42 protein-coding genes and 1 pseudogene (1 of these 43 cut by a window edge) are annotated in these 57,671 nt (G+C 40.7%); 5 read left to right on the plus strand and 38 right to left on the minus strand.

What is annotated here, in order from left to right; translation table 11 throughout:
* Window positions 1-278 precede the first annotated feature (278 nt).
* The 21 genes and pseudogenes from DW025_RS04010 to malQ form a co-directional block, all read right to left on the minus strand.
* Window positions 279-725 (minus strand): hypothetical protein, encoded by a 447-nt coding sequence (locus DW025_RS04010; RefSeq protein ID WP_117875294.1) that lies wholly within the window; start codon window positions 723-725, stop codon window positions 279-281.
* Window positions 726-770: 45 nt separating this feature from the next.
* Window positions 771-1,397 carry an alpha/beta fold hydrolase gene (locus tag DW025_RS04015; protein WP_117875293.1) on the minus strand — a complete coding sequence of 209 codons (627 nt, stop codon included), beginning with the start codon at window positions 1,395-1,397 and terminating at the stop codon, window positions 771-773.
* Between the two features lie 26 nt (window positions 1,398-1,423).
* The gene (locus tag DW025_RS04020) at window positions 1,424-2,713 is read right to left on the minus strand and encodes an ATP-binding protein (protein ID WP_117875292.1); all 1,290 of its coding nucleotides are present in this window, start codon (window positions 2,711-2,713) and stop codon (window positions 1,424-1,426) included.
* Window positions 2,714-2,957: 244 nt separating this feature from the next.
* Window positions 2,958-3,911 carry a hypothetical protein gene (locus DW025_RS04030; protein WP_119998796.1) on the minus strand — a complete coding sequence of 318 codons (954 nt, stop codon included), beginning with the start codon at window positions 3,909-3,911 and terminating at the stop codon, window positions 2,958-2,960.
* A 55-nt stretch (window positions 3,912-3,966) separates the two neighbouring features.
* Window positions 3,967-4,401, minus strand: a complete 435-nt coding sequence (locus tag DW025_RS04035; RefSeq protein ID WP_117875289.1) for a hypothetical protein — start codon at window positions 4,399-4,401, stop codon at window positions 3,967-3,969.
* Between the two features lie 169 nt (window positions 4,402-4,570).
* Entirely contained in the window at window positions 4,571-5,032 is a 462-nt protein-coding gene (locus DW025_RS04040) for an NUDIX hydrolase (RefSeq protein ID WP_119998797.1), read from the minus strand.
* Between the two features lie 21 nt (window positions 5,033-5,053).
* The gene (locus DW025_RS04045) at window positions 5,054-5,977 is read right to left on the minus strand and encodes a DMT family transporter (RefSeq protein WP_119998799.1); all 924 of its coding nucleotides are present in this window, start codon (window positions 5,975-5,977) and stop codon (window positions 5,054-5,056) included.
* A 190-nt stretch (window positions 5,978-6,167) separates the two neighbouring features.
* A complete protein-coding gene (locus tag DW025_RS04050) occupies window positions 6,168-8,132 on the minus strand; it encodes an oleate hydratase (RefSeq protein WP_119998801.1) in 1,965 nt (654 codons plus the stop codon).
* 150 nt (window positions 8,133-8,282) lie between these two features.
* Window positions 8,283-10,133 (minus strand): GGDEF domain-containing protein, encoded by a 1,851-nt coding sequence (locus tag DW025_RS04055; RefSeq protein WP_119998803.1) that lies wholly within the window; start codon window positions 10,131-10,133, stop codon window positions 8,283-8,285.
* 61 nt (window positions 10,134-10,194) lie between these two features.
* The gene (locus DW025_RS04060; protein ID WP_117550511.1) at window positions 10,195-10,755 is read right to left on the minus strand and encodes a TetR/AcrR family transcriptional regulator; all 561 of its coding nucleotides are present in this window, start codon (window positions 10,753-10,755) and stop codon (window positions 10,195-10,197) included.
* A 121-nt stretch (window positions 10,756-10,876) separates the two neighbouring features.
* Entirely contained in the window at window positions 10,877-13,366 is a 2,490-nt protein-coding gene (locus DW025_RS04065) for a cation-translocating P-type ATPase (RefSeq protein ID WP_207666799.1), read from the minus strand.
* Window positions 13,367-13,696: 330 nt separating this feature from the next.
* Window positions 13,697-14,497: an SDR family NAD(P)-dependent oxidoreductase gene (locus DW025_RS04070; protein ID WP_004851555.1), complete on the minus strand. Its 801-nt coding sequence runs from the start codon at window positions 14,495-14,497 to the stop codon at window positions 13,697-13,699.
* 266 nt (window positions 14,498-14,763) lie between these two features.
* Complete coding sequence (locus DW025_RS04075; RefSeq protein ID WP_119998805.1) at window positions 14,764-15,462, minus strand: HAD family hydrolase; 699 nt, start codon at window positions 15,460-15,462, stop codon at window positions 14,764-14,766.
* 2 nt (window positions 15,463-15,464) lie between these two features.
* Window positions 15,465-17,162 (minus strand): extracellular solute-binding protein, encoded by a 1,698-nt coding sequence (locus DW025_RS04080; RefSeq protein ID WP_119998807.1) that lies wholly within the window; start codon window positions 17,160-17,162, stop codon window positions 15,465-15,467.
* Window positions 17,163-17,212: 50 nt separating this feature from the next.
* Window positions 17,213-18,091 carry a sugar ABC transporter permease gene (locus DW025_RS04085; RefSeq protein WP_117550505.1) on the minus strand — a complete coding sequence of 293 codons (879 nt, stop codon included), beginning with the start codon at window positions 18,089-18,091 and terminating at the stop codon, window positions 17,213-17,215.
* Window positions 18,091-19,485, minus strand: coding sequence for a carbohydrate ABC transporter permease (locus DW025_RS04090; protein ID WP_118650053.1), 1,395 nt, complete (start codon window positions 19,483-19,485; stop codon window positions 18,091-18,093). Before DW025_RS04090 ends, DW025_RS04085 begins: the two co-directional genes overlap by 1 nt.
* 107 nt (window positions 19,486-19,592) lie before the next feature.
* Complete coding sequence (locus DW025_RS04095) at window positions 19,593-20,894, minus strand: extracellular solute-binding protein (protein ID WP_118650052.1); 1,302 nt, start codon at window positions 20,892-20,894, stop codon at window positions 19,593-19,595.
* 285 nt (window positions 20,895-21,179) lie between these two features.
* On the minus strand, window positions 21,180-22,892 hold the full coding sequence (locus DW025_RS04100) for a sensor histidine kinase (RefSeq protein ID WP_119998809.1): 1,713 nt from the start codon (window positions 22,890-22,892) through the stop codon (window positions 21,180-21,182).
* 58 nt (window positions 22,893-22,950) lie between these two features.
* A complete protein-coding gene (locus DW025_RS04105) occupies window positions 22,951-24,468 on the minus strand; it encodes a response regulator transcription factor (RefSeq protein ID WP_119998933.1) in 1,518 nt (505 codons plus the stop codon).
* A 172-nt stretch (window positions 24,469-24,640) separates the two neighbouring features.
* Complete coding sequence (locus DW025_RS15445; RefSeq protein ID WP_243104892.1) at window positions 24,641-26,890, minus strand: glycogen/starch/alpha-glucan phosphorylase; 2,250 nt, start codon at window positions 26,888-26,890, stop codon at window positions 24,641-24,643.
* Window positions 26,891-27,031: 141 nt separating this feature from the next.
* A pseudogene (malQ, locus tag DW025_RS15450) lies at window positions 27,032-28,459 on the minus strand (4-alpha-glucanotransferase); the annotation flags it as partial.
* 175 nt (window positions 28,460-28,634) lie between these two features.
* On the opposite strand from malQ, the gene DW025_RS04115 reads away from it, so the two are divergent.
* Entirely contained in the window at window positions 28,635-29,519 is an 885-nt protein-coding gene (locus DW025_RS04115; protein ID WP_119998813.1) for an AraC family transcriptional regulator, read from the plus strand.
* Between the two features lie 61 nt (window positions 29,520-29,580).
* On the opposite strand, the gene DW025_RS04120 is transcribed toward DW025_RS04115, so the two are convergent.
* On the minus strand, window positions 29,581-31,086 hold the full coding sequence (locus tag DW025_RS04120) for a C69 family dipeptidase (protein WP_119998815.1): 1,506 nt from the start codon (window positions 31,084-31,086) through the stop codon (window positions 29,581-29,583).
* Window positions 31,087-31,089: 3 nt separating this feature from the next.
* Window positions 31,090-31,662: a VanZ family protein gene (locus DW025_RS04125; protein WP_119998817.1), complete on the minus strand. Its 573-nt coding sequence runs from the start codon at window positions 31,660-31,662 to the stop codon at window positions 31,090-31,092.
* A gap of 334 nt (window positions 31,663-31,996) precedes the next feature.
* On the opposite strand from DW025_RS04125, the gene DW025_RS04130 reads away from it, so the two are divergent.
* Entirely contained in the window at window positions 31,997-33,100 is a 1,104-nt protein-coding gene (locus DW025_RS04130) for an endonuclease/exonuclease/phosphatase family protein (protein WP_119998819.1), read from the plus strand.
* Window positions 33,101-33,309: 209 nt separating this feature from the next.
* A complete protein-coding gene (locus tag DW025_RS04135; RefSeq protein ID WP_119998821.1) occupies window positions 33,310-34,791 on the plus strand; it encodes a nucleotide sugar dehydrogenase in 1,482 nt (493 codons plus the stop codon).
* A gap of 98 nt (window positions 34,792-34,889) precedes the next feature.
* Here DW025_RS04135 and DW025_RS04140 read toward each other — a convergent pair whose 3' ends face one another.
* Both DW025_RS04140 and DW025_RS04145 read right to left on the minus strand, forming a co-directional pair.
* Window positions 34,890-35,810, minus strand: a complete 921-nt coding sequence (locus DW025_RS04140) for a hypothetical protein (RefSeq protein ID WP_055145597.1) — start codon at window positions 35,808-35,810, stop codon at window positions 34,890-34,892.
* 120 nt (window positions 35,811-35,930) lie between these two features.
* Window positions 35,931-37,610, minus strand: a complete 1,680-nt coding sequence (locus tag DW025_RS04145; RefSeq protein ID WP_117550487.1) for an ATP-dependent nuclease — start codon at window positions 37,608-37,610, stop codon at window positions 35,931-35,933.
* Between the two features lie 340 nt (window positions 37,611-37,950).
* On the opposite strand from DW025_RS04145, the gene DW025_RS04150 reads away from it, so the two are divergent.
* Window positions 37,951-39,288, plus strand: a complete 1,338-nt coding sequence (locus DW025_RS04150) for a nucleotide sugar dehydrogenase (RefSeq protein WP_119998823.1) — start codon at window positions 37,951-37,953, stop codon at window positions 39,286-39,288.
* 834 nt (window positions 39,289-40,122) lie between these two features.
* On the opposite strand, the gene DW025_RS04155 is transcribed toward DW025_RS04150, so the two are convergent.
* The 6 genes from DW025_RS04155 to DW025_RS04180 form a co-directional block, all read right to left on the minus strand.
* A complete protein-coding gene (locus tag DW025_RS04155) occupies window positions 40,123-42,528 on the minus strand; it encodes a dCMP deaminase (protein ID WP_165854740.1) in 2,406 nt (801 codons plus the stop codon).
* A gap of 325 nt (window positions 42,529-42,853) precedes the next feature.
* Complete coding sequence (locus DW025_RS15070; protein ID WP_117550481.1) at window positions 42,854-45,589, minus strand: ATP-dependent DNA helicase; 2,736 nt, start codon at window positions 45,587-45,589, stop codon at window positions 42,854-42,856.
* Between the two features lie 771 nt (window positions 45,590-46,360).
* Window positions 46,361-46,756 (minus strand): hypothetical protein, encoded by a 396-nt coding sequence (locus tag DW025_RS04165; protein WP_242992666.1) that lies wholly within the window; start codon window positions 46,754-46,756, stop codon window positions 46,361-46,363.
* 668 nt (window positions 46,757-47,424) lie between these two features.
* Window positions 47,425-48,435 (minus strand): DarT ssDNA thymidine ADP-ribosyltransferase family protein, encoded by a 1,011-nt coding sequence (locus tag DW025_RS04170; RefSeq protein WP_117550479.1) that lies wholly within the window; start codon window positions 48,433-48,435, stop codon window positions 47,425-47,427.
* Complete coding sequence (locus DW025_RS04175) at window positions 48,435-49,307, minus strand: macro domain-containing protein (protein ID WP_117550477.1); 873 nt, start codon at window positions 49,305-49,307, stop codon at window positions 48,435-48,437. Before DW025_RS04175 ends, DW025_RS04170 begins: the two co-directional genes overlap by 1 nt.
* Before the next feature lie 63 nt (window positions 49,308-49,370).
* Window positions 49,371-49,625, minus strand: coding sequence for a hypothetical protein (locus tag DW025_RS04180; protein WP_133302871.1), 255 nt, complete (start codon window positions 49,623-49,625; stop codon window positions 49,371-49,373).
* Between the two features lie 4 nt (window positions 49,626-49,629).
* Between DW025_RS04180 and DW025_RS15455 the strand changes: the two genes are divergently transcribed.
* Window positions 49,630-49,824 carry an IS110 family transposase gene (locus tag DW025_RS15455; RefSeq protein ID WP_243104886.1) on the plus strand — a complete coding sequence of 65 codons (195 nt, stop codon included), beginning with the start codon at window positions 49,630-49,632 and terminating at the stop codon, window positions 49,822-49,824.
* Here DW025_RS15455 and DW025_RS04190 read toward each other — a convergent pair whose 3' ends face one another.
* The 7 genes from DW025_RS04190 to rfbB form a co-directional block, all read right to left on the minus strand.
* Window positions 49,825-51,129: a hypothetical protein gene (locus tag DW025_RS04190; RefSeq protein WP_117550473.1), complete on the minus strand. Its 1,305-nt coding sequence runs from the start codon at window positions 51,127-51,129 to the stop codon at window positions 49,825-49,827.
* A 968-nt stretch (window positions 51,130-52,097) separates the two neighbouring features.
* Entirely contained in the window at window positions 52,098-53,345 is a 1,248-nt protein-coding gene (locus tag DW025_RS04195; protein ID WP_117550471.1) for an AbiH family protein, read from the minus strand.
* A gap of 352 nt (window positions 53,346-53,697) precedes the next feature.
* A complete protein-coding gene (locus DW025_RS04200; protein WP_117550469.1) occupies window positions 53,698-54,006 on the minus strand; it encodes a DUF1653 domain-containing protein in 309 nt (102 codons plus the stop codon).
* Window positions 53,999-54,748 carry a hypothetical protein gene (locus tag DW025_RS04205; RefSeq protein ID WP_119998827.1) on the minus strand — a complete coding sequence of 250 codons (750 nt, stop codon included), beginning with the start codon at window positions 54,746-54,748 and terminating at the stop codon, window positions 53,999-54,001. The genes DW025_RS04200 and DW025_RS04205 overlap by 8 nt, the downstream gene beginning before the upstream one ends.
* Before the next feature lie 68 nt (window positions 54,749-54,816).
* Entirely contained in the window at window positions 54,817-55,317 is a 501-nt protein-coding gene (locus DW025_RS04210) for a hypothetical protein (RefSeq protein ID WP_117550465.1), read from the minus strand.
* A gap of 509 nt (window positions 55,318-55,826) precedes the next feature.
* Window positions 55,827-56,870: a hypothetical protein gene (locus DW025_RS04215; RefSeq protein WP_119998829.1), complete on the minus strand. Its 1,044-nt coding sequence runs from the start codon at window positions 56,868-56,870 to the stop codon at window positions 55,827-55,829.
* Between the two features lie 376 nt (window positions 56,871-57,246).
* Window positions 57,247-57,671, minus strand: the 3' portion of a protein-coding gene (rfbB, locus tag DW025_RS04225; RefSeq protein WP_119998833.1) for a dTDP-glucose 4,6-dehydratase. Its footprint extends 553 nt past the window's final position; 425 of the gene's 978 nt are visible here — the last part of the coding sequence; its start codon lies off the right edge, out of view; its stop codon occupies window positions 57,247-57,249.

The following is a 57,671-nucleotide window of genomic DNA, read 5'->3' on the forward strand; positions in this document are numbered from 1 at the left end:
CTTTTAATTTCTTTTACCATGACATTTTCTCCCAAAAGATATTTCGGTTATTGTATCCCTAAATATCTTCTATTATCTCCAACAACATGATACTATGCAATCGTCTAAAAGATTTTTGGGTTAACATACGCCAAAATATCTTCTAGGGGAATCCACATTCATATATAATATAAACACCAAAAACGGCAGGCCGTCTGTTATATGACCACCTGCCTGTTACCTGCTCTAATAGTATTTTCCGTGTATCACCAGTCCATCAAACTTGAAGTTGACCAATATCATTTTGCGTTCTTATACGAAAGCAGAATATGGCTTGGCGCAAACAATATTGCTGCGATAAGCAACAGAATTGATCTGCTCATAATTCCACTAAACAAGAACAAAACTGAGGGAATAACAGATAGCGCCAGTGCTCTGAATATGCTGCTCTTCTTAAAGCAAATTATCCAAATTGCACAATACAACACTACTAATATCGCGTCCACAATAAGGTATATGGCAAATGCTTCGTCAGACCACCACCCGAACCATGTTCCAGGAATGTTAATTATCATAAAACCAAAGCAGCCAAACCTTCCTATCTGTTCTACAACCTCAACATATTTATTGCTCCATTTGTTTTGAAATCCCTCTTTGCATCTAACTGCAAAAATAATATTGGGTATCATAATAACTGCAATCATTATCAGTCCGAATATATTTAACCAGTCCATATCTTCCTCCATAAATTCACATCACCACATGCCCTTGTCTGGGCGCACCACTGAATTTTATCTGATATTATCATAAAATCTCTGCAACACGATCGCCAACTCTTCCGGAGCTTCTATGTTTGCTTCATGACCTGTTTTCGCAAGTTCATGGAAACAGGCGTTGTTCAAATATTGGCAAAGTTCTTTTGAAATTTTTTTGTTTGCAGTGTCCCTTTCCCCACAAATGAGCAATACCGGACAAGACACCTTATGCAGGGAGTCACTGAAATCCAATTCAGCCATCGTCCCGCACAGGCTGATAACATCCGCTTTTTTGAAACCCATTTTACTGAATGCCGAATTCGGCATAAGATGAAACAACATATTCTGAACTTTCAATAATTTTTGAGGCATTTTATACTGTGCTGCAATTAATACGAGCGACTTTACTTTATCTGGGTGGTCTATCGCATAATTAAGTGCCAAAACAGCGCCTAGAGAAAGCCCACATAAGACAATTTCATCGTTCACCTTGTCACATTCTGATGAGAATGCCGAATATAATTCCTTATATGTAGCAGATTTTCCTTCTAACATCTCTGCCAAACTAAATTTGACACTACTTTCCGATACCTTCGTTTCTTTTATTACTCTATTCCAACTGTCTGGTTTTTGCCCTAGTCCATGCAAATATAAATACTTCATATATTGTCACTCCTTCAAACCAAAATTTACAAATTACATACCGCATATAGTGGTATATTTACCATCCATTCCTGATCCATATACTTTAGAGTTGAAAAACGTACAGCTTTCTCAGGATGGAATTTATCGCAATATGCTTTTAGACTCTGCGACCTTATATTCGTTTCTGCCTTTACTTCAATAGGTATAATTGCAGCCTCTTTTTGGATCAAAAAATCCTGTTCAAACGTAGCTTTTTCTGTCCCATAGTAATATGGTGTGTACGGCGTATCTGAAATCAACTGCTGCAACACATATTGCTCTGTAAGCGCACCCTTAAATTCTATAAAAATATCATTTCCTTCCAATATGGATGTCGCTGGCAACTCACTTAATGCCCCCAACAATCCGACATCCAGCATAAACAATTTATACGCATTCATGCTTTGATATGCTTTTAGAGGCATATGAGGTTCATTTACACGATTAACTTTATAAATCAGTCCACAGTCAAGCAGCCATTGAATTGCTATTTCAAACTCGCTGCTACGAGCCCCCTTTTTTATCTGACCAAAAAAGAATTTTTTGTTTTCTTTTGCCAACTGCATTGGGATAGAATTCCACACCATTCTGATTCTTGGAAGCACCCTGCTTTCAATATGCTTTCCAAAATCCCCTTCATACTGTCTTAATATATCGCTTTGAATCTGCCTTACTTCTGTATAATCTTTGTCTAGTCGAAAAGCATCAACTACCGCAGGCATTCCTCCAGTGTAATAATAGTTTTTTAACCAGAAAAGGTATTTGTCAGAAAAATTATCAATAATGGAATAGTCTTTTATCTTTAATTCATCTGCCAGTTTTTTCTCGCCCATAGCATATAAAAACTCTCTAAAGTTAAGCGGATATAGATCCAACAAATCAACTTTACCAACCGGATACGACACTCCCTCATGAATTGCCACTCCCAGCAGTGACCCTGCTGCTATAATATGGTATTCTGGTGCTTCTTCGCAGAAATATTTCAAGGATTCTAAAGCTTTTGGTGTGTTCTGGATCTCATCAAGAATAATCAATGTATTCCCTGGAGTAATTGTTACTCCTGACTCAATATTTAAATTCATTATGATTCGTTCAATATCAAAATCATTTTCAAAAACCGCATTCATACGTTGGTTGTTATAAAAAGAAATGTATGCTGTTTTCTCATAACAGTTCTTTCCAAATTCCTTCATCAACCAGGTCTTTCCCACCTGTCTGGCTCCCATTATAATTAAAGGTTTTCTATTTTTCTTCCCTTTCCACTGTAACAGATCATTCATTGCAAATCGAAACATTATCACACCGTCCTTTCTCTGATAGTATACCACATTTTTTATGGTCTATTCTAGCATTGTTTCAGCACTTTTTCCGACCTTGTCGGCTTTGTCTTTGTATTTTTTCCGGCCTTGTATCGCTGTGATATCACATTTTTCCATTACTGGTAGTAGATTTGTTACGTTTTTAATAGCCACACATGTCGATTCTATCAAAATAAGAAGAAGTCCGAGTGTTCCCGGACTTCTATCGAACAATTCTACATTATTTTAAAAACCAGAAAAGCTTCCCGCTATATGGATTTTTCTTACTGAGCAACCGTGCTGAAACTGCATGGAATAATAAAAATGCACCGCTTATGAGCGTCATCACCAGTTCAAACTGTGATAAGACCGACATGGAATTATCATTATAGCCTATATAAACATTCTTACTGCCCAGAATACTGCAATTTCCCTCATACCAGAACACATTGGCACCATTGACCGGTGAATCCGCCTTAATCTGCAGCACCGTATAAGTTGACCGAATGCCTTTCCCATAAAGTGATTTGTAATTTCTGACATCATTTCCGCTATATACCTTGACATGATTGGAGCTCAGCCGAGAACTTTGATATGTTACAGTTCCTGTTGTATGATTCTTCGCGCAGGCATATCCGACCACCTGCGTCATACCCGCCACAAAGAAAATCAAAGCAACTACAAGTGCCAAAATCTCAGCCGTATAGAATGCATTCACCAATTTGCTCTTCGTTTCTATCTCCTCATCACGACTCCATGGTTTACTACGGAAATTGCGAATTGCTGATGGCAACAGGCAGATTGCGCCAACCAACCCCAGCAAGGATAAAATCAAACATATAAGCACCGGTGTCTTTGTTCCGATAATCAGGTCTGCATTCACTCCCTGTTCTGTCGATTCATCCATAAACGTGATGTTCCCACTTACCAGCACCTTTTCATCCTGTTTTAGATGTGACTTGTTTCCGGGATAATAATAGTGGAAGAATATCGTTCCTCCATCCTCTCTGGCTCCATCTACTTTCAATATTGCATAGCCGCTTGTCCCATGCTTGTCATCACTCGCAACCGTTGCCGGCAATGCATTCGATGAAAGCAGCGAGAATCTCGGCACACAATAAATCGCAGTCACAACAAACAAAACGACACACACGATGGCAATCACCATATTTGAAACATTCTTTTTGTAAGTCATATATAATCCTCCATTCTTGTGGGCATTCTTGTGGGGACGTTCCTTTTGTCACGAATCACTTTCCAAGCAAACCTTTTACTCCTTTTACTATCACAAATATTCCAACTGCCAGAAATATTCCCTCCATCACGATTGGCATTATATAAGCCGACAAAGATACCGTGCCTGAATCCCTGTTTGCCATGAGAACTAAGATATTGCCACCTATCATGAGCAGAGCTGAAAATGTGAACATCCCCCCTACCGCGATCATGACTATATTTCCCGCAATATTCCTTCCCTTTTGTACAGTTCTTATGGTCGTGTCTATGCCCTCTTTATGTTCTCTGTAGAAATCCGTGACCGGATTGTCCACTGCACCATTTCCATCCCAGGACATCGCCATACGCGCATTTGCCTCATACTGGTACTGCGAAGATCTGCCGCGATCTTGCACTTCAGGTGCTTTGCCATTCTTCACCGCTATATAATCCTTCACGCTCTTTACCATCGCGACTATTCCCATAATGCCAAATAGGCTAAGCACAATTCTCGGTACACTTATGACATGTACATCATCTCCAAGAAGGGGAATTATTCCCCATCCCATGCAAGACACTATAAATCCCAGTGCTGTTTTTCGCGATTATATTCCCCTTCACTATATCACATATTCATTATCAATAGAATTCCAGCCTGTGCTCCACCAGCTCGCTTCCCTCATATACGAGCTTGAGTGAGAAAAATCTCTTCTCCCCTTCAAGCAGCAGTTTCAGAAATATCGCATCCCCGCTCCACGTCGGAAGTATTGGCACGATTTCTTTATCTATCCATTGAAGATCCCCCTCATCGCATATCTGAACTTCCCCATCAAATCCATCTGCGGTGAACAGGCACATAAGCTCATTCTCACACTCATTGCTGATAAATGTCACCAGCCCTCTGAATCTATACGATGTAAGCGTAAGTCCCGTCTCCTCCTTTATCTCCCTCAGAAGGCAGTCCTCAGGGCTCTCACCCTCCTCGGCATGTCCACCTACACCGATCCATTTGCCTTTATTAATGTCCTTCTCCTTCTTTGTCCTGTGGAGCATCAGGTATCTTTCATCTTTCTCTATGTAACAAAGTGTTGTCATCTTCATATTAACCTCCCAGGAACGTCCCTACTTATTCACTATGTATATTCCTGCGCACACCAAAACCAGCGACACCAGGCTTATCGGACCAAGCGCTTGCGCGCCCTCGCGGAGCAGCCATGCCGACAGTATCACGCCGAACACCGGATTCATAAATCCAAATACTGCAACCCTGGATATGGGATTGTACTTGAGCAGCATTCCCCACAGAGAATATGCCACCGCCGATACAAGAGCCAGATATATGAGCATCAAAACTCCTTCGGTGGATACGGTACTGAGTCTGCCTCCCATGGCAAAACCGGCAGCCGACAGAATAATTCCGCCAACTATAAACTGGTAGCCACTGAGCATAACCGGATTGTGTTTTACCGAATATCGCTTCAGGAACACAGATGAAAATGCATAAGCCACTGTCGAAAGGAATATAGCACCCTCACCTGACAAGCTCATATGGAAATTCATTCCATTCATGTTTATAAGTACAACTCCCGCAAATCCAACCAGACATCCAAGCATCTTCTTTGCAGTGACATTTTCCTGATGGAATATGAATCCTGACACTATGATGGCAACGAATACATTTACTGCCTCTATGATGGACGCCTTGACTCCGCTTGTATGTGCGAGTCCTATATAAAAGAACAGGTATTGCATGACTGTCTGCAGCATCGCAAGCCACGCTATCTTGCCGGCGCATCCCTTCTCCGGCTTGATAAATCTTCCTTCCAGCAGACTTCCAAATATCACGGCAAGGATACCCGCTAGCACGAATCGCATACCTGCAAACAGTATCTGTGACGATGTATCCGCACTCTCTATATTCCACATTCCGTAGCCTATCTTTATACAGGGAAATGCGCTTCCCCACAGCAGGCAGCACAGCATGGCACCGAGCCACACAACGCTGGTCTTCTGCATCCATTTGTCGTTTATCTCTATCTTATTCATTTTTACTTCTCTCTCATATCTTTTATATCAAAAAGTATATTTTTATACACGGGAAAAGTCAATTTATTTTCCAGTGGGGACGGAGGGGACAGGTCCCTCCGTCCCCACTGTCTTCACCACATAAAAAGTTCCATGCATCTGCACCGTGCAGACACATGGAACTTTCTTATTACTCTATATTAACTTCAACCTACAGCATCCCCTCTTTGATGATGTCGTGGTCTCTCAGTACCTTTTCGATCACCGTGCCCTGAATCTTCCTAAGTATAGGTCTCTTGAGCTTGTTCAGTGGTCCGAGATTTATCTCAAGCGGAGATTTGCCATCCATGAGCTTCACGCTGCTGTCCAGCAGTTCACGGATATCGTACACACTTCCCCACACCTCAGGAACACCTCTGTCCACGCCGAGAAGTCCATACACAGCCTCCATGGCAGTTCTCACCGAATACTCTGTGGTGAACACTGTGTCACGAGGAGTGTCGGCGAACTGTCCGAGGAATGCAAAGTTGGTGCATCCGTCCGGAATTACGTCTGGTCTGTCGCCCTTTGCTCTAGGCATGAAGAACGCGGTGATATATGGCATCATAGTTGGCACACAGACTGCGCTGTTTGTGGCCAACTCCTCGATCTCATCTTCTGGCACACCCAGATGGTAGAGCCACTCCTCCGTGATCTCCTTACCGGTACAATCCTTCATAGGTTTCTTGATATAATCGCCCGGAACATCTGTGAACAGGCCATATACCCATACACACACCTTATCCTTGTCCTGGGTCTTGAACTGTCCCTGTCTGTTGATGGTCCAGCTCATCAGCCAGCTTGAATCCTGACAGCTCACTATACCACCCGTCACAACCTTTCCTGTTCTCGGATCACGCTTGCAGATATCTACGATATATGGGATGATCTTGTCGTCAAGCGTTGTTATTGTAGCTGACTCCCAGTTTGTCTTAGATATATCAGAGCAGAACTTCTCAGGATGGCCAAATGAAGGATCCTGTGCAGCTATGTTCTTCCACAGACTCCAGCAGCCGCTTGTTCTCACCTCTGCATCACCATTTGGCGCATGATTCTGATCACCGTAGATAGTTCCCTCCGTACAGCTTCCATTTGTGACAAATACAAGGTCGTTCTCTGTGAGCGGGATCCCCTTCTCAGCTCCGTTTACCCTGCACTCTATGGTCTTTGCTATCTTCTTGCCGTCTCTCATGTCAAATATGACATTTGTGACCTCCGTGTTGTACTGGAATGTCACGCCCGCCGTCTCAAGATACTTCACCATCGGAAGGATCAGCGACTCATACTGGTTGTACTTCGTGAACTTGAGGGCCGAGAAATCCGGAAGTCCTGAGATGTGATGTATGAATCTCTGGAAGTAAAGTTTCATCTCCAGCGCACTGTGCCAATTCTCAAATGCGAACATCGTCCTCCAGTACAGCCAGAATGTCGAATCAAATACCTCATCATCGAATACATCCTCTATCGTCTTGTCATACAGATCCTCGTCCTTTGTCATGAAGAGCTTCATGATCTCCATACAGCCCTTCTGGCTCAGATTGAATTTGCCATCTGTGTGGGCATCCTTGCCTCTGTTCACTGTTGCTCTGCACAGTGAATAATTTGGATCCTCCTTGTTCAGCCAGTAATACTCGTCAAGAACCGATACCCCCGGTGTCTCTATGGAAGGTATACTTCTGAACAGATCCCACAGGCACTCGAAATGGTTCTCCATCTCACGTCCACCTCTCATGACGTAGCCTCTGGCAGGATCAAATATTCCATCGCACGCACCGCCCGCTATATCCATGGCCTCAAGAATATGGATATGTGAACCCGGCATCTGTCCGTCACGTACAAGGAAGCAAGCTGCTGCCAGTGATGCAAGACCACTTCCCACTATATATGCGTTCTTGTCATCCACGCCCTCCGGCTTTCTCGGTCTGGCAAATGCCTCATAGTTTCCATTTGTATAATAGATTCCCTTACTGTTCTTCTCATGCTTTCCGCGCTCCGTATTGCGGTACTCAGCATGTTCAGCCGCAGCCTTCTCCTTCTGAACTTTTGCCTTATTACGATTTTTAACTGTGAGAGCTGCTGCTCCTGCGCCGGCTGCTGCCACCGCTGCTATCCCGATTCCCAATTTCTTCTTTGACATAAGCAATTCTCCTTTCAGTCTGCCGTCTATCTTTATCTCATGCCTCTATAATAGCTTGCCCAATTTTTATTTCATATTTACAAAAAAAGTGGAATGATAAAAATTTTATCATTCCACCCGTTTTGTATAACCCTATATTGCATATGTACTCTAGTGATACCTCCTGTCGACGCCCTTCTGCCTGTAATATGCCGCCTTATTCTCGTACATTCTCTCATCTGCAGCCTTTACTATCTCGTCAAATGACTCCCAGTCCTTCTCATCACTTGACACATAGCCACATGATATCGATACGGATTTCACCAGCTGTCCGGACCATCCACCCACAACGTCATCAAACTCCTGCTGCACTCTCTTCAGCCTCCTGGTATTTACAAAAATGATGGCCACAAATTCATCACCGCCCATCCTGTACACCTTACCATAGTTTCCAAAACACTGCTCCATACAGTCGGCAGCACCCTGAAGCAGTTCATCTCCAGCCGCATGTCCCAGGGTATCATTCACTAATTTAAGCCCATTTACATCCATGGACACATACACATATACAGAATCTCCCGGCAGCTCCCTGACATCATCTATATATGCGTTCCTGTTATAACATTTTGTGAGCTCATCTGTATAAGATCGTCTTATCAGCTTCTGCTCCCGTTTCTTATCTTCATCTATGTTTCTGGTGGTAAATATGACTTTTAAAGGACGTCCGTCCTCGTCAACATCTATCGATATAAATGACAGTCTGAACCATCCAAGATCCTTCACCATGAACTCACCTGATACAATCTTTTTCCTGATCAGTCTGTCCCCCAGACTATCCAGATCCATGAATTCCTGGGCACTTGCCTGATGTTCATCCACAACCACCTTATGAACGATCTTCCTCATAAGTTCCTTCGCCCCTGCTGCCCGCTCACCAGCCCTAAGTATCAGGTCTCCTGCGGTATAGAGGGCAAATGTATCATGCCTAAGATCAAGCATATGCATGCTGTAATACATCCCCGACATGGATGTCAATATTGACAGCTGTTCATTTCTCTCCCGATTCGCATGTATCACCTTCATCACCATGCTTACCACCAGGCCGGCGGCAAAACACAGATACAGTGCCATGATAACCATGATTGCCATATTACTCCGGCTATTCACATCCATTCTATATATGACCCCGATCACATACTCTCCGGATCTTCGGAATACACATCTGTTTCTAAATCCATTAATCCTTCTTATGCCTGTAAAACTGTCTTCATCGTCCGGCAGCATATCATCAGTCACCGAAATGCCGATCTCATCAAGAGTAAGCCCTACTACCGGTTCATATGAACATCCATATATTTCTCCCGATTCGCCATCTGCCACTACAACACTCAGTCCATCATACATAGGCATATTGGCAACCACCGTGGATATCTCATTCTGTTTTACTTCATTCAGAAGTCTTCTCGGCTCGATTCCAACCTGTATCATCTTGGTTCCATCGTCGTTCCATGTTATTGCATACATCATCTTCTTACCCTTTGATGTGTTCGGAGTGACATCCTGACACATGGTGAGATTCTTATCATCCAGCATAGGCTTAAAATACGCCATCTGCTCCCCGGAATCAAAGCTATATCCAAAATATTCGGGATTGGTACCAGCATATATCACGCCATCCGTATTAAACAAATGCACCTCATCAACAGATATAAGTGCAGCAATCTTGCGGAGCTCCTCCACATCATTTGCCACCTCAGGCTTTGCATCAACTATATACGCCACAGCCTTAGCCCTGACCATATAATCTTCCTTGAGGGAGTCTATCAGATCTTCCTCACTTGCCTTATTCTTCTCGATTATATTGCTGACCTGATCCAACAGCACCTGCGAGGTCCTGTCAAAACCCCTGTTATTGATAAAGCTGAGTATGACCGCCTGGATGACCATCGCAACCAGCACGATTCCCCCCGTTATCAATATTATCCCTGGCAATCTCTTTTTCATATCTGATGTTTGACTCATAAGCGCTCTCCCCGCATATCTCACAGTAATAGATTTCTTTATCCTGATCCGTCCTCTGCTTTTACATCTCGATTTCAAAATTATGAATAGAATTTGCTATATTTCCACGAAGCGTGGTGCTAAGCTGCTCCACTATTTTATGATAATCGTCCTTCATCCCCTTGTCTACCCAGTCAAGCATAATCCCCACAAATCCATACTTGTAAAAGTCTGCTATGAACTGCTTATCAGCCTCCGAGAGGTTATCCCCTTCGCATTTCTCTTCTACTACATCCGCTATGAGCTGATACGACAGCTTATACAGATAGTTTTCTATCTTAGCCTTATCCACCGACCTGTATATATTTGCGATAAATGGCTTGTTCTCCAGCACAGCCTCAAACACCTGTATCATGCCCTCCTGCCAGGTATCGTAGGTCTTCTTATCCTTCAGTGCCTGCTTGCCATCCTCTATGCACACCCACTCGGCAAGCTCATATATATCCTGAAAATGATAATAGAATGTCATCCTGCTTATCCCGCAGTCTCCGGTGAGATCCGCTATTGTTATCTTGTCAAATGGCTTGTCCTTAAGAAGCTTTTTCAGAGATACCTCAAGTGCTTTTTTAGTTGAATTTGCCATGCTTACCTCCTGTTATCCAAGTTGTACATATCATCCTTATAAACAAACATACTCATAAAAAACAATATTGCTTCTTATGAGTATATCTTAATATTTATTATATTCTTTTTTCGACAATTCTCTACTTAAAAATGTTATATTTCCTTATCTTTCTTCTGAGCTTACGTCTGTTCTTCTCGTCTCCAAAGAAGCTGCTGAGCTTTTCAACAAACAATGTCAAATACCTGAACATAGATTCCGCCGCAAATGCAAATACAACCATGAGCAGGAAACATATGTTGGATATCGACTCTATGGCAAACAGCCTGCCGAGGAAAAGGCCACAGAACAGCAGTCCGATTATGTTGATAAGAAGTACACCATACTTCATCTTGTTGAACGGATGGCTGATCTTGATTATTATCATGAATCCGACAACCGCAAGAAGCATTGTGCCGGCTGTGGCTATGTCCTCACTCGGGAGGTTGAAGACCTGTCCGCAGATTACAAGTGCTCCGACCGACAACACATCCGTGAGTCCTGCAGGCAATGCTTTTAACATGACATTTACCATAAAGTTTCCCTCTATACGATTCCTGTTCGGCTCAAGTGCCAGCAGGAATCCCGGCAATCCTATGGTGAACATGCTTATGAGCGATATCTGTGATGGCTCCAGCGGATATGTGATCGCAAATATCGCTGAGAATATGGCCATCAGCAGTGAGAATATATTCTTAACAAGGAAGAGGCTTGCTGATCTCTGTATATTGTTGACCACCTGTCTTCCCTCAAACACCACATATGGCATACGTCCGAAATCCGAATCCAGAAGCACCGTCTGTGCCGCCTGCGCAGCCGCTTCACTTCCAGATGCCATTGCAATACTGCAATCAGCATCCTTCATTGCGAGTATATCATTTACACCATCACCAGTCATGGCAACCGTGTGTTTCTGTTTCTGGAGCGCCCTGACTATGAGCTGCTTCTGTTTAGGCGTAACTCTTCCAAATACTGTATATTTATCCACAGCCTCAGTTATATCCTTCTCAGACGCCAAAGTGGAAGCATCCACATAGTTCTCCGCTCCATCTATGCCTGCCCGCTTTGCCACCTCTGATACTGTGGCAGGGTTATCTCCGGATATGACTTTTATGGCAACGCCCTGCTCTTTGAAATATGTAAATGTGCTCTCTGCATTTTCCCTTATTGGATTTGAAAGCACTATATAACCAATAGGAGATATGCCTCCTAATGGTCTTACCGAACCAATAGAATCCTCTCCTGACTCCGCCATAAGAAGGACTCTGTATCCCTTGCTCTGGTACTCCTCTATCTCTTCGGATATCTCCTCATACCTATCCTTCATTATAAACTCCGGAGCACCCAGCATATAATCACCCTCGACAAATGACACCTTGCTGTATTTATTTGCCGATGTAAACGGTTCAGTCTTCAGCACTGTCCTGCTGCCCTTTTCCAGCTCGTTTTTCGCCACATAGTCCCTGATCGCCTCCATTGTGGCATTGTTGTCCTCAATGACCGCCGAGTAATCCGCCAGCAGATGTGCAAATGCTCTCTTGTCCATCTCGGCATCGCCGCATCTGCCGCTTATCACCAGCTCTGTAACCTGCATACCCGGCTCAGTGATGGTTCCGGTCTTATCCACACAGAGTACATCGACTCTCGCGAGTGTCTCTATACTCTTCATGTCATGCAGTAACACTTGTTTCTTCGCAAGTCTTATTGTGCTGAGCGCAAGCGCAACAGTTGTGAGCAGATAAAGTCCTTCAGGGATCATTCCGAGAACCGCCGCAACCATCGATACAACACTCTTCTTGAATGTCTCTCCATTCATGATATACGCCTGGCAGAACAATATGATTCCCACTGGTATGATGATGATTCCAACCCATTTTACAAGCTTGTTGATGTACCTGATCATCTCTGACTGTTCGCCGTCACCCATGGCCTTCGCCTGGGCTGTGAGCTGTGATATGTATGACTCATTGCCCACCTTATCAAGCTTGGCATAGCACTGTCCGGACACCACAAAGCTTCCGGACATGAGTCGATCACCTGATTTCTTCTTGATCTCATCCGACTCACCGGTGAGCAGGGCTTCATTTACCGATATACTGCCGCTGAGCACCGTAGCGTCAGCACATATCTGATTGCCTGCCGACAGAATGATGATATCGTCCTTAACCAGTTCCTCTGATTGTATCTGCTGCTGTTCTCCGTCTCTCACAACTATCGAATGCGGCGCATTTAACATACTCATCTTGTCAAGAGTCTTTTTGGCACGCAGCTCCTGAAATATTCCTATAACCGTGTTGCCTATGATGACCGGCAGGAAAGTCAGATTCCTGAATGAGCCAACGATACATAGCAGCACCGTAAGTATGAGGAATATAAGATTGAAGTATGTGAGCAGATTGGACTTGACTATCTGCCCCACTGTCTTCTGCGTACTTATATCCGTGTGATTGGTAAGTCCCTTGTCGATCCGTTCCCTTACTTCCTCCGATGTAAGGCCAATGATCGGGACTCCCCGTGTATCCAGATTGTTTTCTGAGTTTGTATCCAAATAAAACACCTCTTCCTGTGTATATGGTCGGCAAATGTTATGCATCGAGCAGTATTTTGCACCGACTGCCCATGACATCTCATGATTTCTTTAACAAAGTTCTATTATAAGTACTCCAAGTAAGGTTATTCAAGGATGATGGCAGATATTTCATATTTTTTTAAGAAACCTTGTGTCTTATTAACGACAAGCGGACAACCATCTGTTTTGAGATATAGTTGATGACTGAGTCAGCTAAACAAAATGAGCATAACACATTTCCCATCTGGGTATTATTGTGTTACGCTCATTTTTTATGCAAGCCGCGAACCAGGCTTCGCATCTACATCATATTCTATTATCATAGCATAAGCCATATTTGATATATTGACTGCTCTATGGTCTCTGTCCCATCGCGCCCTCAAGTGTGATGGTCTCACCACTCATGTACTTGAAATCCGGTGATGCGAGTGCCACGCACGCACGTCCAATCTCCTTCTCTACGTCTCCGAAGTGTCCCATTGGTGGCATCTTTACATTTGCCTTGAACGCATCCGGATATGCCTTCTCAAAGTTCTCAAGCTGTGATGTCCATGCGAGAGGACATACTATATTGACATTTATTCCATCAGCTGCCCACTCTGTAGCTGCAACTCTTGTAAGGCCCCTAATGCCTTCCTTCGCTGCCGCATATGCGCACTGTCCGTAATTTCCAAAGAGGCCTGCACCTGATGCAAAGTTGATGACTGAACCCTTTGTCTCCTTCAGATATGGATAGCATGCCTGCATATAGTAAAATGCAGCGTAAAGACCTGAATATATGGCAAGGTCAAACTGTGCTGTTGTGTGATCTGCGATGGTAACGCCTGATGCAGATGCCTGCGCATTGTTGATGAGCACATCTATTCTTCCAAATTCCTTAACCGCCTGCTCCACAACGTTCTTGACAACGCTCTCATTGTCCGCACCTGCGTTTACATCAGCCTGGACTGCAAGAACCTTGATCCCATATTTGCTCTCAAGCTCTGCCTTTGCATCCTCAAGCTTCTGGACATTACGTCCTGTAAGCACCAGATTGGCACCTTCCTTGGCATATGCTGTCGCTATTCCGTATCCGATGGATCCACAGCTTCCATCGCTGAGAACTGCACGTCCGCCTCCTGTTATTATCGCTGTCTTACCTGTTAAAAACCCCATAAGTGTACACTCCTTTCCTGGCCATGACTACTTTATTCACACCGCATAGATTTCTGTCAACCATAACATATATCTATAATTTCATAGCCCATGTCTATTATTATAGCCACACGGCCGCCCCAAAACAACTCCTTCACATACCATTAAATGAAAATATTTATGCATATCGTTCCTCAGAACACTGGTGATACAGCTTGCAGCGGTGTTGATGCTGCCTATGGTGTTTGACATCAATGGAATCTGGTGTGCAGCTATCGCACTGCTCTCTATATCACCTTATTCACTATATTTCGAAGCTCCGCATAATTGCATGCAGCCAGTACATCCTCGTCCGTCTTGTTCTGCAGCGACAGATACCACACTGGTGTCATTCCGGCATTTTTCGCTCCCATGACATCCTTCTTGTAGCTATCGCCCACATAGATGACCTCATCGTTCTTTACGCCCAGCTTTGTAGCTATCATATCAAACATCCTGCGGTTCGGCTTTTCTATACCAGCCTCCTCGCTTGTTATCATTGCGTCAAGTCTGCCCGTAAGTCCAAGTCTGTCTATCTTCCTAAACTGGATATGCGCAGTCATATCTGTACAGATACCAATCTTTATTCCTCTGGCTTTCATATCATCTATAAACTCCAATGCCCCGGGGAATATGGATATCTTGTTCAGGAAATTGTTCCAGAAATAGTTGTACACCTGCAGGTCATATCTAAATGGTGATACCCCCAGGATCTCCAGCATCTTCTGGAAGTACAGCACCCTATTGTGCTGCGCCGCCATATCCCAGGCAGAGAGCTGATCCTTTACCATGTCTCTGCCTTCTTCAAAGGCTTTCATCACTGTCACTTCATCTATATGAAGAAGTTCATTTGCCACATATCTCACAGTGTCTTCCACTGCCTTATCATTCTCGTGAAGGCAGTCGTATAATGTATCATCTAAATCAAATACTATTGCTCTTATCATATCTACTGGCACTCCCTTCGAACTTCCTTGGTGATCGTTGTTCCACCGGTCTTGTACCAATTGTCCACAAAACTGTCAAATTCATCCAGATCTGCTTCACCTGTAACTATCTTCAGGTAAGTGTCGCTCTCCAGATTCTCAAGGTACCACCAGTCTGACACCATGGTCTCGGTCTCCCCGAAGTACAGAGATTCGACTTTATTTGTACGCGCATCATTGAGGATCTTGCACGCAGTTATACGGGATGTATATGCCGCCCAGTCCTCCGATGACGCATTGTCTTCATTCTTAAGATATGAATCACATGCTTCATAATAAGACTGTTCCAGCAGATTCAGATCATCTGGCTGCCTTACGCCAGAGAACACATGGTTCAGCTCGCCATAACATATCTGAAGTGCATTGTTGTAATCCACGTTCATCGCAAGTGGTCTTGCGGTAGGATCCACATTGAGTTTGTAGTAATCCTTTATAGCCTGATTGTCTTTATCCTCATATCTTACATAGTCAAACAGCACACTTATTATCTTGCACACTATCTCCGGGTGCTCATATCCCTTTTTGACAACCACGAAGTTGCCATACGGAACCTGAGTGTGATAACTCGTTGAGCCGTTTTCCTCTGTGGCAAGCAGATATGGTTCCCACTTTGCTGTTGGATCGGCCGCTACAGCGTCCATGAGAGGATTATTTGGAGCCCACCATGGTCCGAAGAACGAACCACACTGTCCATTAACTATGAGTTCTATTATGTTGCTGCTTGTCCGCATGAGGAAATTCTGATCCAGAATCCCTTCCTCGTACATCTCATGTATATGCTCCAGAGCCTTCTTCGCCTCCGGCTGTACAGAACCATACACGACATTTCCGTCCCCATCCTTTATCCACTGTTTCGGAAATGCCCCATATGCGGCAAATACAATGTCTAGCGTGTACTCGCTGCTATAACCACAACCGCCGCAGAGACTTGTGTCTGCCACCAGCCCTACGGTATTTCCTTCACCATTATTTCCCGGATCCTTCTCAATAAACTGCCTGATGATCTCCTCCGCATCCGAAAGTGTTCTCGGAGCATCAAGTCCCAGCTTATCCATCCAGTCTTTTCTAAGCCATATCAGATTTGGTCCATCTGATATATTTGTCTCAGGTATGGCCATGATACGGTCATCAAATGTGACCACATCCATGATACTGCTGCCATAACTCTTATATATGTTCTTTACCGTTTCACTCATGCAGTTGTTATAACTGTCTGTGAGATCCTCGATCATGTCATTTTCCACCAGATACTGCAGCTCATCCATATCTTGGACGATCATCACATCCGGAAGATCCTTCTGTGCTATCACCATGGATACATTGTCATCATACTGATCATCAGCAGCCTCAAATATATCCTGGTTCTGCACATTTAAGATTTCATTTAATATCTGTGTGTATGCGTTATTTTCATACGTTTCTCCCTGTGGGAGATTTGAATTATTTGCACCGGACAGCTTGCCCAGGGTATAGGTGAGCTGTTCCGGATACCTTCCAAGCGGCGTTGTCTCCGCAATATGCATGGCAGACTCATATTCTGCATCTGTGGTCGCCTTAGACGGGTTGGAGGGGGTGTTATTGTCCTGGCAGCCACATATTATTATAAGGGTAATTGTTAGCACACATGTTATTATTTTTTTCAGATACTTCATTGCTGGCATATGCTTTCCTCATTCCACTTAGGTTTTGCAAATAATTTCATATATTATCCTTAACCCTTTACGCCTCCAGACATGCTATCCTTGTAGCACTTCTGCATTAACATAAAGAGAATGATAATCGGTACGGATATCAGCACTGCACCAGCCGCAAATGAGTTGAACCAGTTGTACACATACTCTTTCTCGAGCATGTTCCAAAGTCCGATGGATACTGTGTAATAGTCCTTGTTGGCTCTGCATATAACCTTGGCAAACACGAAATCAATCCATGGTGCAAGGAACGAATTCAGAACCGTATAAACTATGATCGGACGGCTGAGTGGTATGATTATCCTTGTAAATGACTGCCATCTTGTAGCACCATCAAGGTATGCTGCTTCTTCCAGCGACTTTGGTATAGTATCAAAGAATCCTTTGGCGATATAGAATCCAAGTCCTGAACCGCCTGAATATACGAGTACCAGAGCAACCCTGATGAGTGAGCCTTCTGAAAGTCCCAGAACCTTAAGGATGTAATACACTGCTATCATAGCCATGAATCCCGGGAACATTCCAAGTATAAGTGCCACATTCATAAATGGCTTTCTCAGTCTGAAACGCATTCTTGACATACAGTATGAAACTGCAAGCACGAACGCTGTTGATATTATACATGAGAAAATTGCTATTATCAAAGTATTCTTGAACATCTGCATAAAGTTCAGGATACCTGTGTCTGTAAAAAGCTTTGTGTAGTTCGCCAGAGTCAAAGACTTTGGCAACAGAGTTGAAACATACTGTCCTTTCTCTCCTCTGAAGCTTATCATGATTATCCATGCGATCGGCAGTACCCAGATAACCGAAAGGATTACCAGTATGATATGAACCACGATGTCTCCCAGTGTCCATTTGCTTCTTGCTTTAATCTCATTATTATTTGATTTAGCCATTACTGAAATCCCTCCTCATCTTTATATGATGCGGTGTTGTGGTAAGTTACCAGTGACACAACAGCGAGAACTATGAATGTCATGATACCTATAACAGCACCTAAGTTATAGTACTGGTTATCAACCGTCAGCTTATAGAGCCATGTGACAAGAAGGTCTGTCTTTCCGGCAGTCTTTCCAACCGGAGTAGGCGCTCCATTTGACAGAAGGTAGATAACGTTGAAGTTATTGATATTTCCTGCAAATGTTGTTATCAGATATGGTGCTGTGACAAACAACATATATGGAAGAGTGATCTTGAAGAAGATCTTTACCGGACCTGCGCCGTCAACTCTCGCAGCCTCGTATATCTCCTCCGGTATGCTCTGGAGAATTCCTGTGACCTGCATGACGGTAAATGGAATTCCTATCCAGATATTGATGACAATTACCATGACTCTGGCAAGTGTTGCGTTGCTCCAGAATGGAATAGCATTGTCGATTATTCCGTTATTTATAAGTAATGTATTGACGATACCATTCTGACTGAAGATAGTCCTCATCAGAAGAAGTGATACAAACTGCGGAACCGCTGCTGAGAGCATGAAAATCGCTCTCCACATACCTTTTGCCCTGGTTCCCTTTCTGTTGATCACCATTGCGAGTATCATTCCAAGGAAGTAGTTACTGAATGTGGCTGCCACAGCCCAAACAAGCGTCCAGCCAAGCACTGACCAGAATGTACTTCCTATTGCATCACTAAAGTTCAATATCTTTGCAAAATTCTTCAGTCCAACCCAGTTGAATATAACTGTATGTGAATCAAGCTTGCTGTAATTCGTAAATGCCATAAAGATCATGAAAACCAATGGCAATATCGTAAATACAACAACTCCAAGTACAGGAAGAGGAAGAAGAAAAGCATGAAGATTGCTGTCAAACAGACTCTTCACATCATCCTTGAACTTTGGAACCTTTTTGCCTTTATCCCACAGGCAATACGCTTTGTATGCGCTCTCTATACTTACTACCCAAAGGCAGATGAATGCGAAAATTATAAACAGTGTTGCCACACCGTACAGGAGCATGAGCAGAGAGTTGTCACCCTGTGTATATTCAAATACACCCTTTGCATCATTCCAGACCTTCTGCTGTTCCTGACCACCCAGATGGAAGAGATCCACCAGGAGTGATGCTCCGTGCTTTATCATAAACCATATAAACAGTACCTCAAGTACCAGGTACGAAAATCCCTTTACAAACTGTTTTCTGACTATGCTTCCAAACCCCAAGATCAGAAATGAAATTCTGGTAGCTATGTCTCCATTTGCCACTGCCTGTGCAACGGTATATGGGTAATCAGATCTTCGTATTTTCTTCATTTTACTTTTTTTATTTGTTATAGCCTGAGCCATCCTAACACCTCCGTCTCAAAGTAAATCATTATCTCTTCTTATTACAAGTGCCCCATCACCTGTAGATGAATGGAGCACCTGTTTTTGAAATATATAACTAGTATTTTTTACTGTGCTACATCAGTGTTAAGTGATGTGTTGAATGACTCTGTCATATCTGCTGCGTTGTCATGTGTAACCTCACCATTTACGAGAGACTTACCAAAGTTCTCTGCTGGTGTCCAGTAGTTGCCCATCTTAGGAACAAATGGCTGGATGAATGCTGTTGTATCGAATGTTGCATTCTGAGCTGCTACAAGTGCATCGCCCTTAACTGTATCGCTCTCAAGAAGGCTTGTGTTACATGGAACGATGTTTCTTGCTGTGTAGTGTGACTCCTGTGATGCCTCATTTCCAAGGTAGAGTGCAAGCGCAACTGCAACCTGTGGATACTCACAGTTAGGATTTACAGCGATTGCCTTTGATCCTGCAAATGAGAGGAGCTGCTTGTCCGCACCGCCGATCTTGGCTGTTGGCATAACTGCGATTCCGAGATCATCTCCAAGTGCATCGTGTAATGCTGCGTAGTCCCATGAGCCTGAGAACATTGCTGATATTGAACCATCTGTCATACCTGAGATACCAACACCTGACTCATCGTTTACAAAGTTCTTGTTGTTTACAAGATCTACAAGGTAGTCTGTAACAGCCTTGCCGTTGTCGCCACCGAAGTTGATTCCTGCATCATTGTCTGTACCATCACCGAATAATGTTCCGCCATTTGCAAGGTAGAATGCTGCGATGTACCATGAGTTTGTGAGTGGGAATGAAACCTTACCCTTCTCAAGCATTGTGTCAAGGCTCTTTACATCATCCTCTGTAAATGTCTTCTTGTTGTAGTACATAAACCATGTATTTGTTGTAAATGGCACACCATAGATACCGCCATCAACTGTGATAGAATCTACGATTGCCTGTGAATTTGTTGACTTAACATAATCTGCTGTGCTTCCGCCGAGCTCTGAGATAGCACCTGCATCGATCAGAGTCTGTAACTGGTCATTTGCAAACATGTATACATCTGCTGACGCTGAAACATCCTGTGTAACAGTCTTTCCTGCATCACCCTCACTACATGTACCATACTCAAATGTGATATCCCAGTTTGGATGCTCTTTCTTGAATGCCTCACATGTTGTCTGTAACCACTCGCCGTAATCAGGTGACTGATCCTCAGCTGGTCCCCATACTGTAAGTGTTGTCTTGATTGCCTCTTCCTCTGAAGCTGCCTCTGTTGCATCTGTAGCCTCTGTTGCATCACTCTTTGCTGCTGTTGTTGACTCATCCTTTCCTGAATCTCCACATCCTGCCAGCATTGACATTCCCATTACACCCGCAAGTGCAACTGCTGCAAATCTCTTAACTCTCATAATCGTTCCTCCTTAAAAATATAGTTTTGACTGAATGTTTTTAACACCTTTGCAGTACCTTTACCTTATGTCATTATTATAGGAAAACGTTTCCAATCCGTATATATCAATGATTTTAGAATCATGTTGGATTTTTTAGATATACTCTGTTTTAATCGAAAGAATGTTAGCAATGTTATTATGCGCACATATGTAGATTTTATTAACAGTATACAAAAAATGTACCTCTTGAGCTTTAATAAGCTTCAAAAGGTACATCCACTCTTCGTATTTTTTATAATTTTTCTAGTTTTCTACTCTCTTTGGGAAGTGGAGCATTACTTTCGTGCCGGCTCCCGGGGTGCTTTCGATCTTCACCGCGTACTCCTCTCCATAATATAGCTTGATCCTCTCGTTTACATTTGACACACCGTAGCCATTGGACGACTTGGACAGGATCAGGGCGGCCTGGGCCTTTGTCATTCCAACTCCGTTGTCTGACACAGTGAAATCAAGAAAATCTCCATTCTCCTTTCCCTCTATGCGTATCTCTCCTCTGCCATCAGTCTTAACGTCAATTCCATGCCCTATCGCGTTTTCAAGCAGCGGCTGAAGTATCAGATTCAATGTTTCATACTTCAGAATACTGTCATCTATGTCGTACACCACATCAAAGCTGTTGTCATGCATGGCAAGCTGGATATCAAGATACGACTTGATATTTGCTATCTCATCTTTGACAAGCAGGATGTTTTTTCCTTTGTTCAGGGCCGTCCTGTAGAATGTGGACAGAGACAGGGTGATCCGGCTTATGTCTTCCTGCTCCGCCTCAAGGGCTTTCCAATTAATCATAGACAGAGAATTATACAGGAAATGCGGATTGATCTGCGCCTGAAGTGCCCTCATCTCGTATTCTTTTTCCTTGATCTTGCTCTGATATACCTCATTGACAGTCTCATCAAGGCGCTTACTCATGCTGTTATAGCCGTTTATAAGATCACCGATCTCATCTGTACTGTCATTTCCTATAACCATGCCCAGATTTCCTGTCTCGGTGGCCTTCATAGTCTTCTGAAGATTTTTGATTCGCTTCGTTATAAATTCTGATACCATATGTATACATAATATACATGCAAGCATACTTACCAGAAGTGCCACCACCGCTATTATAAGTATCGGTCGAACCGATGAGATTATAAGTTTGTTCGGCTTGTATACACATATGTTCCAACCGGTCGCCTTGGATGTCTTATCTATAAACTGATACCCTGAATTATCCATCTCTCTCAGAACATCGAATTTATCCACATCCAATTCATATGCTGACTGCTCATCGGCAAATGTATTCTTGTTGAATATCATATGTCCATACTCATCCTCTATGATAAGCCCATAATTATCAAACATTGTCTCTGTATAAAACGGTTGAAATACACTGTCATAATCCACGCCTACATACAAAACGCCCTTGGCACCTTTCTGCTCCAGCATAGCCATCCGGCTGACTGAAAATGCAGTTCGGCTTTCCAGATCAATATGCCAGTGTATATTGTTATCCAGATCATCATATGCATGCGTTCCATCCGCCAGATCTTTTAACGGTGCAACTGTTGACCCATGTTTCACATCACTGGCATCAGTATATATCGTGACCTGGTTTACATCCTCATGGAAATACATGATTGATGCCAGCAGAGGATCGATCACCGTACTGAACTGCTCATAATTCTGATATGCCGATTGATCTGCGCTCAGTATCTTTGCAATCGACTGGTTATACGATATATATTTAGAGAGGTTGTTGTATATCTCCAATTCATTGTCCATGGAATCCGTGGTCTGGCTGACATAAGATTCCAAGATCGTTGTCTCCCGGGCCCACAGGATCTTTTTCATCTCCATATATGTTATACCCAGTATTATCATAACAGGCACAAGTCCGGCCAGCAGATAAATAACAACCATTTTGCCAGTCAGCTTCATATCACGAAATCTCTTCTTGACTCCACCTTTGTTCATCTACGATCCCCCTGCTTAACGAGTTCTGCAATCGTCCTTTTCCAAGTCTGCTGTATGTCTACTCACCGCCTGCAACACCGCTCTCCCTGAATTTCTGAGGGCTCACTCCATAAAACTCCCTGAAACTCGAGCAAAAGTAGGATACATTCTGATAACCACACATCGCACCTATATCTACAATCTTCGCCATACTATTCTCAAGCATATCCCTTGCCCGCTCCATTCTGTATGACTTGATAAATTTGCTCAGGTTCTGTCCCGTCTCTTTCTTAAACACTGTGCTGAGATAACTTGGGGCAAGATATACCATATCCGCAAGCATATCTATGCCTAGCTCGCTCCCGTAATTCCTGTAAATATACTGCTTTACTATCTCCACTTCCTTATGTCCGGTCTGACTCTTGTCCTCAAAGCAGGCCGCCAGTCTGTCTATCGCAACCTCAACTAGGCCTGTAAGGCTCTGAAAATCCGTCGTCATATACATCTTTTCAACATCTTTGTTAAGATCCGCCTCACCGGTCCCATCTATACTGCCGTATATGTCCTTCAAAAGATTTGAGTAGAGAAACTTTATATATATCTGTGAACACTCATTCTTGTGCCTGTACTTTTCACAGAATTTGTCAAAATGTTCCCTGAGTGCCTCCACATCCTTCATCTTGATGTCCTGTTTCATCTGTTTCATGAGAGTGTCATCATCAAACTGGATCATTCCTGACGAATCGCTCTCCATATTTGGGTAGAACACCTTTATCTCCGGATGATAAAACTTATTGTCCATAAGCTCATCAAGCTCATCTACCTTCTGTTTCATATCCTCAGGGTTCTCTATATCCGATGAAACTGCTATAAAACATTCCTCATCGTAATCACTTTTAATTATCCTGGCAAGCTCCTGGGCCGTGTAAACCGCATCTGTTTCATCTCCCAGAAAAATAAGTTCCTGCTGTTGATTCAGATTGAGGTATCTCTGTATTCCAAGTGCCAATATCTTCTCATTTTTCTTGAAATCTACATCTCGTCTTCCAAAGAAATCGTGATTAAATTCAACCAGCAGAATTCTCTTAAATCTGGCGAAATTCAGGTTCAGACCGTTGTACTCTCTGCGTATACTCTCTATATCTTCGCCATTTACAAGCATATATAGCGCATGCTCATAAAGGAATTCCATGCTCTTGCTCTTGAGCTCATCCGAGGCTTTAGCCGCCTCAAGTTCATCCACCACCTTCTCCAGCGTCTCCTTAAACTCCTTCGGATCGACCGGTTTCAGTATATAATCCACAACTCCCAGCCTTATTGCTCTCTTAGCATAATCAAATTCATTGCAGCCGCTGAATATCACGCATCTCATTTTCTTCTTCTCATTTACCACATTGTCAATGAGTTCTATACCGTCCATGAAAGGCATCTTCACATCGGTGAGGAGGATATCATAATCCGCCTGACGTATCTTCTCCAATGCATCAAGCCCGTTTACTGCCTCGTCGATATCAAATTCCATATTCAGCTTTTTCAGAAGGAATCTTATCCCATTTCTCTCTATTCTCTCATCATCAACGATCAGTATTCTATACATCTCTCCACTGCCTTTCTTTTTCTTGATGTGAACTGATTTCGTATCACATTCCAACTTTAGTATATTTAATTATAACCGACTTACTTCCTGTTCGCCACCAAAACCTAAATCAAAAGGGGACGGAGGTGCCTGACCCCTCCGTCCCCTGCTGTGAAATAAACTAAGTTTTATATTATAATCTCCAAATGTCCTTGTTGTACTCAGCGATGGTTCTGTCTGATGAGAAGAATCCAGCCTTGCTGATGTTGACAAGTGCCTTCTTTGCCCAAGTCTTGCGGTCCTCGTAGTCTACAAGTACGCCTTCCTTGGTCTTGATATAATCCTCAACATCCAGGAGTGTCATGAACCAATCCTTTACGATAAGTTCGTTGTGAAGTCTCTCAAGGCTTTCCTTCTGTCCGATCTCAAGGAGTTCATCGCTCACGATAAAATCAACAAGCTTCTTGATCTCAGGCTGCTCGTAGTAATCCTTTGACACATAATCAGCCTTTGCATAGTGGTCGATGACTGCCTCGCTTGACTCGCCGAAGAAGTAAATGTTATCCTCGCCGACAAGCTCTCCAATCTCAACATTTGCACCATCTCTTGTTCCGAGTGTAAGCGCGCCGTTCAGCATGAACTTCATGTTTCCGGTACCTGATGCCTCCTTTGATGCAAGTGAGATCTGCTCTGAAATGTCACATGCAGGTATGATCTTTGCTGCCTTTGACACATTGTAGTTCTCGATCATGACAACCTTGAGGTATGGGCTCACCTCTGGGTCATTATCGATGAGCTGCTGCAGGCAGAGGATGAGATGAATGATATCCTTTGCGATGGTGTATGCAGGAGCTGCCTTTGCACCAAATATTACAGTCACAGGAGTCTTTGGAAGATTTCCTGCCTTGATATCGAAGTACTTGTGGATAACCCAGAGTGCGTTCATCTGCTGACGCTTGTACTCATGAAGTCTCTTAACCTGTATATCAAAGATAGAATTCTCATCTATGTCAATGTTCTGTGTCTCCTTAAGGTAATCCTTGAGAACGACCTTGTTCTGCTTCTTGATATCCATGATCTTGCCAAGGACTGCGTCATCATCATAGAACTTAGCCAGGTCATTCAGTTTCTCTGCATCCTTCTTGTAGCCGTCACCGATAAGCTCTGTGATATAAGCTGCAAGCTGCTCGTTGCAGTGGAGAAGCCATCTTCTGAATGTGATACCATTTGTCTTGTTGTTGAACTTCTCAGGATAGATCTTGTAGAAGTTGTTCAGCTCAGAATCCTTGAGGATCTCTGTGTGAAGGTATGCAACACCGTTTACACTGTGGCTATAATGTATATCGATGTGTGCCATGTGCACTCTCTGATCCTTGTCAATGATATATACGCTCTCATCCTTGTATCTGTTACGAACCTTCTCGTCCAGCTTCTTGATGATAGGAACAAGCTGTGGAACAACCTTCTCAAGGTAAGCAAGCGGCCACTTCTCAAGAGCCTCTGCAAGGATAGTGTGGTTGGTGTATGCGCACACCTCTGTCACGATCTCTGTAGCCTCGTCAAATGATATTCCCTCAGCGGTAAGAAGTCTGATGAACTCAGGAATCACCATTGAAGGATGTGTATCATTGATCTGAACTGCTGCATAATCAGCCAGGTCGTGAAGATTTGAACCCTTTGCCTTAGCCTCATCAAGAATGAGCTTTGCACCATTTGCCACCATGAAATACTGCTGGTAGATACGGAGAAGATTTCCAGCCTCATCGCTGTCGTCCGGGTACAGGCAGAGTGTCAGGTTCTTTGCAATGTCTGTCTTGTCGAAGTTAATTCCGCCCGGCTCCATGATGGACTCGTCAACGCTCTCGATATCGAAGAGGTGGAGCTTATTTGTTCTGTTCTCGTATCCGGTTACATCTATATCATACATTCTTGACTGGACTTTCAGGTTGCCAAATGTAATCGTGTTGGTAACGTCTGTCTTCTCAAGCCAGCTGTCTGCCTCAATCCAAGGATTTGCAGTCTCCTTCTGGTAGTTGTTCTCAAATACCTGCTTGAACAGGCCCATGTGGTAGTTAAGTCCGATTCCATCTCCGTGAAGTCCGAGGGTTGCCATGGAATCAAGGAAGCATGCTGCAAGTCTTCCAAGTCCGCCATTTCCAAGTGATGGTTCCGGCTCAACCTCCTCTATGTCATAGATGCTCTTGCCATTCTCAGCAAGCACCTGTTTAACCTCGTCAAATACACCAAGGTTTATGAGATTGTTCGAGAGAAGCTTTCCGATGAGGAACTCTGCTGAGATGTAATAAACCTTCTTCTGTCCCTCCTCTGAAACCTTTCCGTCTGCGAGCTTCTTTGTCATATCAAGGAGTGCGAAGTATATCTCCTCATTTGTACAATCCTTGATCTCCTTGTTGTATTTCTTCATGCAAATATCCTTTAACATAATATCCTCCTTACAAATATACGTCTTCACCCTGTTTCTTCCATACAGTCTGGTGAGATCCCTTAATTTATCTATATGTTCCTGTGTAAATTCCCATGTTGCGCCCTGAACCGCATCGCTCCTGTTTTCATTTGCTGCAGCTCTTTGCTTCGTAAGCCGCCACTTCCAGTTGCCACCAAGCGTTGATGGATAGTTCATTCTGGCGCTGTTGTCCTTGCCCAGAATATCCTGCATCTGAAGTATGACCGTGTCCGCTGAGCTCATATACAGCGCATGTATCATCTTCTCTGCCACATCATCCCGACTGTCAGCCATGAGGTATTTCATCATGTAGTCCTGAAGCTCCTCACTCTGTCCGCTGATATAACTTTTCAGCATGTCATTATCGTGGGTTCCGATATACGCTACGTAGTTCTTTGCGTGATTGTGCGGCAGATATTCATTTGCCGTATTGCCGTCAAATGCAAATTCCAACACCTTCATGCCCGGATAACCGGATTCCTTTACAAGTTTCTGAACCTCTGGCACGACCACGCCGAGATCCTCAGCTATAACCTTGGATGAACCTATGGCACTGTCTATAGCATCGATGAGCTTCTTTCCCGGTCCCTGTCTGTAGTAGCCGTCCTTCGGCTCGCCATTTGCCGGGATGCTGTAGTATCTGACTATTCCGATAAAATGATCTATACGGATCACGTCGTAGAGCTTTGCAGATGCAGCAATTCTCTTCTTCCACCACGCGAAATCATCCTTCTCCATGACATCCCAGTCATAAATCGGGTTACCCCACTTCTGTCCGTAGCTTGAGAACATGTCTGGTGGGCATCCTGCCACAACCGCCGGTGCAAGGCTTCCGGACAGCTGGAACTGGTCTGTGTTAGCCCACACATCAGCACTGTCCAGTGCCACATAGATCGGAATATCTCCAATGATGCTTATGCCGTTTCTGTTGGCATACTCTTTTAATGGCATCCACTGCTCGTAGAACTTGAACTGAAGGAATTTGTAGAATTCCACGTCTTCACCAAGCTTTTCTCTGTAAGCTGCCATAGCCTCCGGCTTTCTCTTCTTGATCGCCGGTTCCCACACAAGCCATTCTCTGTTGTTATGATCAGCTTTGATCGCCATATACAGCGCATAGTCATCTATCCACTGTTCATTTTCCTTTATGAAATCTGCGTAACCCCTGCTGTCTTTGTGCTCTGATCTGCCAAATGCTTTTCTGAGTACTTCAAATCTCTGTCTGTACAGTCTGGCATAGTCGATCTCGTCATCACTGTCAGCCCATTTGTAGGATTCTACCTCCTCCTTTGTGAGAAGTCCTTCCTCTATCAATGTATCCAGATCGATAAAATACGGATTGCCCGCAAATGCTGAAAATGACTGATATGGACTGTCACCAAAGCTTGTAGGTCCTATCGGAAGAACCTGCCAGTATTTCTGGCCTGCACGTTTCAACATATCGACAAACTCGTAAGCATCTTTTCCCATGGTTCCTATTCCGTACGGTGATGGGAGACTGCTTATCGGCAGGAGTATTCCTGCGCCACGCTCCAACGCTTTATTCATCTCTGATACCTCCTAAACAGTTCCTGTTATGGCTTGTATTTTATTAGCATTTCCCCTTTTATGCTTGCATTATATAAGCAATTAATTGTACAATTCTATCATATTGATAATGTACAATATGTAAAAGCTGTAAAAAATCGTCGAATTTATGAACAAAAAGGAGGCACATGGTTATATGAACAGTCTTGAATACGAAAATCTTCTGGAGAATAAGACCCATGCGGACCCGATGTTTCCGTACAATACTTACCTGTGCTCCATACCACTTGACTTCAATTCTGTGTCTCTGCACTGGCATGAATTTATGGAGATTATCTATATCAAAAAAGGCAAGGGAAATGTGACTGTGGACTTCACAACTCACTATGTTGAGGAGGGTGACATAGTCATTATCCTGCCAGGACACATTCACGGAATCTCCCAGCACGAAGGCTATTCAATGGAATATGAGAATATTCTTTTCTCCGTCGACATGTTCAGATCCAGAAATCACGACTCACTGGACAGCGAGTTTTTCCTGCCTCTGCTGGCGGGCGACGTGGATATCAAGAGTATTTATGACAGGGACGATCCATTATATCCGTCTCTTTCCGCGTGTCTTAACAGGGTAGACAAGCTCTGCTCAGAGACGCCAAAGGGATACCACCTTGCACTTAAGGGATGCTATTTTGAATTCTTCTACATTCTCTATGCCAACTCCACCGCAAGGGATGAGGCAGACAGGAAGAACCGAGCCAGGGATCTGGAGAGAACAAAACTCATCCTCTCCTACATAGATGAAAATTACAAAGAGGCCATATCCATAACGGATATAGCCTCCTACTGTGGATTCTCTGAATCCCATTTTATGCGATTTTTCAAGAACACCATGGGGGTGTCATTTGTATCATATCTGAACGACTTCAGGCTGAATGTCGCCGCAAGACTTCTCTCCTCCAATGACGAGAGTATACTCTCCGTTGCGGAGAACTGCGGATTCTTCAACCTTTCCTACTTCAACAGAATGTTCAAAAAGAAATACGGCGTGACTCCGGGCCGGTACAGAGAAACTCACAACTGACAACAGAGCGTATATTCCCTACTGAAAAGTCACCACTCAAACTGCGCCATGCATACTTCAGTTACGCATCCGATCTGGAGTATGAATTTTTCATCTGATTGCTCAGCTCATAAAGCACCTTCCCAAGAGTGTCGCTTGCCGCCTGCCTTACCATGTCCGCCATCTCCTGATTGGCCTGCTGTCTGAGTTTCTGCCCCAACTTACTGACAGCATCCGTCTGCACATCCCGATCAGCTCCGAGAAGATCATCATACCTGTATATGATCTCATGAGCCTTAGACATGACCTTCTCGTCATATCTCTCAATATGGAACACCGACTTCGCATAAGATGCGTCCGCCATCGCCGCGATCATACGGCTGGTCCAGTAGAAGTTGTCCGTGGAAATATCCGCCCCTGTATTTGCTAGATACTCAGGAGTCGTGTCTACATTTGCATAGAAAGGAACCATGACATTGAATGCATTCGATGCAAATGCTATCCACTGTACAGCGCAGATCTCCTCTCCAACATATGGTCTCATCTGGATCGCCGACATGAAATCCGTCCTGTTCACACCTATCGATCTATATGCCCCGCGCATCTTATTGTCGCCGTAATTGCCGTACGGATCATACGGAGTTCCCTGATAATGCGAAGAAAGCACATACTTCACATCCTCCATGGTTATCTTCTTCTCTGGTATCATGCACCATGGAATGTCATCCGAAACCGGCGTAAAGTCCGCATCCGGTCCGTCCCAGACTGCCGAATTCGGGTTGAGCGTCCGCTCCATGAACCATGCCCTCGGGGTGTTGTACATGTGATCCGCATCGTCGTGACTGCCGAATATATCCCGTGGACAGATCGTGTCCTCCATATTCTCCACGTTCAGATGATACTTCTCTATAAATGCTGGAAGATCTGCCGAGCACATGAACTCGCTCTGCGCTCCCATTGCATCTGCCATATCAAATTCGTCCATACCAAACTGGTTTGGCATGACAACATACACATCATCAGGAACTTTTCTCGCAATCCAATGATGTCCTCCGATGGTCTCAAGCCACCAGATCTCGTCTACATCCTGAAATGCAATTCCGTTCATCTCATAGGTTCCATATCGTTCAAGCAGGCTGCCAAGCCTCTTCACGCCCTCTCTTGCGCTCTTTATATATGGAAGTGTAATGCTGACTATATCCTCCTCGCCGATACCTCCAGTCTTCTCAGGCTTATCTCCCTCCGCAGGCTCATAGCACACCAGTGGATCCGCGCCGAGCACTCTTGGATTTGAGGTTATGGTCTCCGTCGCCGTCATAGCCACATTTGCAGAATTCACTCCGCTTGCCGCCCAGATTCCTTCGCCCGCCAGCGCATTTGGAACACAGGTGTAACGCATCGGATCATCCGGAAGTTCAATCTCCACATGGGATATCTCCGACTTGTATATTCTTGGCTGCTCCTCCGGCTTCACAACCACATATTTCTTCGGCGTGTACGAACCGGCACCCGAATCGTCATTTCTCGCTATTATTGTTGAACCGTCATAAGACGCATTTTTTCCTACCAATATTGTTGTACATGGCATGATCTATTCCTCCATTTTTTTTATATTTTTCATCTTTTTTATAATTAAAAATATAATATATCCCGCAAGGCTTCCGAGGGTATTCATAACCACATCATCGAGCTGGCAGTAACCGCGCTCCGTTATAAGCTGAACCGTCTCTATGCAGACACTGCACAGAAATCCAAACAGTACAGTGCATTTGGACAACCTGTCTACCGCCCTGCCATCGCCATTCTTACTTCCAGCCACCGCCAGCGGGAAAAGCACGCCGAACGGCACAAAGAGCAATATATTTTCTATGACAAATGCGTGCTCCTGGGGCGTCACTCCCCACGTCTGAAACAACATCATGTCAATGCCTTGCCTTGAGCCCGGCTCTCTGGACAGGAACACAGTAACTGCCATCACCGCTAGATACACCACCAGCAGAAACCACACTATTGACTTCTTCACACGTCCGCCGGCACTGACCTTTTTTCCTGCAGGACTCACTGTATACACGAGATAAGTAACGACTGCTATGCACCCGCACAAAATACCTATCGGAAGGTAGCCCGCGACCTCCATTATATCTTTTATAATAAGTTCAAACATAAATTCCCCTCAAAAATTTATACTATACTATGTCTCGCTGCTCATTATATCATGATTCGCACCTACGGTGCTTTCCGTTGCTGTCGCAACTATCATGATCCAATTCGCCGCTCGCCAATCATGCAAGCATGTTGGCTCACTTGTGCTCATTATATCATACGTCTCACATATGCGCGATGACCTGCGCACGCATCAGCGTGCTACATTATACCACGATTCCCAACATGTGTCATTTTACACATTGTTTACATACACCGCGTCTGATATACTTTACATGTCAGTCCAACTAACCATTTGGACGGACTGAACAAACATAGAACAGGAAATATCCAACATGATAATAGCAAAAAAAATTCTAAAAATAACATGTATCGTCCTCGGTGTGATCCTTGTGGCCGCCATAATATTTGTGGGAGTTCTCACTATAACAGAATACAAGCCAGACGATTCCGAATCCCTTGAGGTCACATCCGGAAGCACATTTGGCAAAAATGCAACCGGCTCAGCCAAGCTTTCACCATCTGTCGGCGACTCCATATCCATCGTGACATGGAATCTCGGCTACGGATCCCTCGGTGCAAATGCTGACTTTTTCATGGACGGAGGAGACAGTGTGTACACTTCCACAGCCAAGCAGGTAAACGACAATATGGAGGCCATCACATCAGAGCTGAATTCACTTGCCGCTGACATCTTTCTTCTCCAGGAGGTCGATGCGCGATCATCCAGAAGCCACAAGATAAACGAAGCCGATATTTTGAGGGAAAAGCTGCCGTCATACACAAGCTCATACGCCTACAACTACAAAACACTCATGGTTCCATATCCACTTCCACCGATCGGCAGAGTGACATCAGGAATAATGACTCTCAGCTCATTTGAAGTATCGGATGCAGAAAGAATACAGCTTCCATGTCCATTTTCCTACCCGATCAGACTGTGTAACCTGAAAAGATGCCTGATCGTGTCCAGAATACCGATTGCCGGAAGTGAACACGAACTCGTCATAGTAAATCTCCACCTGGAGGCTTATGACTCAGGCGAGGGCAAAGCCGCCCAGACCAGGATGCTCGCCGACATTCTCCAAAATGAGGCTGCAGCAGGAAACTACGTTATCGCAGGAGGCGACTTCAACCAGACTTTTTCAAATGTGGATCTGTCCGCATACCCTCAGCAGTCCGCTGACCTGTGGGCACCAGGAAGCATAGATGTATCTGAATTTGGAGATTCCTTCACCTGCATCACCGATTCCTCAGCTCCAACATGCCGGTCCCTGGATAAACCATACGAAGGACATGACCATGAGAGTTTCCAATATTATGTCATCGACGGATTCATAGTATCGAGCAATTTGCAGATTAACTCCACAGAGACCATAAATCTGGATTTTAAAAACAGCGATCACAATCCGATAAGACTCGATGTTGCGTTGAAATAAACTATATTTTCAGTTGTTTTATGCGTGTTATTTTAATTAACATTAATTATGTATAATTTTATGTTTAAAATACATTTTTCTCTTGATTTATGCCGTTTTTACATGTATTATGGCATTGTAAATGTTATAAATATTAACATTCGTTGCTAGTTTTGAATAATACTTCTAAGAATAATAGAGAATACTCATCAGAGAAAGGAATTTTGATCATGAAGAAATTATCACAGTCACGTCTCGCCGACACTGTCATGAACGGAAGAAAAGAAAATGGTATGACTCAGGCTCAGCTCGCCGATGCAACCGGTATCAACAGAGCACTCATTTCCAGAATAGAGCAGAAGGATTTTGTTCCTTCTATAGAGCAGCTCGAAAGTTTGTCAGAGGTTTTGAACTTCGACCTCACAGAAATGTTCATCAATGCTGGCGCACACAAGCTCGAGTCTCCATCCCCACTGAACATTGCAGTGGCAGGAACCGGTTACGTTGGTCTGTCCATTGCGACCCTGCTGGCACAGCACAACCATGTAACGGCAGTTGACATCATCCCTGAAAAGGTTGATCTCATCAACAACAAGAAATCCCCTATACAGGACGACTATATTGAGAAATATCTCGCCGAGAAGGAGCTTGATCTCACAGCAACTCTCGATGGCAAATCAGCATACAAGGATGCAGATTTCGTAATCATAGCTGCTCCGACAAACTACGACAGCAACAAGAACTATTTCGACACATCAGCCGTTGAGGCCGTTATCGAGCTCGTCCTCAAGGTCAACCCGGATGCCATCATGGTCATCAAATCAACTATACCAGTTGGATATACCGAGTCCGTAAGGAAGAAATACAACACGTCAAATATCATTTTCAGCCCAGAGTTTCTTCGTGAATCAAAGGCACTGTACGACAACCTCTATCCATCAAGGATAATTGTCAGCACAGACAAGAATGACGAGAAGATAGTTAAGGCATCCCATACATTTGCCGCACTGCTTCAGGAGGGTGCCCTCAAGGAAGATATAGACACTCTGTTCATGGGCTTCACTGAAGCTGAGGCTGTAAAGTTATTTGCAAATACCTATCTCGCACTCCGCGTGTCCTACTTCAACGAGCTTGACACATACGCAGAGATGAAGGGACTTAACACACAGGACATCATAAACGGCGTATGTCTCGACCCAAGAATCGGAACACACTACAACAACCCATCATTTGGATACGGCGGATACTGTCTGCCAAAGGATACAAAGCAGCTCCTTGCCAACTACAACGACGTGCCTCAGAATATGATGAGCGCCATCGTTGAGAGCAACAGAACGAGAAAGGACTTCATCGCAGACCGCGTTCTCTCCATCGCAGGCTACTACGACTACAACAGCAACGGTGATTACTCAGCAGCTCAGGAGAAGGAATGTGTCATAGGTGTATACAGACTGACGATGAAGAGCAACTCCGACAACTTCCGCCAGAGCAGTATACAGGGTGTCATGAAGCGTATCAAAGCCAAGGGCGCAACCGTCGTTGTATACGAGCCAACCCTTGAAGACGGAACCACATTCTTCGGAAGCAAAGTTGTAAATGACCTAGACAAATTCAAATCCATGTCCGACGCTGTCATCGCCAACAGGTACAATTCATGCCTCGACGACATCAAAGACAAGGTATACACAAGAGATCTGTTCCAGAGAGACTAATCTTTAAGAAGACCTTTAAGAACATTTTTATAACATAAAAAATAACCGAATGATACGAATTAAAACTTGTATCATTCGGTTATTTTTTTCAATATTTCTTATGAATTAGCCTGAGCCTTGAGCTCCTCAAGCATCTGAGGAAGTCTTGTATCCATCTCGTCATCCTTGAACTGACATGTACCAACCTTCCTGTGTCCACCGCCACCATACTTGAGCATAAGGCTTCCAACATCCATGGTCGCTGTGCGGTTCAGGATACTGTATCCAACTGCTGCCGAACATCCCTGTCCACCACGTCCGCTTACTATCCACGCTGACACATTCTGTTCAGGATACATACTGTATATCATGAAACGATTGCCGGTGTATATCGGATCCACTCCGCGAAGATCGCTTATGATAAGATTACCGTCCACTATGGTATGTGCCTTGACCATCTCCTTGAACTTCTCTGTCTGCTCATTATACAGAACTATTCTCTCCTGTATGTCCGGCAGGGCAAGTATCTCATCAGTGGTCATGGTACGACATGCATCTATAAGCTTCTCCATGAGCTGATAGTTTGATATGGTGAAATTTCTGAATCTTCCAAGTCCGGTTCTAGGATCCATCAAGAATCCAATAAGTATCCATCCCTTTGGATTCTGTACCTCATCGATGGTAAGATTACCTGAATCAACCTTATCAACAGCCTCCATCATATCGTCAAACTGCGGAAATCTCTCTCTGCCTCCATAATACTCATAGATTATTCTAGCGCACGATGGAGTTATACGACTCTCCCCCTTGTATTTACCCTCAAGCGCCAATCTCTCATGCTCACTTGAATGATGATCGAACCAAAGTCCGCAGCCCTCAACAAATGGCACATTTGCAAGACAGTCATCCTCCGTAACCTCAATCAATCCGTCCTGAAGATCCTTCGGATGCGCAAACTTCCAATGATCAATAATTCCCGCTTCCTTCAGCAGTGCGCCACACGCAAGTCCATCAAAATCCGATCTTGTAACCAACCTCATAGTAAATCCTCCCTGGTATTGAACTTCAGCCCTGTAAAACCGGGCTGAATAGTTCATTTTCCGCAACAAATATATTTTAATTATATAGAAGTGGGTGGGGGATTTCAAGGAGCATTTTTATCAGTGATAGGGCTCACCATTCCAATCAGATATCCGCTTACCGAGTTCCATAACTTGTTTCTTCACATCCAGCATACCAGCCATGTTCTCCAAGGTCATATGCTCCGCAACACTCCTTGCAAACTTGACCTTTTTGCCTGCAAAGCCTCTGTAATACGGCTCTATGTAACCAGGAAACAGCTCATACTGTCCACACGGCTTCTTCAAACTGATTCCCAGAACTTCCTCTATGACTTCCTTTGGGATGTAATTTTCTATCTCCTTGCCCTTAGTAACCCATGACATCATCCCAAGATCATCAAATTCCTGAATTATTCTCTTCTTGGTATCATTCAGCCGGGCATTCCTGTTTTTCTTATCACTATCCATCACAATGACCGCATTTCTGTTGGTCTTGATAACACTTATGAGCTCCGTCATCTCCTCAGCCGAGTACTGTGACAGCAGTCTTCCACCATAATACAGGAACTGGTAGTGCACGCCCTCCACGAAACGGTCCGGGAAATACATGTCTAGCCAGTGTTTTATATACACTCTGTCTGACGGTCCTTCCACCCATATAATCCCATTTGACTGAAGAAGATCGCTTGCCTTCACGTCCAGATCATCCAGTATCCGGGTCTTGTCCAGATACGATTCTATCCTTTTGACAAATGCTCTGCCGTCCTGCTTGTACACATGGAATATCACAGCATCGTCCTTGTCGTAGAATGCATTTATCGCCACATGGGAATGGGTCGTGATGAACACCTGAACATCATTCTTTTCAGCAAATTCATATATATACTCAAACAGTTTCCTCTGCATGGCAGGGTGAAGATTATTCTCAAGCTCCTCAAAACCATAGATCATCTTCTTATCCTTATACCCCTCCAGCTCCGGTATAACCAGCAGATTTAGCAGCACCAGAATGATCGTCTTAAGACCGCTTCCCATGCGTGACAAAGGGCACCTGCTCATGCCCTTTTCCTTGAGAAACACCTCCCACCGGATATTCCCATATCCATCCTGTACCTGCTGCACCCTTATGCTCTCAAATACAGCCTCCGGACTCATGATCTCATTTACCGCTTTTAGAAGAGTGTCCTCAATTATCGTCTCATCGTAACTGCTATTGTTCAGAAATGCCCTAATAATGTTGCTTGCACCACTGCCAGTGCTGGACAGATCCTCCAGAGTCTCACCAAGCTTCTCTTCCTCCTCGGGAACAATATTGCGCTCCGCAGCAACGTGTCTGAATACATATCTGTCCCTCTCATTACCTATATCAACTCCCACTCCATTTGCATATGAAGTATTCCATAGAGGCAGTCTGTCATTCCACTCCACTATGTAACCACCACTGTCCTCAGGCTCCACCCTGTATCCTATCGAACGTCCATTTGACAGGTTCCACATGGTTCCGCTTGTATAACCTTGAATTGATGAATACCCACGAAGCAAGCTGTCACACATCTCCCGGGTGACCGGTATCTCCGCGATGATCTCGTCCGCACAGGATGCGATCTGCTCTCTGAATGCATACATCCTGTCATACATCATCCCCACCACGTCGATGACACTTGATTTTCCGCTGTTGTTCTTGCCGATTATCACTGACACCCTTGGGAGGTTGTCAAGTTCTGTGTATGTGTCGGCGGTGAAGGCTTTGTAGCCTTTGAATCTTATTCCTTTGTACATGGGTGACTCCTTTCTACTACAATATATTTATGGTTGATAGATTTATCACTGTTTTATGTGCCAATATCGAATACGTATATACCGTAATTTTAATATGTTTTCTATTTAAATCAATATTTATGTCGTTTTGTGAGCAATTATAAAATTACACATTCACACATCATAATGAATATATGCAACGTATTGACATCTCCCCATACTGGTGTTATCTTCGCAATTATAAGCATCACATACCGTAATATTTTTTGTATTTGGTTGATATGTGTTATTTTAAATCACATCAAGGCATTGCACCGATTGTCTATCAACTTGCAATATAAATTTAGAGAGGACTCTACCCATGAAAAAAATATCAATAACCAAGATGGCCGAAGCCCTTGACTTTGAAGTTGTTGATCTGTTAGAAGAGAAAAAGAAAGCTGTCAATACAACAAGCCTCGACAGAGCATACAATATAGCAGTAGCAGGTACCGGTTATGTTGGTCTGTCAATCGCAACGCTTCTTGCACAGCACAACCATGTAACTGCGGTCGATATCATTCCTGAAAAGGTTGAACTTATCAACAACAGAAAATCTCCTATCCAGGACGACTATATAGAGATGTATCTTGCCGAGAAGAAACTGGATCTCACCGCAACCCTTGATGCCGAGGAAGCATACAGAACTGCTGACTTTGTGGTCATAGCGGCTCCAACCAACTACGACAGTAAAAAGAATTTCTTCGACTGCTCTGCAGTCGAAGCCGTTATAGAGCTTGTACTCAAAGTAAATCCTGATGCTACAATGATCATCAAATCAACCGTTCCAGTGGGCTATACTGCTTCTGTAAGAGAGAAATACAATACCAGGAATATCATATTCAGTCCTGAATTTCTACGGGAATCTAAGGCTCTGTACGACAACCTCTACCCATCACGAATCATCGTATCCTGCGATGAAGAGTCGTCCGAAAAGGCCCACACATTTGCGGCATTGCTTCAGCAGGGAGCTATCAAAGAAAATATCGATACACTGTTCATGGGCTTCACAGAGGCAGAGGCTGTAAAGCTCTTTGCAAATACTTACCTTGCATTACGTGTCTCATATTTCAACGAACTTGACACCTACGCAGAAACAAGGGGACTAAATACACAGGAGATCATCAATGGAGTATGTCTTGATCCGCGTATCGGCAATCACTATAACAATCCAAGTTTCGGATATGGTGGATACTGCCTTCCAAAGGATACAAAGCAGCTGCTGGCAAACTACAACGATGTGCCACAGAACATGATATCTGCCATTGTCGAGAGCAACAAGACAAGAAAAGATTTCATAGCGGACCAGGTACTGAATATGGCCGGCTACTATGATTATAATAATCGCGGTGATTTCGCTCCTGAACAGGAGAAGGAATGTGTGATTGGCGTGTACCGCCTGACCATGAAGAGCAACTCAGATAATTTCCGCCAATCCTCCATCCAGGGTGTCATAAAAAGGATCAAGGCCAAAGGCGCCAAAGTTATCATCTACGAGCCAACTCTCAAGAACGGCGAAACATTCTTCGGCTCAGAAGTGGTAAATAACCTTAAGAAATTCAAAAAAATCAGCCATGCTATCATCGCCAACAGATACGACTCGTGCCTTGACGATGTGAAGGATAAAGTTTATACGAGGGATATTTTTAAGAGAGATTAATCTCTAAAAATTGTTAAAACATTCACGCCAATTCCTTTGCCTCCAAATCCTCATGCAACTTTGGGGATTGCCCTCTGCAATAGTTGGTATTTTAAGTATACAATAAACAGTATTATGCTAATTTAAGGAGTCAACAACTTATGTCCCCTTTTTAATTATCATTTCACTTTCTCATGTTTTGTTTTTAGTTCTTGCAATCAAGTAAAAAAACAATTGAAGAACTCAAAAAGGAACTCAAAAAATTGAGTTCCTTAAAAATCAAAAGACCCAACATGGTCCGCATCGTTGAAAGGCGTGTTGGGTTCTGTTGGTCTTAGTATATGCAATATCCATAAATATTGCACTAATATTTTCATGAATTTGCATTTATCATGCTGTAATTTCAATATCTTTAAGTAATTGATACGTATAATCATGCTTTTTTATATATTCCGAATAGTTTTGACAAAATTCGTCCAAATCATTACATTTGTGTTTTCCTATTCCCGGACAACAGGGACACGGAGCCCGGATTATTCACATTCTTCAATACCATATTTATTAACTAGCTGTAGTTGTAAATCTGATAATGGAAAGTGAAATGTACATAACAGTCTCGCATTTAACATTCATTTTGGTTTGGCATAATCGCTTTTGCCAAATCTCATGTGGCATTTAACTAAATATCTTGCTTATTTTAAAAGAAAAAGTCCACGACTCTGCCGTGAACTTTTTCTTGATTATGAGATACCAACCAATGTACCGATACCGCTCTCTTTAATTATAACTACCTCAGTCTCCGTCCATATAAAAATCCTCCTAATATACCTATGATAGTATTAAATAATTTGTTATTCAAGACTTGACTTTAATAAAATCCCATTCCATACTATATGTATAAAATAGATTCGGATTTTCAATCTGTAATTCATATATTATCTTATTATCTTTTTTTGTTTCTGTTACTTTATTTTCTTGATCAAGAAATTCATACTCCATTTTCATATCCGCATATCTTACATAACGCACATTATCAAGCAACGCATTCTTTTCAGGAATAATTACTCTTAAAATCAGATTTTCAATTGGATACTTTACAATCTGGGCCAAATACTCATGCATTAATTGAGATTCATCCTTTAAATAAGTTTTTATTCCGTATGAAATCCGCTGACCTTTACAAAACTTATTGTTTAGATTTATTTTATAATGATATGGGGATACTTGATCTTTCGAGTCTTCCAATGTGAATTTGTCTCCATCATCAATAAGCTCTGATTTATCATATGAACTTCCTGTCCAAGTTATACTTCTTTCCAAAACATCAAATTCACCATCTAGCACTTCTAAATCTACTTTTCTAATACTCTCTATGCTTTCTCTACTAACAAACTCTAATGAAACCTCCATCAATTTATACTTCAGATCCTTTGCAGATGTTTTTCTTGAGCTTGTATCAATAATACTCCGTACTTCCGCTTTACTATTTATCCCCGTTACTAATTCTAATTCATCTTTCTGAGCAAGCATAGGTCTGTACAACCTAACATATGCCTCTCCAATAGCTCCACTAAACAAATGCAATTCCGGATTTCCTTTACCTTTTCCAAATCTTAATATATGCGTTTGCGCAATTCCAGGATAAGGATCTATGTAGTAGATTTTTTTTATTCCTAATTGAAACGCCTTTTTCGAACATAATTCGCATGGGCTTGCTGTACAAAATAAATTTCCGCCTTCTATTCCCATACCTCCATATTTAGATATTTGCAAAAAAGCATTTTCTTCTGCATGAAGAGCCCTTGTAAACACCTGGTTTTTATCGCCTTTCCATCCATTATAAATATCCTTAAAACAATATGAAAACTTTCTTCCATGCAAATCGACTTTAGAAATCTCTTTATCTAAATGTTCAAATATCTTTTTTAATGTCTCATTATCATATTCAAACTGACTATAACATTCTCTCTGATTTCCTTTACAATATCCATGAACATCTCTGTATATACATTCCAGTTGCTTATTAGGAACATCGTTCCACCCTACTGATTTTACTGAGAAATTGCTATCAGTTACAATTGCCCCGACCTGTCTAGATAAACACCCTGAATTATACTTTAGATTATATGCAAGTTGCATGCACCTTTCTACATCGTTTGGAACGACCAATCCCGGATGAATCATCAGTGTAATATATTTAACTAACTGCCTAGTTAGCATCAATCTTCTACCATTTTGCTCATCTAAATTAACTAGATGAATATCTGCCATTTCAAAACAATTCGCTATATTTTGATGATAAAATATTTCTCCATTATCTAGATTCGACTCATATTCTACATAATCTAAACCTCTTTGTTCTTCCACATCTAATTTGCCTAATCTTTTTTGCCGCATTTTCTCATCCACGCTTATAGATATCAAGAAGTATGATCGATAAACGTCTTTTAAATAGTTTGACTCATTCGCATTTCTAATTGCATCTATACATATACGTATTTTGTCCCCTTTTCTATATTTTTTTATTAACTCTATCATTAATTTTATTCGCTTTGCAAAATCTAATATTCTATTTTGGCACAATTTATCTTCATATGGAGTACCACTGGCTCTAATATTATTAGCAATTTTTTGAAATAAATATGTATATAAATGATATTTTACTGGAGGTTCATCTTGAAGTTTTCTCTTCTCTTCCTCATAACAAGAATATTTATAAAAAATTTTTTTAAATCTATTTTTATAATCAGCTAATTTCCTAATATACAATTCATAATACTTGTCCAACACATCTGTCGAAAAAGAATTTAGTTCCTCAATTGAAGGTATAGGAAATTCTGAAATTTCCTTAAACATATAATCCAAACCATTTATTTCATTTACAAGTTCATTAAAATTCAAAATAATAAATGATGTCTTATTATGATTACTTTGAAGATATTTCAAATATTCTATAAAGGCCTTTACCCCACCCTCTTGTTCTAAAATATATGACAGTATTATACAACTTCCTTCTATTACCTCGAACGGCCTCCATCTACTATCAGACTCCATATAATCCTTTATTATATCAAACTCTTTTCTTTCCCTTATCGAGTTATCGTCACTATCAAAATACTCATACTCCAGTTCATCAAATGACTTTTTTAAAATACCAGCAGCAGTACTACATCCTGCTCCTGTCCTGCCCGTCAAGCCTATTATAATCTCATTTTCTTTTTCACTATAGATTTGGTTAACAGCATCATTGTAATTCTCCATACTCAATCCTCCATCGTCAAAATTATTAAATATTATAGTCATTATTTAAAATATACTCTTCCTCATAAATAATATATCCACCCTTTCACTAAGTCTCCAGTAAAAGGGGTGCCCCATATTTGTTCAGTTCCGTTGATCGATGTCCTTCTCCACACATAATGGAAATAGGAGCATTACAATGACATTCGAGTTGACCTTTTCGATTAAACGTGAGTTGACTTCCACAGTTTGCACAATAAGGCACTTCATATGTTCCGCCTTCATTACAAAATACCTGCGGAATTTCAGATATGGGCACTCAATAATTCTACACATAACTGATAGCTCATTCTTTAATCTTCATCATTTTTTTATGAGTTTGTGCTGCAAAGATTGTTGAATCACCTTTTGCATTTGTAATCTCAAAGTTATTAATAACTTTTTCCTGAGTCTCAGGACTCCAGTATATTTTCAGATTTTTCTTTGATCGAGTAATAGCCGTATAAAAAATATTATGCGTGATCATACGATCAACTTCCTCTGTAATTATTATTTTAACAGAATCATACTCCAAGCCTTGCGCTTTATGTATAGATATAGCATATGCAATTTGGAATGGCACATCTGTCTCATATGAAAAATCTGCATCATCATTATCAGAATCTTTTTTTAATGAATAAAATCTAATGACAGATTTTCCTGGTGTAATAGATTCCAATAGCTCAATATCCCATTCCATAACATCAAGTTCTGTAAGGATCTTATCAATTTCAAGTGTAAACCATATCTTATCTTCAGACTCTTTTTTTATTTCTATAATAGTACCTTTTAAATTATTATACAATAATGGCACAAACCTATCTGACTCATTAAAAAGGATTGGATCCCCCACTTTGTATGTCCACATTCCCCATCTCACTGCAGGATTAGGATTGTTCTCTTGAAGGAACCGATTTATATTGTTAATTCCATACAGTCCATCATAATTCAAGCAAAGTATTATTTCCTCTTCCGACTTCTTATCAAAAACTGAAGCCCCCAGATTAGATGCATACCTGTTCGCAACAATATGTTCCGTCAAATCTTCATCAAGCTTTCTAACCTTTTTCCACAAGGTTAATAAATCTTCATCCTTGGTTCTATATGGAGTTTCTAACTCGTACCATGCATATCTTGGAATAAAATACTTTGCCATTGAAAACCAATTACCAAAATCAATAGATTCTATCTGGTATGTATCTCCTACTAAAAGCATAACTTTACAATTTATCTTTCTTAAAACATCAGCCATATCTGAATTACTGACCATACTACACTCGTCCATTATCAAAATGTCGACATCTACTGGCACATTTTTCGTCAGAATATACTTACGAATAGTCATAAATTTACAATTTTGTGCCATCACATTTCGCCTTAGATTTTCAACTGCTGGATTAGTATTTGCAAGATATAATTTAGAATGTGAATCAAGGAACTGTGATACCTGATTAATCATATAGGTCTTTCCTGTTCCTGCAGCTCCATAAATCATTGCAACATGCGTTCTTTCAAACAGTCTTTGTAAAATCGCCTTTTTTTCTTCACTATCGATAGCCTGATTTTCATCCATCCATGCAGAAATAGCATTTGTATATCCCAATATACCTGATTCGGACACTCTCATCAGCTCTTCTATAATATACTTCGTATTATCAAAAGCCCCTTTCACATAAACACTCTGTCCAAATTTTGCAAGCTTTCGTCCTTCATGTTTTTTTATATGAATATTTCTGTTAAATGTATCTATAGCTGCATCTATGTCATTTGTGAACCCTTCTAACTCTTTTATAGGTGTATAAAGTTTAGAATTAGTATTCATATTGTTCTTAATATACTTAGCCATAAACTCGTGCTCTCTCCCTGACTGATCAATACTTTCAAATAGATCTATAGTTTCAGGATTATGACGAATCAACGATGTTGCAAATGGCATTTCATCAAAAGGAATGCATCCCCATTTAAGTCTAAGACCTGAAAGTACACTATTGTAATCTTTGTCCTTCTGCAACTTAAGAACTTTATTATTCATAGTATGAAGCAAGTATCTAATAACATTACTTCCTGGCTTTCCCGCCAAAATCAAACAACGTGCACTATCCAAAACCGGCTCAAAATGTTTTGCCTTACTCCGCCCAAACATTACATTCTTATACCTTATATAGTCACTCTCTGATGATAAAACAACATCCAGCAGACTTGCCCCAGAATAAGACAAATATTTCATCATACCTATATACTCTGCGCTCCCTGTTGTCATTCGTATTTTTTCATCAAACAGATCAGCAAAATTATTAAATTCACATGGCCTAATAGATACAGAGAATTCAGTCAAAATATTAACTGGCATTTTTTTGCCATTTACCTCAATATCTTCATAAAAAATTGCAGCTTTTATTGCATAATGCGATGGTAGCATATTTTCAGAGTAAACAATAAATCTATCAAATTTACTTGTAGAGTCATACGCAGGTGTAAGTACCATTTCATAATATGGAACTCCATCAACAATAAATGGAATAACCTTATGTACATACATCCTTTCAGTTCGACTGTAATCGACGAAATTTCTTTTTTCTTTCAACAATTCCGCTATTTTTTCACGGAATTCTTCTACTGTTCTATCTGTATTAAGTGGAAATTTTTCCAAATTTGATAATAACTCCATTCCATATTCATACTTAGCAAAATTTCTAATCATCGCAAAAAACTGATAATATTTTATCATCAGCCTCTCGGCGCCCTCATTATCTGGTGTGTAATGAGATTTTGATTCTTGCAGAAATGAATGAAATTTTCTCAAAAACAAATATTTATTATCTTCTTTGAGATATGCCAATGCTCTTGGCACAGTATCTCGATTAATAGCAATTTCTTTTCCTCCACCATAAGCTCTCACCGCAATATGCTCAACAAGGTTTCTAGATTGGGCTAATAAATTTTGAGATATGATGTCCCTTGTAACCATTGTGCTATCCAGCATATTCAAATTTTCACATATCACATTATCGATGTCATATATCTTTTCTTCAATTTTCAACATAACTACTATGCATCCCCTTTTTTATTTATACATATATAGATATGTCGTATATTTTATATGAAATTCAGCGCAGAAACAATATATATATGTCATTTTTTGCAATCTGAGATGCATTTTTTGTAGTATTTTTCTAGTTTTGTCACATTTTTGCAATCTTATCTTGAAGCAACTAAGAAAAGGACACTTCCGTTACGGAACTGGGGACAGGTTTATAGGGAGTTAAGTATAATATGCGAAAGTCAACTCCCGAAGTAAAGTTCAAAGCTTGTTTTACAGATGGTTTTATTCACCTGCCTTTAACATGCTCCCAACAACACTGTTATATATAAAACAATGGCTGTGAAAAAACTCGATTGAGTTTTTTCACAGCCCATTTTTATGCTCATCAATATTATTTATCTGTCTCTGCAAATTCCAACTTAACCTATCTCCAATAATTCCTTCCAATTATCAGTAAATCCCATTGTCCTTACATCTATTTTTTCATACTTCTCTATTAATGCTTCTATTTGGTCTACATATAAATTCCAGTGATTTTAAATTCTCCACCTGCTCATCAATTGACATTGATGGTTGATGTTGTTTCAGTTCCCCCATATATTTTCTCCTTAAAATTAAAAGACCCAACGTGGTCCGCATCGTTGAGAGGCGTGTTGGGTACTGTTGATATTAGTATATGCGATTTTCATAAAAAAACAATGTTTTTTTCAAGTATTTGCGTTATCCCAAATTATCATAGTTATTGCTACCCATAGTTTTACGAAGATCCATTCAGAGCCAGAATGCATCTCTCAGCTCCTCGACCTCATCATACGGAAAACACTCGGCAGCCCTTTCGTTTTCTTCTAGATAATTGATAATCTCTCCTGCCAATTCAATTCCCTTCCGACTGTGTATCACGCCACCGTTCTCTTTCTGAACGCTCTCTTCAACTTTTCTTGCCACCCACACCTGGTCATATATTTCCAGCTGAGTAATTATTTTTCTTACGCCAGAATGATAAACCAATTCATTACTTTCCGTCGGCTCGCCGAGTGCGCCATAGAGAGCGTAAAGCTGACGCATAATGCCATCGTCATTCAAATCCATCGGCACATATATTCTCACATTGTCATCTGGTAGAATCCCACCCTCAGACTTTTTCTTTCCAGTGACTGCTTTCTCCATCTCGTCTTCCGTTTCATATGGTACTTTCACAGCCAATTAAGGGTCATTGACATAGAGCATTTCTTCCGGTATTTGATGGATATCTAATTTGTGGTGCATATAAATCACGCTCCTTTATCGAAGTGGTAAACTTTTTCGCTAGCAGCCGAGTTTTCACGAAGAAATCTCAAACGTGCAAATGCAAATGTTCGTCTGCACCTGGCACCTCTAGTGTCCTCTGTCGCACAAGAATATTCAATTGCTGATTCAATCGGTTTAAACAAAACAAACTAAACCAATCCTAAACCGATTAATCTTTTAATATCCAGTTAGCTTTACGTTGGTTTTCTCCATACTTTTCAATAACATTCTTATTTTTTAAGACCGTTAATAATGTTCCGTCCGCACCATAGATACGTCACATAATACTTGGAGCGGCTGTGAACAAATAGTCAAAATCAGAATTTCCCAACAAAAGCATTGCAGCATTTGTAACCTTGCCACCTATTAACAACTTCATCTTCGTCAAAAACTGTTCATCTGACATACCATCAACTTCTTTAGAAATGAGCTCTTGTGCCATGAGCTATTTTATTTAGTTAGTGTCCAACTTCATTATACAATCGGCGAATATATATTTTTCGACATTGATAACTCCATTATAGCAATCGTTATATGTATTCTAATTTCTACAACATTGCAGACTCTGCCAACTGCCAGCACACTAAACACATGCTTTTATTTTCAAATGATATTTCCATATACAATGCAGTCGCACCTTCTGGTTTCACCATTCCGCTAAATTGTGTAGAACGGGGATTTTCATAATCTATAGCAAAATCACAGTACTGCCTAAATATCACCTGTTCAGATCGTTTCCAAATAAACTCTGCATGAGCACGTACCAATAACTGCTCATCGCCATCTTTATACCTGCGAATATAATATTTTTTATCCTTCGTATCTGAATACACTACACCAATTTTATCTCCATAATAATTACATTGTTCTATAAATAGTCCATTACATTCAAAACAGCTACGATCAACTTTTATACGATTTCTGTATTTTACAAACAAGTTGTAATCTACACAACGCAGTTTATTCAGCAAAGACTGACGTTCTATATCATTTCTACAAACTATACAGCAGAGTGTATCTTCAATAGGGAATTCCCCAGGGTACACAATTTCTGCCTGTCTATATTTCTTTTCCAGATTCGGATTCTCCATGTAACCAGTCTTATATATTTGTTGAAAATTCAAGTTAGCAAAGGCTTCCACTCCGTTCTGCAGTTGGTCTCCAAATCCGGCTAGAGATTTCTCTGAAAACATAGTTCCTTTCTTTTTCAAAACAGATGCTAGATCAAACAAAAAAAATACAGGAACTGGTACATTAGCCTCCTGATCACGGCAATATCTTAGTCGAACATGTTTATATCCCTCATTATGATACTGTGTAGGCGTATGTGGTCTGAAATACATTCTCACATATGACTCAATATCTGAATTGGTCATATTGATTACCTGCATACTTGCATTATCATTACTCATATTTCCATATATCTCAGCGTCAATCCTGCTATATAAACAACCATCGCGAAGAATATTAACAGCATTTGACATATCAGTATAATGAAATGCAAATTCCGCCCACCATTTATTCAAATAATTCTGTGCGATAATCTCCTCATATGTCATTACTTATCCCCCTTAACCAGAAAAGCTTGTCCCTTCCATGAATTCAACTGATATCCCTTTTTTAAACCAGCTTTCATGTTATCATCTATATTTACTTCATCCAGATATCCCATATGAGCTAATAAGATATAAAAAAGGTCATGAATCTTATTATCATCCGTAGCAAAAACCCTCTTTTCACTTATTTTATCCCAAATAGCTCGGGCATCCTCATCGCTAAGTTTCAATGTTTCCTCGCCATTCTCAAATATTAGAAAATCTTCAGCGTTCCAACTTGCCGTCCACTTCATTCCTTCTACTTCAAATGTTATAGGAACCAATGCACTGCTATATGATATATCATCTTTCACACCGGCAAATGACATATCTTTTGCATTTTGTCTCAACCACTTTGTCATTTCCACTGTTTTCTTATGCTCTGGCAGCTGCTTGTCTAACGGTCGTAAATATACATACACATCTATTGGTAAATCATTAAGATATTTCTCCATGACAATCTTAACATCATCCCAGTTTAATTCACCGTTCCCACACCCTAGCTTAGGAAAAGCTATAGATGAAATATTGTAATCTGCGTATTTCTTTACAAATGAAGCAAGACCTTTCTCTATATACTCGATTTTTGAAGGATTTCGCCAATTTTCTTTAGTTGGGAATTGCAAAAGCCAATGATCCTGCTCATACCATAGCATCAGTCGACCTATTGTAAGTTTATGTTCGTCACACATCTTTTTATACTGTTTAAACATTTCCGGATATCTTTTTTTAAATTCCAAAGCAATTCCTTTTCCCATAACCCCCACGGTATTCACCGTATTAACCAGTACCTGTGCCGGACTATTGAATAAATCACCTTCTATATATGTTATCATACTTCACCATTCCTAACTTTTGAATATATATGCACTATAACACATTTTCCCTCACCAAGTATATTAATTACAGACTTTCATTTCCTGAAAAGCTTTTCTTGCCTCCTCAAATCTTTTGAATTTAGTATCCCATTCCATGCTTTTATCAGATTTATTTATAACATCATCAAATGATATGTCGTCAAAATATGTAATATCATCATGGCTAAAATATTTTTTACAATATGAATTGAACAGTGCTACAACATTGCATTGGCATACTTCTGCCTCAAATTGAGGGTCATTTATATTTACTATACATCGTTTCTCCAGCTCCAACAAGTTGCTTGCATATGCTGGTTTAGATCCTTCTGTCTATCAGTCTGGAAACTTTCAGGCTAATTTGCTTATATCTGGTAGTCCACAATACTTTTGTACAGCAGCCTGTTTTGTAAATCCGGCGCCAACCCACGTTCGATTAGGAGTGTCAATACAAACTCATCTGATTATATCTTGGATAAATTTATATAATTTGTAATCACTCATAAATACCAGGACATCCTTTCAAAAAATTACATATATCCAAATAATTATTTCGAGTAGATTCTACAGAATAATCCAGGTTCAGAATTTTCTTGCACCTTTCTACTAATTCATCTGTTTTTATGTTAGATAATTTTCCGCACTTTATCATCATTAAAATAATCTTTACATAGCCTCTATATTTATTAAATTTTCGATAGTCAAAAGTGTCACATTGTTTTACACTTCCCCAGCTTGTTACATAGTAATACAACTGTTTCTCCATTTGTTCTAGGATATCATCTATTTTATTTGAGTTTATAATCATATCCATAATATCTTCACTCATTTCAAACATTTCTTCACTTCCTGCAATAGTCGTAAAAATCTCCCACCATTCACTAAACTGTTTATTAGAAAATATTTTTTTTAGAAGTTCATCATTTTTTTTATACTTTCCTAGAGGAATTACAATTGACAAGAAGCGATTTTTATTGAGAAATACATATTCTTGAAGATCCTCCTTAGAATATTTCAACTCAAACGAATCTAAATTGACAAATAAATAGATTTCTATATATATATTATTTATCCAATCATATTCATTAACATTATTTTTTTGAAAAACCTTTGCCATTAAAACATCAATGCACTCCATCCCTTCATAATCATTCGTATGTATGCATTCCTCCAAATAATTTATAATACTTACAAATACTTCCTTCCTATCATCGTATTGTAGCAAAATGTATTGTTTATAAAATATATCAATTTCTTCTTCATAATCTTTTTGATCCGTAAACTTGATAATTTTCTTAAACTTATTTATTAACATTTCAACCGTCCCATTTATTACTAATAATGGCTTGACATAAGTAATAAAATCCCATAAGTCTTCAACTGTTGCAGAAGAAACATCTCTTTTTTTATTATGTACACAGGAATTTCTCAAATTCTTTTTTTGGCTGAATTCAACCCTAACACTATCTGTTAACTTAAATATATTAGTTTCTTTTCCTTCATTAATAAAGTTCCATGTATTTTCTTCCCATTTATCATCTAAATTCAAATCGTTGATTTTCTTTTTCCATATGGCCTTCTTATCATTGTCCGTTTTTCCTTTAATTTTTTCGAGAAAAGGAATTGGTATTCCGTGATAGCCAATAATTATCTCTTTAATATAATTTATCAAGGCTAAATAAGAATACAAATATGCTGCTTTGTATGCTTCTATTTGAAAACACTTTATTGATTGAACAAAAAGCTCATCCTCTTCGTACTCATTTTCAATCAACCACTGCTTAAATTTCTTTATTTCCATTTACTATATCCCCCTTTTATTTTATTATAAATTCATTGTTGTTTGTCCAATTATCTCTGCCATGCTGTATCGTAATGGATTATCTCTCCCTTTTAATATTGGGAAATTCTTCACTTTTAAATAGTGATAATACTCCTCTTGTGTTTCGTCGCTATCCCCTTATCATTTTGTACACAATTAAATTGTTCCCCTGTTAAACCACATTTTCCACCTAATTCTGTTGCTGATAACCACATACCAATACCATTCTCCAACAAATACTGGAAGAATAAGAAACTTCACCTTAAGTGAATATGTAGAAAACTCCATCTCAAAAACGCCGCAAATTCTGTCTCCACATGTTCATAGCGTAAACGGTAAACCACTCGTAGGCATAAAAAAACTCTTATACACTTTTCTTTCCTAACCTAATGCCTTTATTCTTAACTGCCTCTATCTTTTTTCCCATATATATGTTCAATTCCAGAAACATGAAAAATCTCAGATGTATCTTAAAAAAACAATTTGACTTTTTGTCCATCTGCTAATTCAAACACCCAAAATCGCTTACAAAGATATTGTTCATAAAAATTCACCATGAGTATAAGCGATATGTCAGTTATTTCTGGTATATATTGAATATTTATCAAATCCGGTACTGTTAACATTTTCTTCTCCATATACGAATAAAGGCTCAGTTCAATTGAACCGAGCCCTAAGTCCTAAATAAGGATAGCGACAACATATCACCTATTGCCGAGCATTCATGGTATATTTATTGTCCCCCACTAGGGAAAGAGGTGCTATCCGTATCCTCTCAAAGAATTTCTTCTTTCACCTATATTATATGTAAGATTTTAAAATGTATCAAGTCTTTTTTCTTTAACTCCAATAATTCATTCACTTCGGAATCACTTGCACACGGCAACTCTTATTGCCTCTATCTTTATGCAACGCAGCCATATAGACACATGGTCTTCCAAATACAATCACTTTTTCCACTTAGAAATACATTCATCTATACTTGGATATAATTGATAGTTACTACAACCCAGCTCTTTCATCACAATTTCTTTCCATTCCTTATCCGTATCACCGAAATAAGAAATATGCCACTTCGCATCTTCTGTTCTAGGAGCAACCTTTACGGAATCCAGTTCCGTCTTTGCGGGCTTACCAAACATCTTCAGGAATTCTTTGCTATATTGCTCGTTTCTCGCAGCTTGTTCCCTTTGCTGCCATCTTTCCATGGCATTTGCGGCATTTTCATTCGCTGTATTGTGATATCCAATCTCATCAATTATGAACTGCATTCGCTGATTCAGTTCATCCAGCTCATCCAATTCATCTTCTGCCTCAAGTTCACCTGATTTTTCTTCCGTATTGTCCAAGGACGGCACTTTACTGCATCTCATCAGGAAATCAAAATACTCAATATCCACAGGACTCATCGACTGTCCCAAGACATAGATGTCTTTAATCTCCTCACACATTACTCCATTCATTGCCAGAAACATGCACAGGATCTGGACATTGTCCTGACAATGCTTATCTGTTTCACATAAGATTTCATCCACCAAATACAATCCCCCAAAGCGTCCACCCATTGTTGCAAGCAACGCTTCCGGTTCCTGTGGATGTCGATTGTGTCCAAAAACAATAGATTTTTTATCTGTTGCCTCACCATGTATATGAAATTCTCTCATTTCATCGACGCCAAAGCGTTTTCGTAGCGTATCTGTATAGTTAAAATTGATGAACACACAGTTATCTCCAAACTGATACCCTGCATCTTCCTCTGTGATAGAAATTGTGGCGATCCATCCACAAAAAGCCTCTGTTAAAATTCTTTTTGCATTGCGAAGTGACCTTCGCATGTCTTTTAGATCACTTCTCTCTTTTCCAAAGAAAAGATTAAGTCGTTCTGCATCGATATCAGCCAATGAATTTTCAAAATCATTCCAAAATTCATTATCGAGTTCACCTGGTTCAAATGGGTCTCCATAAACCAACTCTACATCTGACCATTCTTCGGCCGTACCGTCAGGACAGACATACCTGTGCTTTTTGATATGGAGCTTTTTCAAAATTTCATCCAAGTGTTCATGGTAATATGTCTGAAAATCCGCATAAGATGTATTCAGTCCTTGCCACCTGTCAAATCCGTTTCCAATAACTACAATTGTATCTATTGGGGATGGGCTTTCAGTTGTTTTCTTCTTTTTTCTGAAAATCATCTCATCCACTTCTTTCTTAAATATATTGTAGATAATAAAAATGTCCTACTTCTATTTCTTTCTCCTAACAAAAAGAGACCTCACTCTAACAAATGAAGTCTCGAAACATTTGAACTCGACCTTATTTCAGTTGCATACACACCAGAAATAATCATATTTTTATAATATCAGTTTCTATACATCAAACAGAGTTTTCATGAAATTTTCTAAGCCCTATTAGCACGGATATTCACGGAATGTTCACTGGCATCTCAAACATCCATACTTATTCACTCTACCCACGAATATTTTTTACACAGAACTCTTTATCGAACACTTAGCTTAATGGGTATTGCCTCTTACCCAAAGCCAATCATAAAGTCTTCTCCAAGGATAAAGCACAATCAGGCCACATATCAGTTTTTACTTTCTCAAACCTATACTTTTGTTTTACATTTGGATATTTTTCTGAATCAACCTTACTAATAAACATTTCATATGGTCGCGCGCAGGTCTTATATGGCGGATAAAGTCCCTGATATATAACTAAGCGCTCATTATTTTCACTATGAATTGCAAAAGCAATTATTCTATAAATATACATTGAAGAATTATCTGTCACAAATTCCCGTTTAAAATGTCTAACTATATCTCCTATGTCAAAATGTCTTTCCTCAACCATTCCCATTCTCCTTTGTTAACCTAACTGTATTTTCCACATCTCCCCATAAATCCTCAAAATACTCGCTGTAAATATCAAAGCCTTTCTTGCCTTTTTTAAATTTATACGTGATTGTTTGTTGACTTCCATAATGATACCAGTATGGTCCAATGTAAATCTCATCATCTACGCGCCAATAAAAATCCAAAGTCATACATTTGTAACCTTTAACAAGTACTTTGCCAGCATAATTACGCGAATTCAATTGATTAGCCCATCTAACCAATTGAATTATACTATTTAAAATTTGGCCATTTGTCTCCTGCTCTTCTACCTCTCGTTGCTTCAAAAATAAATTGTTTTCATCTGGATTCATTGTCAGTATTCTGATATTTACTCCTCTTTTTAAAACCTTCTCTACTTTTTTTGTACTCCTTGAACGAAAAGCTTTCAATACAAAAGCTACCGCATCAATTTGCACTTTCGCTTTATCCAATTCCGGATCGGATTCTTGATTTTTTTCAGCTCTGGTTTCATATATTTTCTCCAATCCCCATTTTTCCAAAGGATTTTCTTTCCTATCTTCTATTAATAATACTTGAGCTAAAATAACAATACCAGATGCAAGTAACGAACACCCAATACTAATCCAAATACTACGGTCAGTTTTTAACCAAAATAAATCAATAAGAATTGCTACTACGCCTCCAATAATAATTACTAATCCTGCTATTATAGATTTTAAATCATTTCTTTCCTCCACGCCATCACCTCCTATTTATTTTACTAATTCATCCATGTAAGCTATTAGCCCGCAACTGTCTTAACTATTTAATTATATAAACTATTATATATCTTTGCAGAATATGAGTCTGTCATACCTGCAATCTGATTACATATAGTTCTCATTAATGTAAATTTATCCTCTATATTTAACTTGTCGCCCTTAACTAAATTATAAAATCTCGATCTTAATTCTCCAATTCCATTATTTCTAATTATCTCCTGAATATCGTTAGATTCCAGTTTTTTAGTATTCAAATAAAGCTCTATAATACAATGATCTGGCAATTGAGATGGAGTTTTATATAATGCTGCGAATATCTTTCTAATAATATACTGTCCGCGTGCATCAGATTTTTGAATATCATAAGAAGACAATACTCTAGTTGAAATACTGTTTTCAAACTCTTTCATTGCATTTTTAAAGAGTGTTTCATCCCCTACATAATCATATGAGATAATCCGCTCCACATCTGGTTGTGGATTATTCAATAAGAAATAAGAAAATTTCTTCTCATTTAAATTATTATCGACAATAAACTTGTTCATATTATATATTGAACATCTTATTATTCGAGTAACAAACAGATTAACAAGTAACCTTGAAAGTAAAGTTATGCTAGTCTCTTCGTCATATGTATTTTTTATTTCTCTTAAAATTTTTCTTTCACTGGAGCGAAAAAACGATCTAAAGCAATTAGTGATCTGTTTTACAACTTCTTCCTTTTCTTATTTTTCCAGTTTTCATTTTTCATCTTTATTCCCCTCCATTTTTCTTTTTTACAATGAATGAATATTTGTCTACAAATTGCACTTTATCATTTATCTTAACACATACTTTGATAGTCAATATTATATCACATAGCCTTTTTCATATCCATATTGTATAGCTAAACACAACTCATACTTTTATCCCCCCATAACTACTAATTGCCAGTCCTTATGGACTGGCAACCACAAAATCACTATAACTCCACACACAACAAAATTCAAAATAAGCACCGCCAAAACTGACGATGCTTATTTATATTTCATTTCTCATCAAATATAGCCTGCCTTCAGTAAACACTCCACAATTCGTCTTCAGAGGTGGCCAACCCTATATCATTATGTCTAAGGACATCCGGACGTATAACTACCGGAATATTAGCAAGTCCCACCGCTTCGAGACTGGACTTGATTGCATCTCTCACCTGTACAGAAATCGTATAATCATTATTTCTTTCAACCAAAATCCACTTTAAGCTCTCTGGCGTAAGTTCCACTCGATCCTGATCCCATAGGGTAATGTGCTTGTCAAGCCTGGATCTAAATGGGTAATTGTTTATTTCGTTTCCGATGCAAAATCTTTTATAATCAAATAACTCATTATAAGTGGTAAAATATCTATCTTTATAGGACATATCTTCATTCCAATGTATTGGATTGGTCTTAGTTATTCTTTTGCAATAATTGTCATTAAGCAAAATATTCTCTGCATCCAACACAAACGATACAGGACCGTAAGGGCTCATTCGTTTCGTTATCTGTCTACTGTCATTCATATCCATAAAAATATCATTAAAAATACCGTAAATCTTATCTTTATCATCTGTTCTCTGCGGAGTCTGCATTTCAGGATAATTCTCCACCCCATATTTTCTGGAGAACAAAGCCCCATCACGAATAAATGCCAAAGAAGTGGTCACACTGTTTACATGATATAAGCCATCATATGCTGAGAATTCAATATCCATATCCTCGGAGTTCCAGGTAGCGATTCTATTATTATAATAGCCTCTATTAATTTCATATTCTTGATTCCAAAAAGACCATATATCCAAGGATCGAATAGGGAGAATTTCCTTAGCCAGCCTCTTCATGTTTTCATCAAACGCATATCCTGCATACGCCCACAACAGTTCCCGATAAAACTGTCTTATTCTGAGATGTTTTAAATAATCAAACCTCCCATGCTCCATAGCTTCAAATGCAATCTCCACAAGTTCATCGGTTTCTGGCTTCGTCCAGACATAATCAGTACCGATAGCAGCCTTAATCTGGTCAAAGTCACTATCGTCTGTACATCCCATCATTGCATCAATAAGTTCTCTTTTGCCCATATCTCCTTACCTTCCATATTTTGTCATCATGTAAGTTTTTGTTTTTTCAGTTATCTTTTTGATCTACATATATCATTTATATTTATGTAGGTATTATTTTAGTTTCAAAATGTAATTGTTCGCATAGTATATCACTTATTTGTGTTAAAGTAAACTCTCTACAGTAAGTAAACTTCCTATCCGCAAATTCTTCCTCCAACATCCACATTCTTAACAATATCCTTTTTTTCTTGGTCTCCACCTCTGTCAGATTATTCTTATCGACCATCTTGCAAATGTCTCTGGTCACACCACCGTTATCAAACAAACCTCTTTGTACTCATCTGTTTTGCGCACAGAATCCAATTCAAACAAATATACATATTTACCCATTCCTTCACACTCCCGTATCCAACATCCCCCTCAACCTATCTGCGTACCACCTGATAGTTTGCCGTATTCCATCATCAAAATTCACTTCCGGCCGCCAGCCAAGAGTCTGTTCAATCTTAGTTGAATCAATAGCGTACCGCATATCATGGCCTTTCCTATCGGTGACAAATGTTATGAGTGACTCGGGCTTACCCAATTCCCTGCAAATCATCCTGACAATATCAATATTTGTCCGTTCACAATGACCGCCCACATTGTATATCTCACCAACTTTTCCCTGAGTCAATATCGCATCTATGGCACGGCAATGGTCATCCACATGTATCCAATCCCTGACATTTATCCCCTGTCCATAAACAGGCAGCGGTCTGTCTGCCAATGCATTTGTCACCATCAAAGGGATAAGTTTCTCAGGGTACTGGTATGGTC

Origin of the sequence: Coprococcus sp. AF38-1, from assembly GCF_003603945.1 — a bacterium.
Taxonomy (GTDB): domain Bacteria; phylum Bacillota; class Clostridia; order Lachnospirales; family Lachnospiraceae; genus Coprococcus; species Coprococcus aceti.

Coding starts and splice junctions, on each gene's coding strand:
- DW025_RS04190 (WP_117550473.1), bottom strand. CDS start 51,129: ATGGAAATAAAGAAATTTAAGCAGTGGTTGATTGAAAATGAGTACGAA.
- DW025_RS04150 (WP_119998823.1), top strand. CDS start 37,951: ATGAAAAAAATATCAATAACCAAGATGGCCGAAGCCCTTGACTTTGAA.
- DW025_RS04010 (WP_117875294.1), bottom strand. CDS start 725: ATGGAGGAAGATATGGACTGGTTAAATATATTCGGACTGATAATGATT.
- DW025_RS04125 (WP_119998817.1), bottom strand. CDS start 31,662: ATGTTTGAACTTATTATAAAAGATATAATGGAGGTCGCGGGCTACCTT.
- DW025_RS04170 (WP_117550479.1), bottom strand. CDS start 48,435: ATGACATATGAGGAGATTATCGCACAGAATTATTTGAATAAATGGTGG.
- DW025_RS04105 (WP_119998933.1), bottom strand. CDS start 24,468: ATGTATAGAATACTGATCGTTGATGATGAGAGAATAGAGAGAAATGGG.
- DW025_RS04050 (WP_119998801.1), bottom strand. CDS start 8,132: ATGTCAAAGAAGAAATTGGGAATCGGGATAGCAGCGGTGGCAGCAGCC.
- DW025_RS04090 (WP_118650053.1), bottom strand. CDS start 19,485: ATGGCTCAGGCTATAACAAATAAAAAAAGTAAAATGAAGAAAATACGA.
- DW025_RS04080 (WP_119998807.1), bottom strand. CDS start 17,162: ATGCCAGCAATGAAGTATCTGAAAAAAATAATAACATGTGTGCTAACA.
- DW025_RS15070 (WP_117550481.1), bottom strand. CDS start 45,589: ATGTTGAAAATTGAAGAAAAGATATATGACATCGATAATGTGATATGT.
- DW025_RS04070 (WP_004851555.1), bottom strand. CDS start 14,497: ATGGGGTTTTTAACAGGTAAGACAGCGATAATAACAGGAGGCGGACGT.
- DW025_RS04145 (WP_117550487.1), bottom strand. CDS start 37,610: ATGTACAAAGGAATAAGATTCAAAGGCTACAAAGCCTTCACCGCCGAC.
- DW025_RS04115 (WP_119998813.1), top strand. CDS start 28,635: ATGAACAGTCTTGAATACGAAAATCTTCTGGAGAATAAGACCCATGCG.
- DW025_RS04075 (WP_119998805.1), bottom strand. CDS start 15,462: ATGATAAGAGCAATAGTATTTGATTTAGATGATACATTATACGACTGC.
- DW025_RS04195 (WP_117550471.1), bottom strand. CDS start 53,345: ATGATTTTCAGAAAAAAGAAGAAAACAACTGAAAGCCCATCCCCAATA.
- DW025_RS04210 (WP_117550465.1), bottom strand. CDS start 55,317: ATGAACAAGTTTATTGTCGATAATAATTTAAATGAGAAGAAATTTTCT.
- DW025_RS04085 (WP_117550505.1), bottom strand. CDS start 18,091: ATGGCTAAATCAAATAATAATGAGATTAAAGCAAGAAGCAAATGGACA.
- DW025_RS04020 (WP_117875292.1), bottom strand. CDS start 2,713: ATGTTTCGATTTGCAATGAATGATCTGTTACAGTGGAAAGGGAAGAAA.
- DW025_RS04035 (WP_117875289.1), bottom strand. CDS start 4,401: ATGGTAAAGAGCGTGAAGGATTATATAGCGGTGAAGAATGGCAAAGCA.
- DW025_RS04215 (WP_119998829.1), bottom strand. CDS start 56,870: ATGGGCAAAAGAGAACTTATTGATGCAATGATGGGATGTACAGACGAT.
- DW025_RS04140 (WP_055145597.1), bottom strand. CDS start 35,810: ATGAGGTTGGTTACAAGATCGGATTTTGATGGACTTGCGTGTGGCGCA.
- DW025_RS04155 (WP_165854740.1), bottom strand. CDS start 42,528: ATGGAGAATTACAATGATGCTGTTAACCAAATCTATAGTGAAAAAGAA.
- DW025_RS04060 (WP_117550511.1), bottom strand. CDS start 10,755: ATGGCAAATTCAACTAAAAAAGCACTTGAGGTATCTCTGAAAAAGCTT.
- DW025_RS04100 (WP_119998809.1), bottom strand. CDS start 22,892: ATGAACAAAGGTGGAGTCAAGAAGAGATTTCGTGATATGAAGCTGACT.
- DW025_RS04120 (WP_119998815.1), bottom strand. CDS start 31,086: ATGCCATGTACAACAATATTGGTAGGAAAAAATGCGTCTTATGACGGT.
- DW025_RS04095 (WP_118650052.1), bottom strand. CDS start 20,894: ATGAGAGTTAAGAGATTTGCAGCAGTTGCACTTGCGGGTGTAATGGGA.
- DW025_RS04030 (WP_119998796.1), bottom strand. CDS start 3,911: ATGACTTACAAAAAGAATGTTTCAAATATGGTGATTGCCATCGTGTGT.
- DW025_RS04015 (WP_117875293.1), bottom strand. CDS start 1,397: ATGAAGTATTTATATTTGCATGGACTAGGGCAAAAACCAGACAGTTGG.
- DW025_RS04135 (WP_119998821.1), top strand. CDS start 33,310: ATGAAGAAATTATCACAGTCACGTCTCGCCGACACTGTCATGAACGGA.
- DW025_RS04045 (WP_119998799.1), bottom strand. CDS start 5,977: ATGAATAAGATAGAGATAAACGACAAATGGATGCAGAAGACCAGCGTT.
- DW025_RS04200 (WP_117550469.1), bottom strand. CDS start 54,006: ATGGTTGAGGAAAGACATTTTGACATAGGAGATATAGTTAGACATTTT.
- DW025_RS04055 (WP_119998803.1), bottom strand. CDS start 10,133: ATGAGTCAAACATCAGATATGAAAAAGAGATTGCCAGGGATAATATTG.
- DW025_RS04065 (WP_207666799.1), bottom strand. CDS start 13,366: ATGCATAACATTTGCCGACCATATACACAGGAAGAGGTGTTTTATTTG.
- DW025_RS04175 (WP_117550477.1), bottom strand. CDS start 49,307: ATGATAACATATATAGAAGGTGATTTATTCAATAGTCCGGCACAGGTA.
- DW025_RS15445 (WP_243104892.1), bottom strand. CDS start 26,890: ATGTTAAAGGATATTTGCATGAAGAAATACAACAAGGAGATCAAGGAT.
- DW025_RS04165 (WP_242992666.1), bottom strand. CDS start 46,756: ATGGAGAAAGCAGTCACTGGAAAGAAAAAGTCTGAGGGTGGGATTCTA.
- DW025_RS04040 (WP_119998797.1), bottom strand. CDS start 5,032: ATGAAGATGACAACACTTTGTTACATAGAGAAAGATGAAAGATACCTG.
- DW025_RS04130 (WP_119998819.1), top strand. CDS start 31,997: ATGATAATAGCAAAAAAAATTCTAAAAATAACATGTATCGTCCTCGGT.